The organism is Hyphomonas beringensis (assembly GCF_000682755.1).
Taxonomy (GTDB): domain Bacteria; phylum Pseudomonadota; class Alphaproteobacteria; order Caulobacterales; family Hyphomonadaceae; genus Hyphomonas; species Hyphomonas beringensis.
The window spans coordinates 1-56,594 of the sequence record NZ_AWFF01000043.1 but is presented as its reverse complement, the minus strand read 5'-3'; the positions used below and the strand labels follow the sequence as shown (position 1 = coordinate 56,594).

Genomic DNA, 56,594 nt, shown 5'->3' with positions numbered 1-56,594 from the left:
ATAGCTGATATCCCCATATCGTGCTGCGTTCAGAGATGGCCCCGGCAGGAAGGCGACCGACGCGATCAGCCCTGTCAGCCCTACAGCCCGCAACGGCTGCAGCATGGGGCTGAGCTCGCTCGCCGCAAACAGGAGTGCCCCGATCCCCCCGTAAAGGATCGGCCGGGCCTTCGCATTATCCCACAAATACCGCAGCGCAATTCCGCTGGCGAAAAAGGCCATCTGCCCGGGCAGCTGGCGGGCGACCTCTGGCGCCAGCGGATGATCCAGAAAAACCGGAACGCACATCCGCCAGGCCTCCCCTACCATGTAGAGTGCAAGCAGGCCGAGCCAGCGCCACCGCCCCATGGCTTTCAGAAACACTGCGATCAGCGGCAGAGCGAGATAGAACATGACCTCGATCTTGAGGGTCCACAGCGCCCCATTCACTTCCGTAAAGCGATTGCCCTCGAACAGGCCCGGCAGTGTGGGAGACAGGAAATTGAGGAAGACGAGATTGGCGGCCAGGTATTTACCCACCCCCATCACATCGCCGGTCAAAACCAGGCTGACCAGGGCCGGAACAAGAACCACGACAGCATAGGCCGGATAGAGCCGCCGGATGCGCTTGCCTGCATAGTCAGCCAGGCTGGCAGAGCGGAACAAAGACCCGGCAACCAGCGCGCCGGAAACGATGAAAAAGCCCTGGATGGCAATTTCAGCTGCCTCAGCGAAGCTTCTTTCCAGACCCCTCCACGGCATCAACGCGCTCAGCGCAATGGCGTGGTAGACAAAAACGGTCGAGGCCAGACCAAGGCGTATGAAATCGAATCTGTTGGGTGCCATGCCCTGCCCTTTTGAGTTGCAGGGTGCATACCGTCGCGTGGCCGAGTCGAGAAGAGGCGAATGCCTGCCGCCTCATTCCCCCTGCCAGCGATAGAGGCGGCCGCCATTACGCTTTTCGCCTGTGTCCTCGACGCCGGGGAATTTGCCAGCCCGCACGGCCTCAAGGAAATCGCGGCCCTTGCGGACCTTGTCTCCGATATAGAGCTGGTCCCATTCGGGCCCGTAAATTTCAGGAAAGTGAAACGTGCCGGGGTCTTGCCGCGCGATACGTTTCTGCAGGCGGGTGATCTCTCTATCGTCCATCCTTTTCAAGGTGAGGTATCCGGCGCAGCAATCAAGAAGCGGTCAGGAAAAAGGGGGCTCGCAGGACCGGCGAGCCCCCCATTCGGAAGACAGAGCAGGCAGACTACCAATCAGGCGTCGATACCCTGCTCGCTTCCTTGGGCCCGGACTGTCCCCGCCATGCGTCAAGAGCTTTGGCAAGTTCCTCTTCGGAGACAGTCCCGTTCGAATTGAGGTCCAGCTTGGTGAACTTTGCTTTTGCTTCAGCCTCGCTGGCCATGCCCGCGTTGGCTTTGTAGCTCACAAACTCATCCTCAGTGATCAGACCATCATCATCCAGGTCCAGCAATGAGAAGTCAGGCATTTCGCCTGCATGGCCCATCAGGGCCGTCGACATGGCTGCGGTGACAAGAAAGCTGGTGCGCATGATCATCTCCGAACTCCTTTGACGTTTCCGGCCGCTGACCAGAGCGGCCATGCTCAATGTACGCCGGAAGTCCGGTAATGATGCGTGAAAAGGGGTTCACGAACGAATTGTAATAATTGCGCCAGCCAGCGCTCCCTACATACGGAAGACGCCGAACCCACGGTCTGGGAACGGAGCGTTGAGGCTGGCCGAAAGGGCTAGCCCCAGAACGCGGCGCGTGTCTGACGGGGCAATGATGCCATCATCCCAGAGCCGCGCAGTCGAGAAGTAAGGCGAACCTTCGGCCTCATAGAGATCCCGGATCGGCTGTTTGAAGCCCTCTTCCTCGTCAGCGGACCACTCCCCGCCCTTGCGCTCAATACCGTCGCGCTTGACGGTGGCGAGCACGCTGGCAGCCTGCTCTCCCCCCATGACGGAAATACGCGCATTCGGCCACATGAACAGGAAGCGGGGGGAATAGGCCCGGCCGCACATGCCGTAATTTCCTGCGCCGAAGCTGCCGCCGGTTACCACCGTGAATTTCGGCACGCTGGCGGTAGCGACGGCGGTCACCATCTTGGCGCCGTCCTTGGCGATGCCGCCGGCCTCATATTTCGAGCCGACCATAAAGCCGGTTATATTCTGCAGGAAGACAAGCGGAATGCGGCGCTGGTCTGCCAGTTCAATGAAGTGCGCCGCCTTCTGGGCGCTTTCGGAAAACAGGATGCCATTATTGGCGAGGATCGCGACCGGCATGCCGTAAAGGCGTGCAAAGCCGCACACAATGGTTTCGCCATAGAGCTTTTTGAACTCATGGAATTCAGACCCGTCGACGAGTCGCGCGATCACTTCGCGGGCATCATAAGGCTCTCGCACATCCTGCGGCACAAGACCGTTCAGTTCTGCCGGGTCGTAAAGCGGCTCGGCTGGCTCGGTCAGCTCAAAGGGCTGTGGCTTCGGGGTTGCCAGTGTGCGGACGATAGAGCGCACGATGGCCAGCGCATGGGCGTCATGGGCGGCATAATGGTCTGCCACACCAGACTGGCGGGCATGCACGTCCGCGCCGCCAAGGTCTTCGGCGGAGATCACCTCCCCTGTCGCCGCTTTCACCAGCGGAGGGCCACCGAGAAAGATGGTGCCCTGCTTGCGCACGATGACCGTCTCGTCGCTCATGGCCGGCACATAGGCGCCGCCTGCCGTGCAGCTGCCCATGACAGACGCGATCTGGGGGATGCCCTTCGCGCTCATCTGCGCCTGATTGTAGAAGATGCGGCCGAAATGCTCGCGGTCCGGGAAGACTTCGGACTGGTGCGGCAGGTTCGCGCCGCCGCTATCGACCAGATAGATGCAGGGCAGATGGTTCTCCAGCGCGATTTCCTGCGCGCGGAGGTGCTTCTTCACCGTCATCGGGAAATAGGCGCCGCCCTTCACTGTCGCATCATTGCAGACGATCAGGCACTCGCGGCCCTCGACACGGCCGATGCCGGTGATCAGGCCCGCGCCGGGGGCGTCATTGTCGTACATGCCATTGGCGGCCAGCGCGCCGATCTCCAGAAAGGCACTGCCCGGGTCCAGGAGGCGCTCGACCCGCTCACGCGGCAGCAGCTTGCCCCGCTCGACATGGCGCTGACGGCTCGCTTCGGGGCCACCCAGCGCGGCCTCTTCCGTCTTTGTGTGCAGTTCGGCAAGCAATGCCTCCATCGCGCTGCGATTGGCGGCAAATTTGCTACCGGATACATCAAGGCTGGATTTCAGAACCGGCATGAGGCCTCCCATTGGAATTTTAAGCCTGCTTAGCCGCATGGGCCGCACGTGTCACGCGGGCGTCACGTGAATTTGAAACAGACAAGCGAAAGACAAAGGCTATGAAAAGGATATCAGAATGGGCATGTTCTGGGACATGGGCACCGATATCACTCCCCGTCTCCAGGCGATCTCCTTTCTGAAGGATGTGCCGGGCCGCGCCATGAAGGCCGCCGGCAAGGAAACCACCTGGTTTTCAATTCCCGCAGGCAAGCCGCTCTTCCTGGCAGGCGAACCAGCTGACACGCTGTATTTCGTCATGTCCGGCACGCTGGGCATCTTCCGGCAAGGCCCGCACGGCAAGACGGAATTCATCGGACATATCCGGTCCGGTGAGCCTGCAGGCGAAATGTCTCTCTTCCAGGGCGGCATCGACCTGACCGGCGACGGCCTGCCGAATGATGCCCCGCATAACAGTTCCGTCTATGCCATCCGCGATACCGAACTCGTCGGCGTCTCCCGCAAGGGCTGGGACCGGATGGTGCGCGCGGAGCCGGAATTGCTGGAATCGATGATTCGCATCATCATCACGCGGCTGGGCAAGCCAATGGAGCGAGTGGCGGGCGCTGCGCCGAAAGTCTTCGCGCTGGTGGCCACCTCCCCCACGATTGATCTCTCCTTGCGGGCGCGCGCCCTGAAACAGGCCTGCGACCGGCTCGGCAAGAAATGCATTGTCGTCACCAATCGCCAGGGGGATGGCAAACCGGCCGCCTATTTTGACGAGTTGGAGAAGACGCATGATGTGGTCATCCTCGTCTCGACGATTGGCGACAGTGCCTGGTATCGCCTGTCGACGCGGCAGGCTGACCGGATCTGGGTGGTCGGCCGGGCAGATGCGCACCCCTCCCATCCGCTGATGCCGGATGATGAATCCCCGGCCCGCGCCCTGAAACTGGTCGATGTCATACTGCTGCACCATGCAGAGGATCGTCCCGGTGCCCCGGCCAGCCGCTGGCTGTCTGCTGCGGGCGCCAGCCGCATCTTCCACTGGAGCGGCATGGAGGGTGAAGACTGCAACCGCCTGGCGCGCATCATGTGCGGCGTGTCCGTCGGCGTGATCCTGTCCGGCGGCGGCGCGCGGGCCTATTCACATATCGGCGTCGTAAAAGCATTGAGAGAACTGGGCATCCCTATCGACTTTGCCGGCGGGGCGTCCATGGGCTCAGTCGTCGCGGCCTGCGTGGCGATGGGCTGGAGCGATGAGGAAATCGAACAGCGCATCCGCAAGGCCTTTGTCGATTCCAATCCGTTGGGGGACTATCACCTGCCCGTTGTCGGCATGGTGAAGGGCGCGCGCGTCAACCATCGCCTGAAGGAGCATTTCGGCGAAGTGGATATCTGCGACCTGAAAGTGCCCTTCTTCTGTACCTCCACCAATCTGACCTCCGGCAGCTCGCGCATTCACCGCACGGGTCTGCTGCGCGAGGCCCTGCGTGCGACGATCTCCCTGCCCGGTATCCTGCCGCCAGTCGTGGACGGCAAGGATGTGCTGGTCGATGGCGCGGTGCTGAACAATTTCCCGGCCGATGTGATGCGCGATCTGCACCGCGGCCTCGTCATCGGATCCGACGTGACCCGCCAGCCGGAAAATATGGATGTCGAAGAGTTCGCCAACCCGCCCGGCTTCTTCCAGTGGGTGTTCAAGAACGGGTTCTCCAGCGCGCCGCCGATTGCCGGCCTGCTGATGCGCGCGGCAACCATCCGTGCAGATACACAATTCGGCCACGACATGACGGATGTGCTGATCCTGCCCGACATGGCCGATGTGCAGTTGCGTGACTGGAAGATCTATGAAGAGACCGTCCAGGCTGGCTATGAGGCGACGATCAACGCCCTGAAGGACAAGAACATCAAGGCGATCAGCGGCGCAGCCTGAGCGCTACGCCGTCTCGCCGAAGAGTTCGCGGCCGATCAGCCAGCGGCGGATTTCGGATGTCCCTGCCCCAATCTCGTAGAGCTTGGCGTCGCGCAGAAGGCGCCCGGTCGGGTATTCGTTGATATAGCCATTGCCGCCGAGGATCTGGATCGCATCCAGCGCCAGCTTCGTCGCGGTTTCAGCCGCGTACAGAATGGCCCCTGCAGCATCCTTGCGGGTCGTCTCGCCCCGGTCGCAGGATTTGGCGACGGCATAGACATAGGCCTTGGCCGCGTTCATCTGGACATACATGTCGGCGACCTTGCCCTGGATCAGCTGAAACTCACCGATCGACTGGCCGAATTGTTTGCGGTCGTGGATGTACGGGATCACGACGTCCATACAGGCCTGCATGATACCGGTCGGACCAGCAGACAGAACGGCGCGCTCATAGTCGAGGCCGCTCATCAGGACACGGGCCCCGCCATTCAGCGGCCCCATGATATTCTCTTCCGGCACTTCGCAGTCTTCGAACACAAGCTCGCCGGTTTCCGACCCGCGCATGCCCAGCTTGTCGAGCTTCTGCGCGACGGAGAAACCTTTCATGTCACGCTCAATCAGGAAGGCGGTGATGCCTTTTGATCCGGCATCCGGCTCTGTCTTGGCATAGACGACCAGCGTGTCGGCATCCGGCGCATTGGTGATCCACATCTTGGTGCCGTTCAGCACATAGCGGTCACCTTTTTTCTCGGCGCGCAGCTTCATGGACACGACGTCAGAGCCGGCCCCGCTTTCGCTCATCGCGAGCGAGCCGAGATGCTCCCCGCTCATCAGCTTTGGCAGGTAACGGGCCTTCTGGTCGTCACTGCCCCAGCGGCGGATCTGGTTCACACAGAGATTCGAATGCGCGCCATAGGAGAGGCCCACGGACGCAGACGCGCGGGAGATTTCCTCCATCGCGACGACATGCTCAAGATAGCCGAGGCCCGTTCCGCCCCATTCTTCTTCAACCGTGATGCCCAGCAGGCCCAGCTCACCCATCTTGGGCAACAGGTCTCGCGGGAAGGTATCCGTCCGGTCGATTTCAGCGGCGCGCGGCGCGATTTCGTTTTGGGCAAAACTTGCCACAGTTTCACGGATCATGTCGGCAGTTTCGCCGAGATCGAAGTTCAAAGTGGGATATGTGTTCGGAATCATGGCCCTGCCCTAGCAAGGCTTTCCCGCCCTGTCAGCCTATTCTTGTTCTGCCAGCATACGATAGAGGTAGTAGACGGACACGAAAAGCAGAAAGCCGCTGCCGAGCGCAATCAATGGCCCAGCATAGGATTGCGTCGCAGCCTGACCCATATGGTTTGCGGCTGTGCCAACGAACCGGCGCATCCCCTCATAGAGTCCAACCATGCCAAGACCGGCCAGCAAGGCAAACGGCACCCAGCGCAGATTGCCTTGCCCCTTGTCGAACCCAAGCGGGCGATCATCCAGGGGTGGCTCTGCCTTGGCCGGGTCAACATAGATCGGGGCCAGATCATCAATCAGGCGGCGGTCTGTTTCCGGCAGGCGCAAAGGCTCCAGGCTGAGGGAGGCATCGAACTCAGGCGCGGATTGGCGGGCCTGGCGGTGGCGCTCTGACATGGAAGCAGGCGGCGGCGCTTCATTCGTCCCCTCCGGATCTGCCAGAGCAGACACGGCGCGGGTGATCTCATCCACGGTCGGATCGCCGCTTTCCTGTTCCGCCTGCTCGCCTGAGGCGCGCGAGGCATTCTCACCCAGGATACGCGTCAGGCGCTCGGCCACGGCGCGGGCAGCGGCTTGCGGCGCAGTCTCCCGATCAGCCGGGCGCGCAGCGCGCAAACGGTCAGCTTCCGTGCGGGCCTCAACTATGATCGGCTTTTCCCGCGGCATGGCCACGCCGGAATGCGGGTCGCGCTCCGGACGCACCAGCGCGCCTGGAATGGCAACCGGCCCGCCAGACTGGGACAGGAAGAGCGCAATTTCGGCGGCCCGGCGACGCGCCAGCGCATCAATAATGCGGGCCTGGCCATCAACGCTGCCCCGGCGCCAGCTCATCATCGCTTCGCTTGCCAGAATGCGGTCGCCCGAATTGAGAAAAGCCAGCACATCAGACGACTCGAAAGCCTCTGACCCGATATTGAAGACAAAGGAGGCCAGCGCATCGAATTCGTTCTGGCTGAGCGGTGTGAACACGCAGGTGTACAGCACGTCTTCGACCTGTTTGAGATCATGGAAACGCAGGATCAGCTCGGCATCAAAGGCACCGACGGTCAGGCCGGCGCGTGCGGTTTCGGTATGGCCATAGCCGATCAGCCAGCGTCCGTCCGGCAGGCGGCTGGCGCGCGCACGGAAGCCTTCGAAGCTCTTGATAAGCTCGACCCCCTTATCTGATGTGCGCATTTGCCGGGCCATGCAGCGGCATCCCATTTTGAAACACTTGGACTTTTAACTACCTGCCAGTGCTGCAAAACTCGCGCCCATTCACCCGAGGGGCGAGAAACAGCGAAAAAAACGCCTGTTTACAACAGGACGATCGTGGCAAGCCCGAGAAAACTGAAGAAGGCCATCACATCTGTCAGCGTCAGCACGAAGACGGACGAGGCGACCGCAGGGTCTGCCCCAAGACGCTTCAGCCCCAGGGGCACGAGAATGCCGGAGAAGCCCGCCCAGATGAATGTCGCGAGCATCGCCGCCCCCATCACAAGCGCCAGTTCGATATCACGGAACCAGACCAGCGAAATCAGCCCGACCCCCACCGCGAAAATCAGGCCATTAACCAGCGCACTGGTCACTTCGCGCCAGACCGCGCGACGGGCTGCGTCACCATCCAGCTGACGCTCAGCAATCGCGCGCACGGCAACGGCCAGGCCCTGACTGCCGGCATTGCCACCCAGCGCCGCCACAACCGGCATCAGGACAGCCAATGCCACAATCTGGGCAATCGTCGCCTCAAACAGCGAAATGATGGCAGACGAGATGAAGGCCGTGAACAGATTGACGCCCAGCCACGGGGCGCGGGCCTTCACAGTATCCCATACCGTGTCCGCGCCATCGGCCGAGTTCACGTTCAAAAGAGAGAGCAGGTCTTCGGCGTTTTCTTCCTGCATGACATCGACCATGTCATCGACGGTGATCATACCGACAAGACGGCCGCCATCATCGGTCACCGGCGCAGAGGCCAGTGAGTATTTTCGGAACTGGAAGGCCACCTCTTCCTGGTCCATCTCCGGCTTCAGGGTGGAGAGCGGATCTTCCATAATGTCTGACAGCTGCACATCACGAGGGGTGCGCAGCAAGGTGGCCAGCGAGACCGTCCCCAGCAGGCGGTGGCCCGGATCGGTCACGTAGAGTTCGTAGAAAACTTCCGGCAGTTCTTCGCCCAAAGCCCGGGCGTGGTCGATGGCATGGCCAACGGTCCAGTATTCCGGCGCGGCGACGAATTCCGTCTGCATGAGACGGCCGGCCGTTTCCTCTTCATAGGAGAGGCCGCGCTCCAGCTGAGCCCGGTCAATCGGCGCCAGGTCTTCCAGGATGCGCTCGCGGCGTTCATCCTCAAGGTCTTCCAGAATGGTCGTCGCATCATCTGAATCGAGTTCATCGAGCGCACTGGCCACGGCCGCGTCCGGCAGAACCTCAACGGCCTCTTCCCGATAGGAATCGCGCAGCTCGATCAGGATGTCGGCGGGCAATTCTCCGCCGAGCAGCTCAACGGCCTCGGAGAAGGTGTCAAAGGACAGCGCTTCCAGAAGGTCTGCGGCATCCGCAGGGTGCATGCGCTGAAGTGTGCGCGCCAGCCAGCGCGTATCGCGCTCATCGACCGCATCGATGAGATCGTCCAGCAGGACCGGATCGACATTCGGCGTCTCGGCGGCCTGCGTCGGCTGGGTGGGCGTTTCAGTCATGGCGCTCTCTTGCCGGGCTACAGCCAATGCGGCAAGGCCCGATTACGTTGACCTAGCAGGGATTCGCGCGAATCTCACAGGGCTTCCACAAGGCAGGCGGACCGGGGTGGAAATTGGCGCCCCTCCCCGCTCAGGCCTGACCGCATTAGCGGAGCGCGTTCAGACCGGCCTTCAGATGGTTCCGGCCTTCTTCCCCCAGTCGGGCTTCGGTGCGGTCCTGCACCTCCTGCCAAAGCGGATAGGCCTCTTCCAGACGGCGTACCCCCAATGTGGTCAGCAGCAAGCGGCGACGGCGGCCTTCGCTCTCTTCCCCTCGGAAGATGAGGCCAGCCTTCTCCAGAGGCTTCAGGTTTCGCGACAGCGTTGTGCGATCCAGCGCCAGCAGGTCCGCCAGTTCGGAGATGGAGTCAGGCTCGTAACGACCGACTGCATTGAGCAGGCCGAACTGCGTCACTGTCAGGCCGACAGGACGCAGCGCGTCATCATATTCCCGGGTAATGCGGCGTGCAGCCCGCAGCAGACGCCCGGCTGTGCAGCGTCCGGTGACATCATCATGCATCGAAGAAGTGCTCATAACGTGTAGATACATGCCCGCGCGGAAACTTCAATATGTTCAGTATTTCTAATGAAAGGAATTCCCTCTTCTATCTTGATTACGCAGTATAGTGCATATACATCATAATTGTCGTCGCTTTCGTCACTCAGGCGGTTTTCCCGTAACGCGGCGGCATCACTACCCCCGCCCGGAACCCCACACCGGGCGGGACTTTTCTTCCCAATGCAGCACGATTTTTGTCGTGCATATACACTAATGGAGTTTCTCATGCGATCCACCGTCCGCGCCTTCCTCCTCTCCGGCCTGTTCGGACTGGCAGCCATACCCGCCCTCGCCGGGCCAGACATTTACCGGGCCGGCACCAGCCCCGCCAGTGAATGCGCCGACGAACTGGCACGCACGGATGGAGCTTCCCTGCGTCTGCTGCATCTGTGCGATGAAGGCGCAGCGCAGCCGGACCTCACCGCCAAAGGCCGCGCGGCTGCCCTGGCCAATGCGGGGACGGTGCGCCTGCGCTTGGGCAATCTGGAAGAGGCCGTCATTCACCTCTCCAAAGCGCAGGATCTTGGGGCGCCAAAAGACAGCGTCATAAGCCTCAGCGCCGCCCTGATCCGGCTGGAGCGCGCCGAAGAGGCCGCAACCCTGCTGTCAGACCTGAATGGCGTCTCGCCCGACCTTATGCCCACAGCCCTGTACAATCGCGCTACGGCACAGCTGCAGCGCGATAATACAAAGGCCGCCTATCTTGATTTGCTGGAAGCCACACGCCTCGCGCCGGACTACGCCCCTGCGCAAGAGCTGCTGACGCATTTTACGGTGACTCCCTATTCCGCCATGGCCGAAGCTGGAGAGGAAGAGCGAGATCCTGAAACGGACTGCGTAGCCGCAGCGCGGCGACATCAGATTGATGTTTTCAGGAAATGAATGGTGCGGTCGAGAGGACTCGAACCTCCACGGGTTGCCCCACAGCGACCTCAACGCTGCGCGTCTACCAATTCCGCCACGACCGCACATTTCTCATTCGAGGCAGACGGGCCGTATAAGGCGACACCAGCCCTTTGTGAAGCCCCGAATGTCGCCTATATGCCTCCCGTGATGCAGAAATTTCCAGACACCGAATGGGCCGTCTCTGACAGCCAGGTCCCTTACGAAGCCGCCGTCCAGTTCATGGAGGCCCGCGCCCGCGCAATTCGTGAGGATGGCGCGCCGGATCTGGTGTGGTTCCTGGAGCATCCGCCGCTCTATACGTCCGGCACCTCGGCCAAGCCTGAAGACCTGCGAGACGCCAATCGGTTCCCGGTTTTCGATGCCGGTCGTGGCGGCCAGTATACCTATCACGGCCCCGGCCAGCGTGTGGCCTATGTGATGGTCGATGTTGCCCGCCGTGGGCGCGATGTACGTGCTTTCGTGCAGAATCTGGAAGCCTGGATCATTGCTGCGCTGGGCGCCTTCAATGTCGAGTCAGGCCCCAGAGATGGCCGCGTGGGCGTCTGGGTAGACCGGACACAGGCTGGCGGCCCGCTGCGCGAAGACAAGATTGCCGCCATCGGCGTGCGCCTGAAGAAATGGGTCAGCTTCCACGGAATTTCCCTGAACGTGGAACCGGAGCTGGAGCATTTCTCCGGCATCACCCCGTGCGGCATCGCTGACCCGCGCTATGGCGTGACCAGCCTGGTGGACCTTGGCATTCCCGCCACGCTGGCGGAGGTCGATATGGCGCTGAAGGACGCGTTCGAGACGGTCTTTGAAAGTCGTCTCGTGCGGGTTGCAGCGCCACTGGAAGGCTCGGTTCAGGCCGTCGTCTGATAGGGTTTAGGTGCGGTGGACAATTTGCGCTGCTCTTCCTGGGTCAGATCACTCCCGGTGCGCAACGGGCCGACACCGCCATTCGGCAGACGCGCGACATGCAACAGGGTCCACAACATGACCGGCAGCCCAGCTAGTGCCCACAACAGAGTGGCCAGCCCCATGCCCCCGCCCAGCGCCATTTGTTTCATGGTCGGCTGCGGGCCACGGCGACCACGGGCCTGCGCTGGCTTTGGCTTAGCCTCAGCCTTGGCCTCTGTGACAGGGGCAGCATCTGCGGCCGCACTGCCCTCTTCTTTCTTCTCAACAGCTGCAGGCGCGGATTGAGCCTTCTGGGCTTCGTACCCTGTGACCCCCATCATTACACCGCCAGCAAAACCGACAAGCCCTAGAATAAGCGGAATCAACACGATCATCGCTTTCAGGGTCGAACGGTTGGCATCTGCCAGACGGCGCATATGTGCGACCCAGGAAGTGAGGGCCGTGACAATCGTGAAGACGAAAAACGGCACCAGCAGTGCAGGTATGGGCAGCGGGAAGAAACCGAGCGGTTTCCAGGCTGCGCCAAGATCGGCCCCGGCCATGCTAGCGATGGACACCGAAAAGACCGGCACGATAAACAACAGAATGCGCCCCATGAACATGAAGGTCCAGGCCCGGCTGAAATGCAGCTTGCTGGTCATGCCGAAGGGATTGAACAAGGTCTGCAGCCAGTCCATCCGTGCAGGATCATCCCGTTCATCCCGGATCCAGGGCCGGTGGTGATCGATGGGTTCAGCCATATGATGAGACGACATGGTCTTGCAGTCCTTTCAGGAACTCATGAAAACGTGTTGGCCGCGCCGCCCCTGCCCGGAGGCGGACCGTAGCGATTGCTGTCAGGGTCAGAGGGCAGCCTGCTGCCGATAAAGCCAAGCACAGCACTGCTGAGCAGGAAGCTGGCGATCAGCGTGGGCGACAGGGCGCGCGCCAGGATAGACTGGTTTTCCTGCATGAAGGCCTCGGCACTGGAGGAATCTCCGCTCATCACATAGCCGAAGAACTCCATGTACATTTCATAGGCGTGCGGCGTCAGCATGGGCAGCAGCACCATGGTGACGATGGTGTTCACAACAATGTAGCCGAGCAGGAACAAGAGGTAGAGCCAGCCGGATTGCCCGGCATCGTGCAGGCGCTTCGAGAAGACGCAAACATACATGTAGATAAAGCCCAGGGATATCAGGCCGAAGACCGGCGAGATGAAGACTTCCCCCAGTTGCATCAGCATGTAGCCGCCCGTCAGCAGGATGAAGCCGCGCAGGAAAGTGCGCGGGCCAATACGGCCTTTCGGACTGAGAAGGACATGTTGTACGTCCATATTGTGCAGGTCTCCTGAGGTGCGCGCCCGGATAGGGTCATCCCCTCTCTATGTACACGTCTTATCAATAAACGATAAATGCATGCAACAAAAAAGAGCCGGGCACAGGGCCCGGCTCTGCAATCTTACCTATGTGGGGCAGATCTTAAACGAAGGTATCTGCCGCCATGCCGGGGTTTTTCGGATCAGAACCATATTTGTTCGGGCCAACCGTACCAGGGATCAGGCTAATCACAAAAACGGCAATCCCCACCAGGCTGCCAATGAACGGGATCAGTGCAGCCAGCAAAATCCAGCCCGTGATGTTCACATCATGCAGACGGCGAACTGTCAGCGCGATACCTGGGATGAGAACTGCCAAGGCGTAGAGAACAAGAACGATAAAGACCAGATAGGCCAAAGGACCGGGTCCATCACTGGAGGCCCCGATTGAGCCCAAGACGCCAGCAAGCACCATGCCCACAACCATCACTAGGAAATTGAACAATTGTACCCACCAGTATTCAGACCGGCGAGACCGTCCCTGAAAATCGGTATAACGGGCAAAGAACATTTTTACTGCGTCTGGAAAACTGACCATTCTTAAAGGTCCCCTTTAAAAAATGGGTATGGCGCAACGCCATACCCTGACCACTACAAATCTAATGATGAAATTCAGGCTGTCGGCGGACCGTACTGGTTTTCGACCGGGTCTGACTTGAACAGCCCCATGACAAATCCGACCACACCGACCGACAGGGCGGAGGCAATGATATTCGGAACAAGGCTGGCTTGGGCGATGCGGCGGGAATGCTCCATCGTGGCAGCCATCATGGCGGCAGGGTCATTGCTGGCGGCCATGTTTTCCAAATCTCGCTGCATCTCGGCCTGCATGCCAGCCACATCGACGCCAAAAAGCGGCGGCAGGATGAGGCCCGCGATAAAGGAAACAATAATGGCCAGAACAACCATGGCGACGGTCAGCCAGCCTGTTTTCCCCGCATCATGAAAGCGCTTCACATGAACGGCGATCCAGGGCCAGAACAGGAGTATCGATAGAAAGCCTATAAACGGCGAAGAATACGCCGACAGAACAGTCAAAATCACGCTGATGACCAGCAGAACGATCACGCCCTGCCAGTATGTCGACTGTGCGATGCGTCCGTTCGGACTAAAATAAAGTGCCATGACGTCCCTCCGTTGCAGGCCGGTCTTTGTAACACATGTTTCGTTCCCGGCCATGGGAATGGGGGACAAAATCTCTTTGTCCCCCACCGTTAAGGAGAGGATACCGGTATAATTCGGTTAGCAGCGGGTTAATCTGACCAGGCCGGGCCTTAGTCGAATTCGACCATGACCTCATCGGCCGCCACGCTGTCACCGGCGGCGACATTGATGGCTTTGACCGTTCCCGTGGTTTCGGCGCGAATGATGTTCTGCATCTTCATCGCCTCGACAACACAAACGGCCTCCCCTTCCTGCACGTCCTGGCCGACTTCGACATCCATCGAGACGACAAGACCAGGCATCGGAGAGATGACCAGTTTGGACATGTCCGGCTTTTCCTTTTCAGGAAGGCGGGAATGCAGGTCAGCCACTTGAGGCGTGCAGACCAAGGCGCGCAGGGCCACACCGCGGTGGCGGAAGAGATACCCTTCGGTCCGGTCTGCGAACTTCACGGCAAAGGACTGTCCATCCAGCAGGCCTTCGACCAGATGCACGCCTGGATACCAGCCGGTCACCAGCGTATGCGTCTTGCCGCCATTGATGGTGATCTCCGCTTCGCCAACATCGCCCAGTTCCAGTGTCACCGGATAGTGCTTGTCTCCCAGAATGACGACCCATTCCGAGCGCGCCTCTTCCGGCGGCGCCATGCGGCCACTTACGTCCGCCGCGCGGCGCGACAGGAAGCCATGCACATAGGCCGCGGCGCAGATAAGCTGGGTTTCCTGATCATCGGTGGGCTCAACCCCGTTGAAGCCGTCCGGGAACTCGTCCTTGATATACGCCGTCGTGATCTGGCCGGAGCGGAAGCGCGGCTCATCCATAACAGCGGCAATGAAGGGCATGTTGTCCTGAATGCCTTCAATGTGGAAACGGTCCAGCGCTTCCCCGTGCACATCCAGCGCCGTATCACGATCCTTGCCCCAGGTGATCAGCTTGGCGATCATCGGGTCATAGAACATGGAAATCTCGTCGCCTTCACGCACGCCGGAATCCATGCGCACTTCGCCCTCGCCCAGCTTGCCTTCCGGCGGCGCCTTGAAGCGCTTAAGACGGCCAATCGACGGCAGGAAGTTGCGATACGGATCTTCGGCATAGACACGGCTCTCGACGGCCCAGCCATTGATGCCGATGTCGGACTGTTTCAGTTTCAGCGTCTCGCCATAGGCGACAAGCAGCATCTGCTCGACCAGATCTACGCCGGTGATCATCTCCGTCACCGGGTGCTCCACCTGCAGGCGGGTATTCATTTCAAGGAAGTAGAAGCCCTTGTCCTTGCCGGAAGCGACGAATTCCACGGTGCCGGCGCTGTCATAGTTCACAGCCTTGGCGAGGGCCACGGCCTGCTCGCCCATCTTTTTGCGGGTTTCAGGATCGAGCAGCGGAGACGGCGCTTCCTCGATCACTTTCTGGTTCCGGCGCTGAATGGAGCATTCGCGCTCGTTCAGATAGATGCAGTTGCCATGCTTGTCGCCCAGCACCTGGATCTCGATGTGGCGCGGCTCAAGAATGAATTTCTCGATGAAGACGCGGTCATCCCCGAAGGAAGACTTCGCCTCGGCTTTCACGGCGGGGAAGCCTTCTTCGACTTCCTTGTCATTCTCGGCGATGCGGATGCCCTTGCCGCCGCCGCCGGCAGACGCCTTGATCATGACCGGATAGCCGATCTCACGGGAAATCTTGACCGCTTCCTTCGTGTCCTCGATCAGGCCCATATGACCTGGCACTGTGGACACGCCAGCTTCGGCAGCGAGTTTCTTGGAGCTGATCTTGTCGCCCATCGCTTCAATGGCGTGAGCATTTGGGCCAATCCAGCCAATGCCCTCTTCCTCAAGACGCTTGGCAAAAGCAGGGTTCTCGGACAGGAAACCAAAGCCCGGATGGATGGCTTCTGCGCCGGTTTCCTTGACCGCCGCGATGATCTTGTCGGCGACCAGATAGGATTCCGAAGCCGGCGCCGGGCCGATGTGCACGGTCTCGTCCGCCATCTCGACGGCCATCGAACCTGCATCCGCATCCGAATAAACAACGACCGTTTTGACGCCAAGGCGCCGACAGGTCTTGATTACCCGAACTGCGATTTCTCCCCGGTTGGCGATCAGAATTTTCTTAAACATACTGTCTCTAGCCCACTGCAAACTCTTTCGGACATTGCAGTAAGCCGCTCTTTTCGGGATGTCCACATTTGCCATCGAGGAAACCGTCTTGCCAATACGCCGCACTTATGTTAGTAAGCGCTCACTAAGTTAAGGATTATGCAGATGAGCCGGATCACCCTGGACCTCGACAAGCTGGTTGCCGACGGACACCTTGACCACGCGGAAGCTGAGCGCCTGTCGGGCTTCGCGCTGCCGGATCAGCGCAACACACTGCTCATCAATCTCCTCCTGATTTTCGGCGCCATCTCTGTTGCCGGGGGCACGATCGCGCTGGTTCCGAACGCCATCACAGGGCTTGTCCTGGCCATCATGTCTCTCATCGGGGCAGAAATTCTGCGCCGCAGCGCCAAGGGGCATTCCCTGAAAACTCTTTCAATGGCGCTCGTCCTGATGGGCACGCTGGGCGTTGCCGGCTGGGTCGGATGGGAGTTTCAGGACGTTGACGACGGCACGCTGCCCACCGTCATGATTGCCGTGATCATGACGGCCTCGGCCATCTGGTTCCGGTCGGCGCTCCTCGGCGCTTTCGCGGTGCTGTCGCTCGGCGCGGTGCTGGGGTCCGGCACGGGATACTGGCACGCCAGCTATGCACTGTTTGTTGAAGAACCCACGATCACCATTGTGGCCTTCGGCCTGCTGGCGGCCGGCCTGTACAAGGCGCGCTGCGTGCTCGCCGAGACCTGGCAGACCCTGCTGACCGTCTCTGCCCGTACGGCCATCTTCATGATGAATTTCGGCTTCTGGGTTGGCTCGCTGTGGGGTGATCGCATGGGTGAGCACTGGTTTGCGCCTGACCGCTGGTCGGAGCGTTCAGAGTGGCGCGACACCGCCCTGACCATTCCCGATTATGTCTTCACCATAGGCTGGGCTGGTGCCCTGATCGCTACCATCATTATGGTTCGCCGCAACAGCTTCCTGTCGATCACGTCCATCGTGTTTCTGGCGATCCATGGCTACACCCAGTATTTCGAGTATCTGGGCGCCAAACCGGAAACCCTGGTGATTGGCGGACTGGTTCTGGTCGGGCTAGCCGTGGCGGCAGCACGCTTCCTGCTGCGCCCGGGCGAAGACGAAGCTGGCAACGCCTAGCGGCGCTCCTCGGGCTCTTCTTCCAGCTCTTCAATCCGCGCTTCCAGCACACGCACCTTGGCCGTGATGGAGACGAGGAAGGCGGTCGACCAGCCAATCAACAGAAAGCCATTCATGCTCTCCGCAGCGCCCAGCATTCGCCAATCCTTGCCGATCACGACATCCCCGAACCCGACCGTCGTAAAGGCAGATGTGGAATAATAGACCGCTGTGCCGATATCCGGGAAAATGCCGAGCAGTCTGTAAACAAAAGTGTAGACCCAGATCTCAACCGAGTGCAGCGCGAACAGGCTGAACACGATGAACAGGATGGCCGCGCCCTGCCCCGCCACAGTCGTGATATTCACATGATGGACATGCCGATTGCGGATCAGCGCGGATAACCCCACCAGACCAATGAAGTGTATAAGGAAAGTAACAAAGACCAGGATCGAGGCCATAGCGAGATTCAGAAACAGCATTGGTCTCTCCCCTGATTATCCCGTTGCCACGACCAGACCAGTCGTCAGGCCGGGGGCTTCCTGATTGAGGAAGTCCACCAGAGCCCGATCTGCCTCACCTGTCTTCTCCCAGCCGAGCCGTCGGCGCAACCAGCTGCGTTTCCGGATTTGGGCCACGGCCTGGTCATTGGCGGCCTCGCTAGCCATTTGCCGCGCAAGGCTGGCCTGCTCCGGAGACAAGCTGACACCGTCAAACCAGCGGCCTTTGTTAAAACCAAGCGCCAGACAGCCAATATACTGACCGGGTCGGCTGTCGGCCGATCCCACCCAGTTCTGCCGCGCCAGGGCCTGCCGGTCACTTTCCGGATTGGGATGCGCGCGCGCCATCAGATAATTGCCGACCCCACGTGCGAAAACGCGGCTCCAGGCCGGATCATCACCCGCATGACCCAGCCGATCATTCGTGCGCAGCAACACGGCCGCCTCAGCATGGCTGACCCAGGGCGTTCCGCCCTTGTCTCCCATCGCCAGCACCGCTCCTATACGCTCCACAATGTCCCCATCCACCTTTCCGGCGGCAATCAGCCATTCGCACAGGGCGTCCAGCACAAAGACGCCATAACCATCGGTCACGTCCTCGGCCTGTTTGTACATCATGATCAGGAGGTCCAGCTCGCTCTTCGTGCGGACGCGGCCTTGCGGGGCAACATGCTCTCTCAGCCAGGCGAGATTGTCCGCCGACACTTCGCCCTCGGGCTCGGTACGCAGCAGCAGATAGTCTCTCAGCGCTCGGGTGAAGCGCTTGGGCCAGTCCCCTTCCAGGCGGTCCAGCCGGGCATGGCAGTGCAAAACCGCCTCGGCTTCTGACGCCGTGCGGATACCATCTGCGCACATTTCGGTCGCGAGACGCCACATATCTGCCTCGGATAGCCGCGCGGCAGATTGAATGCGTTGCACAAGATCGCTGGACTTCAAGTCCATCAAGGGGCCTCCAAGATACTTTAGAGACCTATCAATCAGGTCTTTCCGCTTCCTTGATGAAACCATGAAACCTGTTGACGACATTAGCCTGTTCCCCGCAGGTACGGACGGAAAATAATCATGCAAAGGGAGCCCTCATCATGTCAGACCAGAAAGACCTTGCAGGACGCAAAGCCCTCGTCACAGGCTCGGCCACCGGCCTGGGACGGGAAATTGCCCTGCGGCTCGCCCGGCGCGGCGCAGATGTGATCATCAATTGCAGCCGCTCTGTGGAAGATGGCGAAGCGACCGTCGCGGACTGTCAGGCAGAAGGCGCGCAGGCCCGGCTGATACAGGCCGATGTCTCCACGGAGGAAGGCTGTCGCAATCTGGCCGACGCCGCTGCCCAGCTCGGACGGCTCGATATTCTGGTCAACAATGCAGGCACCACGAAGCATGCCCGCGATCACGCGGATCTGGACGCCCTCAACCGCGAAGATTTCCTGCACCTCTATGCCGTGAACGTTGTCGGCCCCTACCTGATGATGCAGGCTTGCAAGCCCCTTATGGTTGCAAGCCATGAGCAAACAGGACGCGCGGCAACCGTGCTGAACACGTCTTCTATAGCGGGTGTTACAGGCATAGGGTCTTCGGTGGCCTATGCCGCAACGAAAGGCGCGCTCAACACAATGACGCTGTCGCTCGCCCGCGCGCTGGCCCCGGCCATCCGGGTGAACGCCATCTGCCCAGGCTTTATCGGCACACGCTGGTTCAAGGACCAGATGGACGAAGAACAATACCTCAAAATGGAGGCAAGCGTCGCCGCGTCCGTGCCGCTGAATGTCGCCAGCGGCCCCGAAGACATTGCCGATTCGGCGCTTTTCTTCCTGACTGATGCCTCACGCCACGTCACCGGCGAAACTCTGATCGTGGATGCCGGAATGCATCTGGGATACGCCCCTGCCAAGGCACGCTGACCGGCAAGGCCGCGCACAAAGCTAAGGCATTGACGCGGCCTGCTGCACAATTCTGCGGCGTTCCGAAACGCCCCGCTAAAACGTCATAAATTTGTTTCCGATCCCGGATGAAGCCGCGCAATTCTGTGCGTGGCGCTGGCGACAGCGCATTTCAACAACGGGGTATAAAAAATGAAAAAGCAGCTTTATCGCGCGGGCGTTGCACTGGCAGCCATGCTGGCTGTTGCTGGTACAGCAGCAGCTGAGGGAGAATGGTCAGGCAACGTTGCGCTTGGCACGGATTATGTCTGGCGCGGTGTGTCCCAGTCCAATGGGGACATGGCAGTTTCCGGCGGATTCGACTACGCAAACGACATCTTCTATGCGGGGACATGGGCATCGAATGTCGACTTCGAAGACGGCGCAGATGACGCCAATGTCGAGCTGGACTTCTATGCTGGCCTGGCCAGCTCGTTCAGCAATGGCGTGACCTGGGATGTTGGCGTGATTTATTACGCCTATCCGGATGCAGACGATTCCGACTATGATTTTGTCGAGATCAAGGGTGCTCTCGGCTATGAGTTCGCAAGCGGTCTGGGCATTGGCGGCGAAGTCTACTGGGATCCTGATAATGAAAACATGTATTATCAGGCCACTGCAGGCTATTCCTTCACGGATAGCTTCTCCATGGACGGCAGCGTCGGCAATTACGACTATGACGCTGGCGGTGACTACACGAACTGGTCACTCGGCGGCACCTATTCCACGCCAGTCGGCATCGATATCGACCTGCGCTACTGGGATACGGACATCGACAACACCGACATCGCAGACGAGCGGGTCGTGCTGACCTTCTCCAAAAGCCTCTAATCAGGCCTGACATCTTCCCAAACTGCACACGGACATTTGCCCTCCTTCGTGTGCAGCCAGGTGAAGGCCGCTGGTTCTCTCAGGAACCAGCGGCCTTTGTTTTTCCGCAATAAGCCCTTACCTTATACAGGATCATACAAATCCGGAGCCCTTTCCCATATGGCAGCTGAACTCAGTCCCGCAGAAGCCGTCGACGCCCTTGTGCCGGCAATCACCCTGCTGGGCTTTGGCGCGGCTGCGGCTCTGGTTTCGCGCGCGCTGAGCCTCAGCCCCATTGTCGGCTACCTTCTGGCAGGCATTCTGATCGGCCCGCACATGCTGGGCCTGATCCAGGAGAGCGGCGGCACCCATTTGCTGGCAGAGCTGGGCGTGGTGTTCCTATTGTTCGATATCGGGATGCACGTCTCGCTGCGGGAACTGAAGGAAAGCCGGGGCGATTTGCTGGGCCTTGCGCCCATGCACCTGGCGCTGACCGGCCTGTTGAGCGCCGGGGCGCTTTACATGCTGGGCATCTCCTGGCCCATCGCGATTGCTGTGGGCCTGAGCCTTGGCCTCTCTTCAACGGCTGTCGTCGCGCGTATCCTGACAGAGCGGGAGCAGAATTCCTGCCCCATTGGCCGCACGGCAACACATGTCCTGATCTTTCAGGATATTGTCGCGATCTTCCTGATGATCTTCGCCACATCCCTGGGGGAGGAAGAAACCGGCGCAACAGGCCTGGCTGGCCTTGTCTCGGAGCATCTTATGGGCGGTGCCGCCGTGCCGCTGGTTCTGGCCCTGTTACTGGCAGTGATTCAGGCCGTGATCGCCTTTGGCGCTGCCATGATGTTCTCGCGCTACCTGCTGAATCCCGTCTTCCGCACGCTGGCCGCGACCCGCAATGATGAGGCCTTCACCGCATTTACCCTGCTATTGGTTCTCGCCGCAGCATGCGCGACCGCCGTGATCGGCTTGTCGCTGACGCTGGGGGCATTCCTGGCCGGCCTTGCCGTCTCAGGCACACGCTTTCGCCATCAGGTGCAGACTGAGATGGGGCCATTCCGCGGGCTGCTGCTGTCTTTCTTCTTCATCAGCGTGGGGCTGGCGATCGACTTGCCTAGTCTGATCCGTAACTTGCCGCTGGTCATCCTTGGCGCTCTGGCGATCCTCGTCGTCAAAACCGGGCTTGGCTATCTCGCGGCCCGCGCCAACAAATGGACCGTACCTGGCGCGGTGCAACTCAGCACACTGCTGGCTCAGGGCTCTGAATTCACGTTGGTTATTCTGTCGCTGTCCTCGATCATGGCGGGCATGCCCCCTGCCCTGATGGGCAGCCTGATCGCTGCGGTCGCGCTGTCCCTGGCGCTCGCGCCCAGCTGGGCCATTCTTGGCGGCAAGCTGTCGCGTGAACTTGCCCGGCGCAAGCAGGTAACGATGGAAAGCGCAACCAATCCCACTGTTGGCCGCCCGGTCATAGTGATCAGCATGACGTCTGCCGGACGCCTGGCCATTGATGCCCTGATCGATTTCGACATTCCCTATATCGCCATCGACAATGAGCCGGACCGTTTCCTCGCTGCCGTGGCAGACGGCTACAATGTCTCCTTTGGCGATGCCACGAACATGAAACTGATCGAGGCGATCGGAGGCAACAATGCCCGGGCGCTTGTGCTGGGCCAGGCGCGCTATGAGATCTCTGCGGAAGTGACCCCCACAATCCGCCGCCAGTATCCGGACCTGATCCGCTTTGTGGCCGTCGATAATCATCATGATCTGGACCGCTATCTGGAGCTGAATGTCCGCGCGCACCTGCTGGGTGGGGAGCCCAAAGGCATCGAGATGGTGGCTGACATGCTGCGTATCCTGGGCGTGCCGGATGAAGGCCTGAAAGACTGGCTGAGCCGCGAAGCTGACCTCTTCACCATCGGTGACGGCACAGACCGGCACAGCCGCGCGGATGAAGATGACGATGAAGACCTCGAAGACACGGTCGAGGAAGCAGCCTGACCCCCGGCCTGTTGCCCCAAGGGGTGACGGGGGATTGAAATTCGTGTCATCTGTTTCCCATGAAACCAGTGGTGAGGTGCGGGGGCGCCCCACATAGGGAAGGGATAGGATGAAACCGTTCAAATACATGTTGATGGCCGGCGCAGCTGCAGGCCTGCTGGCGGCCTGCGCCACACCGGAAACCGAACTCACAGAGACGGTCACTGTGGAACGCGATACCCCGGAAATCGCGCCTGATGAAACCGAGAAAACAGAGACTGGGGACTTCCAGCTGGACTATGAGAAGTTCACGCTGGACAACGGGCTGGAAGTTATCCTGAACGTCGACCGATCCGACCCTATCGTTGCTTTCTCGACTGTGGTGCATGTCGGCTCCAATCGCGAGAAGCCGGGCCGTACAGGTTTTGCGCACTTCTTTGAGCATATGTCCTTCAATGATTCCGAAAACGTGCCACGTGGCTGGAACCGCAAGGCCATTCCGGAATGGGGCGGCCAGCGCAATGGCGGCACCTGGAGCGACGGAACGATCTATTACGAAGTCGTGCCCAAGGATGCCTTCGACAAGATCCTCTGGATCGACTCCGACCGCCTTGGCTACATGATCAATACGGTCACCCAGGAAGCGCTTGAACGCGAGAAGCAGGTCGTCAAGAACGAGAAGCGCGAACGCGTCGACAATGCGCCCTATGGCTATACGCAGGAAGTGATCCGCAAAGCGCTGTACCCGGAAGGCCACCCCTATAGCTGGACCGTGATTGGCGCGCTGCCGGATCTGCAGGCCGCCACGTTGGAGGATGTGCGCGGTTTCTATGATGACTATTATGGCGCGTCGAACGCAACGCTGGTCATCTCCGGTGACATCGACATTGAAGAGACCAAAGAGAAGGTGGATCGCTGGTTCGGCGAGATCCGCTCTGGTGGTGATGTCGAGGCCCTGCCCCCGATGCCGGTGACGCTGGAGGAAACAAAGTCTCTCTATTTCGAGGACAATTTCGCGACACTTCCGGAACTGCGGATCACATTCCCTACTGTTGAGGCCTACAGCAAGGATGAGCAGGCGCTGAACGTTCTGGCAAGCCTTCTGGCGGGCAGCAAGAACGCCCCCATCTATCGGACGATTGTCGATGAAGAAAAACTCGCACCAAATGTCAGGGGCTACAATAACAGCATGGAACTGGCGGGCGAATTCGTCCTGAGCGTCCGGGCCAATGCTGGCACGGACCTGGATGATGTCTATGCGGCCATCGAAAAGGGCCTTTCCGAATTCGAGGCAAACGGCGTCAACAAGACAGACCTTGCCCGCATCAAGGCCGAACAGGAAACCATTCTGTACTCGAACCTGTCCACCGTAATGGGCAAGGCAATCCAGATGTCGCAGGACAATGAGTTCGCGGGGGACCCGGCATATTCCATCAAGTCTGCCGACTTGCTGCGAAACGTCACGGCAGAAGACGTGATGACGGCCTACGAAACCTATATCAAGGACAAGCCTGCGGTGATCACCAGCTTCGTGCCGGAAGGCGAAGCTGACCTCGCTCTGGAAGACGCAGAGCTGGCGACCGTCTGGATCGAGGAAGTGCGCAATGATGTGGCCGCAGAAGAGGTCAGCCAGGGCGCAGAAGCCGAATATGAGCGCACCACCTCCACGCATGACCGGTCAGAGCCGCCCTTTGGGGATCTGCCTCTGTTCGAGATGCCGGACATCTGGCATGCCAGCCTGCCGAAAGATATAGACCTGCTGGGCATTGAAAGCAGCGAGATCCCGCTGGTCACTTTCGAGATAAGTTTCGATGGCGGTGCCTGGCTGGATCCGGCGGACAAGAAAGGCACAGCCAATCTGCTGGCCGAATTGATGAGCGAGGGCACAGCCACGCGCACCCCGGCGGAGATGGAACAGGCGATCGGCCTGATCGGCTCTGGCCTGACAATCAGCGCGGACACGGATGAAATCACGATCAGCGCAACCTCCCTCGCCCGTAACTTTGAAGACACGGTCGATCTTGTCGAGGAAATCCTCTCCGCACCGCGCTTCAAGCCTGAGGATTTCGACCGGGTAAAAACCGCGACACTGACAGAACTCCGCGGCCGGGATGCGAACCCTACCGCCATTGCGTCCCTGGCCTTCAATCGTCTGATATACGGCGATGAGCATCCGCTCGGCACCTCCAGAAGCGGCACACTGGAAACGGTGGAAGGCATCACCCTGGAAGACTTGCAGGCCGCCTATTCCACGCTGCTAAGCAGTCACGCGACTGTGCATGTTGTGGGGGACGTGTCCCCTGCCCGCGCTGAAGCGGCATTCGCGGATCTTGCTGACATCGTGCATACGCCGGATGTCGATCTGCCGGACTACGCCATCCCCGCGCAGGACAATGCCGGCAAGGTGTTCTTCATTGATGTGCCTGACAGCAAGCAAAGCGTTATCTTCACTGGCAAGCTGACCGTTGCCTCAGACGAAGACGATGCGCCGCGTGTCAGTTTCCTCAACGAAAAGCTTGGCGGAGGCATCAGCGGCGACCTTGCCCAAACGCTCCGTATTGAGAAGGGTTACACCTATGGTGCTTATTCCTATATCTCTGACGGGCATGTGAAACAGCCCTGGCGTGCCTATACCAGCGTTAGGGCAAATGCGACGCAGCCATCTCTTGAAATCATCCGTGAAATGATCAGGGACTATGGCCCGAACTTTGATCAGGCCGCTGTCGAGCTGACGCAAAACAAGGTGCTTAAAGACAATACCCGCGCCTATGAAAGCCTCGATGCCAAGCTCGGCATGCTGCGCATGATCAGCAAATATGGCTTTGGGGATGATTATCTGGAAACAGAGCAACAGGAATTGCTGTCCATGGATGCAGACGGTTTCAAATCACTCGCTGCTGAATACCTCAATGAACCGGACATGATGTATGTCATTGTCGGCGACAAGGCGACCCAGTTCGACGCCGTAAAGGCGTTTGCGGGCGGAACGCTCACCGAGCTGGATATACATGGCGGCAAAATCGCCGAATAAAGAATCGAAAGGGCGGGCGGCTATCATGCCACCCGCCCTTTCTAGCCCTTCAGGCGCCCCTGAAGCGGATCAGGATTTCAGGGCCTTGATGGCGTCATCAATGGTCGCCCGCGGACGGTCCATGATGGCCGCAATCTGGGCGCGCTGTTCAATGGCTAGCCAAAGGCCGGCAATCTCAACATCCACCACGCGCCAGTCGCTATCTTTCTTGATCACTCTCCAGCGTATGGTTTCCGGGTCTTCACCGGGACGGTCAACACGGGTTTCAACGATGGAGTCATCATCGCCGCGATCTTTCGAGCCCAGAATGGTGACTTTGGCCTCACGGAATTGCTCGCCATGCTCTTCAAGACTATCCAGCAGATAGTTCTCGAACGCCTCGGAAAAGCGGGCGCGCTCTTCTTCAGAAACGCGGCGGGCATGCTTGCCCAGCGTGAAATTCGCAACCGTGTCAATATCGACAGATTGACGGATAGCCTCGCGGCTTTTTACAGGATCGCCAATCTGGCTGGCGGCTCCCTCGATGACGGCTTCAGCTTCTGGACCGGCAGCTGCCGGCAGAGCCATCAAGGCCAAAGCAGTTGATGCAACAAGCGCACGAAACATGAGAACAATCCTTCTGCATTATCTCTTATCGTGCCCTATCTATGTTCGACCTTGCCCTTTTGTTCCCCGCCAATCTGGATAGCGCTTATGCGCGGGACGCATGAAACCGGCATCTGGCGGCCGATCAACAGCTCACCGTTAAGACGGATAACCTTATAGGCCGGGGCCCGGCAGGACAGAATGGCTGGGTACATGAAACTTCTCCTCTGAGGAGAGAAGTGCAAGCAGCATACCACTCACCAGACAGCGCGAATCTGCATTGAATGCAGGGGAATGGGCATATGTTTTGAGCGGCGAGCCTGTCTCCGCCCCGCCATGAGGCGCGGTTTTGGCACAGTCAGGGAGGTGGTGCGGGCGGCCGGGATTGAACCGGCAAGGCCTTGCGGCCGACGGATTTTAAGTCCGTTGCGTTTACCAATTTCGCCACGCCCGCGCAGCAAAAAATGGACATAACGGGTTTTGCCCGGGGATGCTATGTGTCATCGAACAAACTTGCAGGCAGAGGGATATTCGAGATGAAAATTGCACTTCCCGCGATCTGGTTTGTCCTCGGGGCACTGGTCTTTGTGGCCGCGATAGGCGTTTCCGGCGTGGGTGTTCCACAGGAAACCATCCCCAGCATGCTAGCCATGAACATGCCGGTCGCCGTGTTGACCCTTACGATGTGCGTGGGAATAGGCCTCGCCTATATGCTGACCCTCAAAATACGGCCCTCAACGCCTCTGCTGGTATTTGGCATCCTGCATCTGGTCGTCATGTCGCTCAGCCAGGTGTCCGCCGTCATGGCCAATTTGATCCGCCAGAAGCTGATATATGACTCAATGTCCATGCCCGATGGGGGCCAGATCATGAGTGTCTATTATTCCGGGGCATCCCTGCTGGCCTTCCTCGGGTGGATCTTCTTCATTGTCGCGATGATTATCGCGCTGAATACCAAGCCACCCGTGGAAGACACCTTCTAGCTGACCCGCTCAAACACCGCCGCGAGCCCCTGCCCGCCGCCGATGCACATCGTCTCAAGGCCATAGCGTGCCTCGCGGCGCTCCATCTCACGCAGCAGGGTCGTCAGGATACGCACGCCTGTACAGCCAACCGGATGGCCCAGCGAGATGCCGGAGCCATTGACGTTCAGCCGCTCCATATCGCTGTCGGTCATCTCCAGCGCCGTGGTGCAGGCGAGCACCTGCGCGGCGAAAGCCTCGTTCAGTTCGATCAGGTCAATGTCCTTCATTTCCAGGCCCGCCGTTTTCAGCGCCTTCTGGGAAGATGGAACCGGGCCGATGCCCATGACTTCAGGCCCCACACCGGCCACAGACCAGGAGACGAGCCGGCCCAGCGGCTTCAGGCCATACTTGTCGGCCACTTCGCGCGTACAGACGATGCAGGCGGCCGCGCCATCATTCTGGCCAGACGCATTGCCCGCCGTGACGGTCGCCTGATCGTCCACCCTGCCCCGAATGGCACGCAGCGTGGAAAGTTTTTCAAGAGAAGAATCCGGGCGGATATGCTCGTCAGCATCCACCACTGTGTCAGCCTTGCGGCCCTTTACCGTGTAAGGGATGATCTCCTCAGCAAACTTGCCGGCCTTCTGGGCCGCGGCGGCTTTCATATGGGAGTGATAGGCGAATTCGTCCTGCGCCTCCCGGGGGATCTGATATTCCTTGCGCAGGTTTTCAGCCGTCTCGATCATGCCGCCGGGCACGGGATGGTGCTTGCCGCCAGCGGTATAGCGTCCGCGTGACAGGCCATCATGCAGCATCAGACCATCGCCCTTCAGGCCCCACCGCATATCAATGGAGAAGAAAGGCGCATTGGACATGCTCTCTGCCCCGCCAGCAATGACAACATCATTGGCGCCGGTCGCAACCTGCATGATGGCGTTGATGACCGCCTGCAGACCGGAGCCGCAGCGCCTGTCAATCTGGTAGCCGCCCGTTGATGTCGTCAGTCCGGCATCCAGCGCGATCATGCGCCCGAAGGCCGGGGCCTCCATCGTCGGATAGCATTGCGCAAAGATACAGTCTTCCACCAATTCGGCCGGCAGTTTCGTTCTCGCCATCAGCTCGCTGACGATATGGGCTGCCAGTTCGTGGGCGTGGACTGTCTTGAAGCTGCCGCCAAAACCGCCGACCGCTGTGCGGACCGGCTCACAGATTACAACGTCTCTCATCGCACGTATCCCCTTTTAGTCTTGCTGGCCGCGGCCGCGTTCGGTCACTTGCTTGCGGGCCTCTTCAACCGCATCGGCGGTGACGGACTCTGAATGCGCAATGGAGCGGCGCAGCTCTTCCTTCATGGCTTCAGCGAAGGGCATGCCAAAACCATCATCAATCAGGGCCTTGTACTGCTTCAGAAGATCCGGCTGTGTACTGCACATATCCTGCGCCAGTTTCATGGCGTGCGGGATCAGTTCGTCAGACGGATAGACGCGGTTCACCAGGCCCCAGCGCTCTGCCGTGTGGGCGTCCAGGAAGTTGCCGCTGAACGACAATTCCTTGGCGCGGCTGATGCCGATCAGGCGGGACAGTTTCTGCGACAGACCCCAGCCTGGCACGATGCCAACCCGGGCATGGGTGTCGGCAAACTTTGCATGTTCAGAGGCCAGCAAAACATCGCACATCAGGGCCAGCTCAAACCCGCCCGTAATGGCAAAGCCATTGATCGCGCCAATGATCGGCCACGGATACTCTTTCAGGGCGCGGGCAATATCGATGGATTTGGAATCCTCATCTGCGCCGAGGGCGAAGCCGGTCTGGCCCGCTTCTTTCAGGTCGATCCCCGCCGTGAAGGCGCGGCCAGAGCCGGTCAGCACGACCGCGCGCACATCTTCATCATCCTTCAGCTCTGTGAACACGCGGACGATCTCGGCGCGCAGGGCGCGGCTCAGGGCGTTCAGCGCATCGGGGCGGTTCAGCGTGACCAGGGCCACCGGGCCATCCCGTTCAACGAGTACGATTTCTTCTGACATGCAATTTCCTCCTGCTATCTGTTTCTATTAGCGGTCCACCCAGACTGACGCCATGCCTAACGTCGCGGCGTATCATCCCGCCTTGCCGCGCACCCTGCTCACAATGGCAATCAGCAAGGCGACCAGCGCGATCGCTGCGGCGAGAAAGAACAGGCCAAACTTCAAGGGCGTCAGCCAGTCCTTCGCATCCAGCGCATCTGCCGCGCCCGAAAGGGCCAGGGCCTGCACCATGTTCTCCGTCAGATCGACCACCACGACGGCTATGGCTGGCAAGGCCGCCAGCCTACCAAAGCGGCCGAAGAACCGGAGTGCCAACCCCGCAAACAGCGCGCCATAGGCCAGCGGGTAAGCGGTATCCAGCAGAACCGTCACCCAGAAATGCGCGCTGCGCTGGGCGTCCGTCATGCTGGCGATCAGCGCGCGGGAGGCCTCCCCACTATCCAGCGTATCAAGATATGTGCCCCCAACGGCACCACTGAAGAGACCAAACCCGACACCAATCAGCAGAAACAGAATGAAACTGCCCCACAGAACCGGAGTGCGGCTCAGGAAAGCCATCAGCCGGCCTCCTCCAGCCGCTCCGCCTGCACACCGCAGGCTTTGACAATCTCTTCCAGCTTGTCGGCGGCCACTTTCAACTGCGCTTCATCCGTCGCGCGGGCCACCAGATGGACACCGCTGTCCGTCATGCTGACAAACCAGGGATAAGAGCCGAGCGAGACCTCCGGCATGTCCTTTGCCAGTGCGCCCAGCGGCTCGGCAATGTCGCCTTCGCGCAGGCCCCTGCCCCGGATCGTAACCTTGTGGACCACCGCGCCGGTCTCAAGCCGCGGGCCGATATCCTCCAGCATGGCGCGGGCGACAGAGGGCACTCCGGCCAGCGTGAAGACATTCCCCGTTTGGAAACCGGGCGCGCCGGAAACAGGATTTTCAACAATGCTCGCCCCATGCGGCACGCGAGCCATGCGGCGACGGGCGGGCGTGTATTCTGTGCCCATCTCACGATAGCGCTCAGCCAGCATGGCCGTGACTTCAGGATGCTCTGAAATGCCAACGCCGAACGCCTTGGCGATGGCGTCTGCCGTGATGTCATCATGTGTCGGGCCAATGCCGCCGGTCGTGAAGACATAAGTGTACTTCGCCCGCAGCGCATTCACTGCATCGACGATCTCATCCTCGACATCCGGTACAATCCGCGTCTCGCGCACGGGAATGCCGAGCGGCGCCAGATAGGATGCAATCTGTTGCAGATTGATGTCGCGCGTGCGGCCCGACAACAATTCATCGCCAATGAGAAGGACGGCGGCAGTGGGGGCTGATTTGGTCATCCCGCCACTTTGCCCAGACTGGCCTAATCTTCAAGCGCCTCATAGACCAGACGCATGGATTCCGCGCGGAAATCGGCGGTCTCGTTGGGTAAGGCCCCGAAGCGCTGGATCATGCCAATGAAGAAGAGGTCATTCTCCGGATCGATCCAGAACCAGGTGCCGGCGGCCCCGCCCCAATAATATGTCCCTTTGCCTGCCGGAGATTTCATCGCGACGGGGTCTGTAATGATCCCGAAATCCAGCCCGAATTTATGCTGCTGCATGCTTTCCGGCCCGCTCAGCGTGCCATCAATGCCAATGCCGAGTCCCTCAGGCAGCTGGTCAGACCGCATCAGCAGAACGGTTTCCGGCTTCAGCACGCGGTGCCCGCTCAGCGTGCCACCATTCAGCATCATCTGACAGAAGCGCGCATAATCATCCAGGGAGGACACCAGGCCACCCCCACCGGATTCGAAGGGAATCGTCTTTTTCCGGAACTGGATATTCTCGCTGTAGAGCGGGATGAATTTGCCAGCCTCTGACGAATAGAACATCACATCTGCCAGGCGGTCATATTCGGCCTCCGGCACGTAAAAACCGGTATCGTTCATGTTCAGCGGCGTGAAGATATTGGCCTTCAGATACTCCCCGAAAGGCATGCCGGAGAATTTCTCGACCAGATATCCCTGCACATCCACCGCAGCGGAGTAATACCATTGCGTGCCGGGCTCGTAGAGCAGCGGAATGCCGGCCAGCCTGTCGATAAAGGTCTGCATGTCCGGTGATCTCAGCACCTCCTGCTCGCGGAACTGCGCATTGGCATAATCGTCTCCGCCCAGCCCATAGGCGAAGCCGGCCGTGTGGCTCATCAGTTCGCGCATCGTGGCAGGGCGCTGCAGATCTTTCAGCTTCGGCGTCCCGTCCTCATTCGTGCCGTCCAGAACTTTCAGATTCTCAAACTCGGGAATATACTTCGTGATCGGATCATCCAGAGAGAACTTGCCCTGCTCATACAGCTGCATCAGCGCGACACCGGTGATCGGCTTCGACATGGAATAGATGCGATAGAGCGTATCGGGCTGCGCCGGCGCGCCGGTTTCCACATCGCGCACACCATAGCTGCCATATTGCGCGACCTTCCCGTCCTTCACGAGTAGGGTCTGCATCCCGATCACACTGCCCTGATCGACAAAGGCCTGCATCTGGTCAGCCAGCGCCTCAAGACCTGCGGCATCGAAATCATCCGTTGGCTGGACAGGGGCCAAGGCCGGCCAGCTCTCAGACAGCAGCGTTTCCTGGTTTGCCGGGGCGTTCGTGCACGCTCCCAACAAAACAATCGCCGCGCTGCACGCCAACAAGCTCTTCCGGCAGGACTGGATTATCGACATCAGCACTTCCCTCATAGGTTTTTACAATGATACGCGCGACCTTATTTCCGCGCGCACGTTCGGCAAGCGCTATTTCGTTGCCCCCTTCCCCTGCAGGACACATAGCCCCTGACCGGAACGTTGCGGCACGGCGCGCATTGATTTCAAGGAACCCTGCCTAGCGCAGATTTGTGAAACCTGTTTGTCAAAAAGGACATGTCATGAAACGCCATGCGACCGCCCAGTGGAAAGGCAATCTCAAAGAAGGAACCGGCTCTCTCGACACGCAAAGCGGCGCGTTGATGGATCACGGCTATTCCTTCAAGGCCCGCTTTGAGGACGAGAACGGAAAATCCGGCACAAATCCGGAAGAATTGCTGGCCGCGGCCCATGCGGGCTGCTTCACCATGCAGCTGTCCCACCTGCTGGCCGAAAACGGGACGCCGGCTGAGAGCCTGGTCACGAAATCCGAAGTCACAGTCGAGCCCAAGGATGGCGGCGGCTTTGAGATCAAGAGCAGCGCGCTGACCCTGAAAGCCAATGTCCCAGGTATCGAGAAAGAGGTTTTCGAGTCTATTGCCGGCAAGGCGAAGACCGGATGCCCGGTTTCCGTCGCCCTTGGCGCCATCGACATCAGCCTCGACGCGCAGCTGGAATACTGACGCAGACTGGAAATTCCCGGCCATAGCTGCCACATTGGCCGGGAACATACCGGAAAGCCGAATGATGAACGACACAGCCCTCCTCCTGCCCATGCGTACGGGCGAAATCCGCATTCACGATGCCGAAGGCTTCGAAGGCATGCGCAAGGCCGGACGCCTTGTTGCCGAATGCATGGACATGCTGGTGCCGGAAGTGAAACCGGGCGTCACGACAGAGCATCTGGACAATCTGGTTCGCGAATATGTGCTGGACCATGGCGCGCAGTCCGCGACGATCGGTTATCGCGGCTATCGTCATGCGACCTGCATTTCGGTCAACCACGTCATCTGTCATGGTATCCCCAGCCCGAAACCGCTGAAAGAAGGCGACATCGCCAATATCGACATCACGGTCATCATTGATGGCTGGCATGGCGACCATTCGCGCATGTTCGGGGCGGGTGAGTTGAAGCGCAAGGCAGAGCGTCTGGTGGATGTGACCTATGAAGCCATGATGGCCGGGATCGCCCAGATCCGCCCCGGTCGCCGCTTTGGAGACATTGGCGGCGCCATTTCCGAGATTGCCCATAAAAACCGCATGTCCGTCGTCGAAGACTTCTGCGGCCATGGCCTTGGCAAACTGTTCCATGACGAGCCGAATGTCGTGCACTCCGCTGCCTACAATACCGGCCCGGAACTGAAGCCCGGCATGTTCTTCACGGTGGAGCCCATGCTGAACCTGGGCCGCAAGGATGCGAACATCCTGCCCGATGGCTGGACCGCCGTAACGCGCGACCGTCAACTGTCTGCCCAGTATGAGCATTCTGTCGGCGTGACAGAGGATGGCGTGGAAATCTTCACCACCTCCCCCAAAGGCTGGCACCAGCCGCACAAGGTGAAGCTGTAGGCAGATGCCGGGGGGCGGGGACACTTCAGAAGAACCCCATTGGCAAGGCCATCGCCAGCGCCTGCGTGGTAAGCTGCTGACGCGTGGCGCATCTGCCCTTGCCGATTACGAAGTGCTGGAAGTCTTGCTGATGGCCTTCATTCCGCGGCGGGATGTCAAACCCATCGCAAAAGCGCTTCAAGCGCGTTTCGGCAGCCTGTCCGCCATCCTCGCTGCCCCGTCTGCAGACCTTGTAAAAGTGGAAGGCGTCGGGGAAACCGTGGCTGCCTATCTGAAGGCGATCGCGGAATTGAATGCCCGCGCCTCCCGCGAAACCATTCAGAAAAAGACGGCCATCTCATCCTGGTCTCAGTTGATGGATTATGTGCGCACAGAGCTGCAGCATGAAAAACGCGAGCAGTTCCGTATCCTGTTCCTGGATCGCAAGAACCAGCTGATCGCCGACGAGATCATGGGTCATGGCACTGTGGACCATGCGCCGGTCTACACCCGGGAAGTGGCCCGCCGCGCGCTGGAGCTGCAAGCCTCAGCGCTGATCCTGGTGCATAACCACCCGTCAGGCGACACCACACCGTCCCGCGCCGACATAGATATCACGCGGCAGATCATCGATGCGCTCGATCCGTTTGACATCACCGTACACGATCACCTGATCGCTGGAACGGGCGGCGTGACCAGCCTGAAGTCTGCCGGCCTGATCTAGCTCTGTCCGAACTGCCGCAGCAGGTTCGAAATCGTTTTCGACAGGACAAGCAGTTCCGGCGATTGCAGATCCATCTTCTTGGCCATGCCGGACCGCAGGTTTTCCAGATCGAACAGCACTTCCCGCACCGCTTCATCCCGCACGGAACTCTCGATCCAGCCGATGCAGACAAGACGCGTCCCGGATGTAACAGGCGCGACTCTGTGCAGGCTGGTCGATGGATAGAGCACCATGTCGCCCGCCGGCAGCTTGACCGATTGCGTCATGCCCGCCAGTTCCACCTGCAACTCGCCGCCTTCATACGTGTCCGGCTCTGACAGGAACAATGTGTAGGACATGTCCGTGCGAATGCGGCTGTCCCCTGCCCCCATGAAGGCATTGTCGACATGGAAGCCATAGCCGCCGCCATTTTCCGTTTTGCTGATCATCTGCTTTGAAAAGCGCCGGGGTTGGGTCGCGGCCCGCAGCACAGGATGGCGCTCGATCTTGTCCTTCAACTGTTCGCGCAGCTGCTTGCCAGTCCGGGAGGTCAGATCCGCCTGCTGGTTGCGCTTGACCGCGCGCGCCATGCCGCCTGCCGTTTCCGCGCCGTCGCGCCAGCCCAGCGTAGCGATAAGGTCTCTGGTATCTTCCAGATCAGAGGCATTCAAAATGCCGGAAAGCGTAAGAAGCATGCCCGCCCCACTTGCGAATAAGTTGCATTTGCGTCATTGAGGCTACACTACCCCGCTACCAAGAGGAAAGTCACCGTGACATTCGAGACCAAACTGAAACAATGGACCACGCTCGGCCTCGGGACGGTCCTGATGACCGGCGCCCTTGCAGGCTGCAGCGAACCCGCAACGTCATCCAATGACACCCCGTCTGAAGTTGCCCAGCCTGACACCGCTGAAACGCCTGACGCCTCAGCGGCCCAGCCCGCCGCAATCGCTGGCGAAGGTGAATCCGGCATGGGCGGTGAAGGTGAAGGCGGCGAGGGCGAAGGCGGAGTTTCCATTGAAGCGGCCTATACCGATCCCGTTGTCTACAAATCCGCTATTGGTGTGGCCATGGCCCACGTTCTGGCCGCCCGCGATGCCTTTGCAGAAGGTGAGAAGGACGCCGCCGGTGAAATGTATGCCCACCCCGTGTCCGAAGTCCTGTTCGACATGGAGCCCGTATTCCAGGCACAGGGCGTCTCAGACTTCACAGATCTCTTCACAGGCGCCTCCGCAGCCGTTTTTTCCGGCGAATCGCAAGACCAGATCAATGATCGTACCGACGCAATCCTTGCAGCTCTGGACGCTGCAGCTGCCAAGGCTCCGGCAACCGATAATAGCGAAGGCTATGTCAGCGCGCGCGTCGTCGCAGACCTGATCAATCGCGCCAGCGCCATGCATCGCGCCGCACTGGAGACAGACCGTTACGAGCCATATCTGGACGGCTACGGCTTCTACAAGACCGCCCAGAAAAAGTTTGCCCAGAACGAAGCTGCAATCGAGGCGGACAATGCCGATGCCGCCGAAGCGATTCGCAAAGCGCTGAAGGCGCTGTCAGAAGCTTATCCGACCGCGCTGCGCCCGGATCCGATGACGGGTGACACCTCCACCATTAGCGTTGCCAACTCTGAAGTGATGCTGACTCTCAGCGAATAGACAACTGACGCCGATGCGCAAATTGTCCTAACTCAGAGTAAGGGCTTGCGTGTCGGCGGAACCAGTTTACCGTAGGGACTACAACAGAGAGGCGCCGCCAGATGCGCCCGCGTAAACACGGGAGGAGCATCGGCGTATGACCGACACCACAGCCGGCCAAACAAACACGGGCGGACACATCACAGGTTTCGGATCAAAAGGGTATCGCACCTATGTGCTGATCGCCCTGATGCTGGTCTATACGCTGAACTTTATCGACCGGACTTTGATCTCGGTCGTCGCGCAGCCAATCATCAACACATTCCAGTTGAATGATACGCAGTGGGGCCTGCTGTCGGGCCCTCCGTTTGCGCTTTTCTATGCCGCCATGGGCATTCCGATCGCGATGTGGGCCGACCGCGCCAATCGCGTGATGATTATCGCACTTTGCATCATCATCTGGTCCGTCATGACCGCGCTGTGCGGTATGGCAACGGCGTTTATCTGGCTGCTGGTCTTCCGTGTCGGCGTCGCTATTGGTGAGGCAGGCTGTACGCCGCCAGCCAACTCCCTGATTACCGATTACTACCCGCCCAAGAGCCGCGCTGGCGCGCTTGGTATCTATTCCATGGGTGTCACGCTGGGCGCCGTTCTGGCCCAGCTGTTTGGCGGCTCCATTGCCGGCATCAAGGGTGAGGATTTCGGCGGCTGGATCGGCTCCCTTGGCCTTGGCGGACTTTTCTCCGGCATCGACTGGTCGACCGTTGAAGGCTGGCGCATCGCGTTTGTTGTCGTCGGCGCACCGGGCGTCATCATCGCCCTGGTCCTGATGTTCACCATCAAGGAACCGCCACGCGGCTATTCCGATCCGCCGTCTGCCAATAGCGGCAAGAAGGCTCCCTTCTTTGATGCCTTCCGCGAGTTCTCCGGCAAGCCGACTTTCTGGTGGCTGTCCCTCGGCGCGGCGCTGGTGGCCTTTGTCGGCTATGGCCTGATCAGTTTCCAAGCCCCCTTCCTTCAACGGGTGCACGGCATCGGCGTACGCGACGCAGCCGTGCTGTATGGCGCGCCGTTGGCCGCTGTCTCTGCCGTGGGCACCTTCCTGGGTGGCTATATTTCCGAAAAGCTTGAAGGCCGCTTCCCGACCATTGCCGCCTGGCTGCCGGGCGCAGGCCTGATGATTGCTGTGCCTGCTTATATTGCGGCTTTCTTCTCCCCCAGCCTGGAAGTCGCCTTCGGTCTCTGGATCATCGCGGGCATCACGCACTATCTGTACCTCAGCGGCCAGTACATGGTGGGCACCGCCATTGTCAGCCCGCAATCCCGCGCCACCACAATCGCCGTGATGCTGCTGATCATCAGCCTCATCGGGAACGGCATCGGGCCGCTCTTTGTCGGCGCGATGAGTGACTTCTTCATGGGCCAGGAGATTTCCAAGGCTGGCCTCTCCGCCCTTGCGGACACCTTCAATCCACGCCTGTGCGGAACAGACCCCGCCGCACTTGGCGCAGACGGCCCGGAACTTTGCCGCGCCTATGCGAATGGCCTTCGCTATTCCATGGCGGCAACGGTTCTGTTCTTCGTCGTCGCAGCAGGCTGTTACTTCATGGCCTCCCGCTCATTTGCCCGCGACAGGTATAATCCGGACGTACCTTCAAGCGGTATGGGGACATAAAATATAAAAAAACAAAGCCGGACTTAGAGGAGACGCCCAATGAGTGACGCCGCCACGGAGGCCCGCCCAGGATACGAGACCGGCTACAGAACCAAGGGGTATCGAGCCTATGTGCTCGCATCCCTGCTCGTGGTCTATATTTTCAATTTCATAGACAGGTCGATCTTCGGAATCCTGACCGACCCGATCCGCAACAGCCTGAAGCTTGAAGACTGGCAGATGGGCCTGCTTGGCGGGCTGGCCTTTGCAATGTTCTATACCACGCTGGGCATTCCGATTGCGCGCGTCTCTGAGAGACGCAGCCGGATGATGATCATTGTCGGCTCGCTCACCATCTGGAGCTTGATGACCGTTCTGTGCGGTTTCGCTGTCGGCTTTGCCAGCATGTTCCTCTTCCGGCTTCTTGTCGGTGTTGGCGAAGCGGGCTGCACGCCCCCGGCCCAATCCGTCATTGCCGACTATTTCAAACCCGGCAGCCGCGCCACAGCTGCCTCCATTTACGCCCTGGGCGTCCCGCTGGGCGGCATGGTTGCCGGTCTCGCCGCTGGCCCGATCAATGATTACGTCACCGGCGAAAACGTTCACCACCTCTTCGAGAGCTGGGGCTGGAACTGGCTAACCGGCATGATTGACTGGAAAAGTCTTGAAGGCTGGCGCATCGCCTTCATCGCAGTCGGCCTGCCCGGCCTGCTGTTTGCCACCATTATCGGCCTGACCGTCAAGGAACCGCCGCGCGGCTACACCGATCCCCCCAATGCAACAAAGCCGGAGGCCGAAAGCTTCCTCGTTGCGCTGAAAAAGCTCGCACGCAAACCCACCTATGTGCACGTTGTGGCAGGCGCTTCGATTGCCTCCTTTGCCGGCTATGGTGTGGCGGCCTTCTCAACCTCCTTCCTGTTGCGTGTGCACCAGCTGACGCTGACGCAAGCGGCCCTGATCTTCTCTCTTGTGCTTGGCCTGATGGCCGCAATTGGCGTGTTCCTGTCGGGCTTTCTGGCAGACCGCCTGTCTGTCCGGCACCCTACGGCCCTGTCCTGGATGCCCGCGCTGGGCATGGGCCTGTCCGTGCCACTCTACTGGCTCGGCTATCTCAGCCCATCGGTTGCCCTGATGTTGCCCCCGTTGATGGCCGCCGCGACACTCCATTACTTCTATCTTGGGCCGATGTATGCCGTCTCGGCCGGTGTTGTGGATGCCCGGACACGTGCAACAGCCGTGTCGATCACGCTGTTTGCCGTGAACCTGATCGGCCTTGGTCTCGGCCCCACGCTGATCGGTTTGCTGTCGACAACGCTGAAGTCCATGATGCTGTCAGGCGCCGATGTCGGGGTGACACTTCAGGTCTGCAAAGACACGGCACTCCTCAGCGCCGAGCAGATTGCCGCCTGTTCCAGCGCCGACGCACGCGGACTGCAATGGTCAATTCTTGTCTTCGCAACCCTCTATGGTTGGGCAGCCATTCATTATCTGCTGGCAGGCAAGACACTACAGCGTGACATGGTGGCCAAGACCGCTTAATCGGTCGCGTATGGCTGTTTATACTCAAGTTTCCGACGATGCGCTGGCGGCGTATCTGGACGAATATGATCTCGGCAAGGCCCTGTCTTTCAAGGGCATTGCCGAGGGTGTGGAGAATTCCAACTATTATCTGGAGACCACAAAAGGTCGCTACATTCTCACCCTGTTCGAGAAACGGGTGAATGCCGATGACCTGCCCTATTTCATTGGCCTGAAACAGCATCTTGCCGCGGGCGGCTTCCCCTGCCCTGAGCCGATCATGGCACGTGACGGCAAGGCCCTGCGCACCCTGGAAGGCCGCCCCGCCGTGATCGTCTCCTTCCTGGACGGCCTGTCGCCCAGAAGCCCCAATCCGGCCCAGTGCCGGGGCATTGGCGAGGGGCTGGCGCGCATGCATGTTGCCCTCTCCGATTATGACAAGACCCGTGAGAACAGCCTCGGGCCGGCTGCCTGGCCGCGCCTCTGGAAAGGCCAGTCCGAACAGGCCGATGCCCTGCATCCGGGCCTCTCCGGCCTGATCGACGAGGCTCTGGCCGATATTGCCGAGGCCAAGCCGCAAAGCCTCAGCCTGCCCCGCGGCACCATCCATGCCGACCTCTTCCCGGACAATGCCTTTTTCCTGGGTGACGACTTCTCCGGCATCATCGATTTCTATTTCGCCTGCACCGATGCGCTCGCCTATGATCTGGCCATATGCCTGAATGCCTGGGCGTTCGAGGATGGCGATGGACGCATGGCGATCGATTACAATTTCTCCAAAGGCGCAGCCCTGATTGCCGGCTATGAAAGCGTCCGCCCGCTGCAGCCCGCTGAGCGTGAGGCCCTGCCCCTGCTCGCCCGCGGCGCGGCCCTGCGCTTCTTCCTGACGCGGATGGTCGACTGGACCACGACGCCCGAAGGCGCCCTCGTAAAGCCCAAGAATCCCCTCGAATATGCCGGACGCCTCGCCTTTCATAGAAAGGTGCACACGGCAGAAGGATATGGTGCGTGAAAGAAGCATGGCGGAGATGGAAAGCGTTGATCGCAGCCAGTCTGGTTGCCCCAATCCTCGCGACCACGCTCTCCGCCACACTGCTCGCCATGCTGGTCTTCCCGGAACTGATCTTTCAGGCTGAGGTCAGCTCTGGCGTCTATCGCGATGCCAGCGTGCGTGAAATCGCCACCAGTCTTGTTGGATTTGGCCTGATGGGGTTGGTCTTCGGCGTTATGCTGGGCTGGCCGGCCATGGCCATTGGGGGTGTGCCCATGCATGCCTTTCTGGTCCGTATCCGCCGGACAGGCTTTAGCATGTACGCGCTGAGCGGCGCCCTCCTCGGCACGCTTGTCATGCTGATCTACTTTTTCGGCACGAGCGGCTTTCGTGATCCGGTCAGTGTGCTGACAAGCGGGCCCATTCTGCTGTCCGGCCCGGTTGCCGGCCTACTCACCGCTGCGCAATTCTGGCTGATCCGCCGTCCGGATCAGATCGATCTCTCATGACCCCCGCCTATGCCAGCCCGCAAGGACCGGGAAAGATCAAGCGGGTGAAGCTGGGGCTTTTAATGTCGTCCCTCGCGGCATGTCTCATGGTCAGCCTCCTGTCTCTCGTCATCATCTTTGTCCTGGATACGCTCGGCGTGTTTCGAAATGACTTCATGCTGACGGATAAATACAGCGTCATGAGCGGCATACAGTTTGGCCTGATCATGTGCCTGTACAATTTCCTGCTGTTTTTCCTCACCGTTCCGGCGGCGTGGATTGCGCTTGGCTTTTCCATCGGGCGCATGCCGCACAGGCGCATCACCGCCCGCGGGCCCTATATGCGCTGGGCAGCCATCTGGGGGGCCATTCTGGTTGGCGCAACGACCACTCTGTTCGGCGTGCTGCTGGGCTCGCTGATAACCGGCCTTGGCGCAGCCCTCATCGGGTTCAGTATCGGCGCAATTGCCGGGGCCCTGTGCGGCCTGCTTTTCTACGCGATTGTAAAACCTGAAAACCAGCTGCACGCCACGGATATCAGCGTCTTCGATGCTTGACGGGTTCGGCAAAGCCCCTCACCTGAAAGGCATGACTGACTTGATCGAAATCTGGACGGATGGCGCCTGCAGCGGCAATCCGGGCCCTGGCGGCTGGGGCGCTCTGCTCGTCGCGGGTGACAAGCGCAAGGAACTCTGGGGCGGCGACAAGGCCACCACCAATAACCGGATGGAAATGCTGGCCGTGATCGAGGCGCTTAACGCGCTGAAGAAGCCGTCCAGGATCACGCTGCACGTCGACTCCACCTATGTGAAAGACGGCCTGACCAAATGGATCCATGGCTGGAAGAAGAATGGCTGGAAAACCGCCGCGAAGAAGCCGGTGAAAAACCAGGACCTCTGGATGGCAATGGACGAAGCCTGCCAACGCCATGACATCACCTGGAAGTGGGTAAAGGGCCATGCCGGAGACCCCGGCAACGAAAAAGCCGACGAACTCGCCCGCCGCGGCACGGAAGAGGCGCGCGGCTGAACATGACGAAGAACACATCCCTGCCCGAAGACCTGGATGCGTATTTCGAAAGCCACCTTCTGCCATCAGATGCCGCCCTTGAGGCCGCCGACCATCGCAGCCAACAAGCCGGTCTTGTGCCGCATGCCGTCTCCCCGCTTCAGGGTGCCTTTCTCCAGATTTTGGCAAAAGCTGTCTCAGCGCGGCGGATACTCGAAATCGGAACACTTGGCGGATATTCGACGATCTGGCTGGCGCGGGCGCTGCCTGCTGACGGCACGCTCGTGTCTCTGGAAATCAGCCAAGCAAACCGTGCTGTCGCACTGCAGAATATCTTGGATGCCGGTCTCAGCCATCTTGTGGACATACGCCTGGGTGCAGCAGCAGACCTTCTCCAGGCAATGATTGCTTCAGGCGAGCCCAGCTACGATTTCATTTTCATCGACGCAGACAAGCGCAGCAATCCCATCTATTGGGAGAGCGCATTGAAGCTCTCTCACAAGGGCACGCTGATCATCGTGGATAATGTTGTCCGCAATGGCGCCATTCTCGATGACAAGACAACAGATCCGGACGTCATTGGTGTGCAGGATTTGTTGGATCTGATGAGCAAATCTACCGGCATTACAGCGACCGCCCTGCAAACGGTCGGCAGCAAAGGACATGATGGTTTTGCCATCGCGATGGTAGACTAATGCCTAGCTAATTCTGGCGAGAATTTGCCGGGCCGCCTTGCTCAAATCTTCTGCCTCAAGCCCATTCAGCTCCGTTACCTCAACCGGCGCATCATCGCGGCGCTTGCGGCTGCGCGCATAGAGCGGATCATAATGATGTTCCATCAATTCCCGCGCCAGAGTATGGTACGCGCTTTCATTCGCCAGTTCCTGCCACGCGGCCAGCGTCTCCTTTGACTGAAGGCCCTTCAGCTTCGCCAGCGCGCCGGCAAGGCGGGCCTCATCGCGGATAATGTCCGCATAGGCATCAACCAGATAGTCCGCCCTCACGGCCGCAGGCACGCTCACCTCAATGCGCGGAGCTGCCAGCATGGAATGCCACAGGCGGCGCGGCACGCGGCAGCGCCCAACAAGCGCAGATTCCGCCTCGACAAAGATCGGCTGGTCCGGATCCATCTGGCGCAAATCATCCCAGATCAGACTTTCGAACAGGCGCTGGGCGGGCTGCGTGCCCTCCCCGAAATCGCCAAAGGCAGAGCCGCGATGATTGGCAAAGCCTTCCAGATCGATCACCTGTCCCCCGGCCTCGGCAATGGCCTGCAACAGCGCGGTCTTGCCCGTGCCGGTCTGCCCGTCGATCAGGCGCACCGGCAGCGGCGCCTCTTCATGCTCCAACCCGGCGACAACCTCCCGCCGCCAGGTCTTGTAGCCGCCCTTCACAACGCCGCTGGGCCAGCCGACGGATGACAGGATCGTCGCCATCGCATTGGAGCGCATGCCGCCCCGCCAGCAATAAACCAGAGGCCGCCAGCTCTTTGGCTTGTCCGCCAGCGCCGTCTCCAGATGCTGAGCAATATTGCGCGCCACGATGGCCCCACCGACGCGATTGGCGCGGAACGGGCTTTCCTGCTTGTAGATCGTGCCGACCTTTGCGCGCTCCTCATTCGACAGGACTGGCAGGCTGATCGCACCTGGCAAATGGTCATCCTCGAACTCTGCCGGAGAGCGCACATCAATGATCGCGTCATAGCGCGACAGGTTTTGCGGGCTGATATCCGTAACGGTCTCTAGATAAGGCATGCACAAAAGACCTAACAGGTTTTACGCGCGGCGCCAGAGCGCTAGGATGTAACCGAACCAGGAGACATGCCCATGGCCGACGCCCTTCCCGATCTGCGCCTCACATCCCTTGCCCATGGGGGCGGCTGCGGGTGCAAGCTGGCACCAAATGTCCTGGCGGACATTCTGAGCGAGATGCCGCTGGCACTCGGCCATGCAGACCTGCTGGTCGATGCAGGCAAGAGTGATGATGCCGCCGTTTACCGCGTGAATGAGACGACCGCTCTGGTCGCGACCACGGATTTCTTCACGCCGATTGTCGATGACCCGCATACTTTCGGGCGCATCGCGGCCACCAATGCGCTGTCGGATGTGTTCGCCATGGGGGCAAAGCCGATTTTCTGCCTGGCCATTGTCGGCATGCCGATCGGCAAGATTGCCAATGAAACCATCCGCGCCATTCTGGCTGGCGGACGCAGCGTCGCAGAGGCGGCCGGGGCGCCGATTGCCGGAGGGCATTCGATTGACGCGGCCGAGCCGATTTACGGTCTCGTCGCGCTCGGCATCGGCCATCCGGACAAATTGCTGCTGAACTCCAACGCACAGGCGGGCGATGTCCTGATCCTCGGCAAACCGCTGGGCATCGGCATCTATTCCGCCGCGCTGAAACGGGAAATTCTCTCCCCTGCCCAATATGAAGAAATGGTCGCCTCGACCACCCGTCTCAACACACCGGGTACGGAGCTTTCAGATATGAAGGGGGTTCATGCGGCCACCGACGTGACCGGCTTTGGCCTCTTGGGCCATGCCAGCGAAATGGCGCGCGGCGCAGGGGTTCAGATCATCATCGAGAAAGCCGAAGTCCCGGTCTTTGAGGGGGCACGTGCCCATGCCGAAACGGGCGTAAAAACCGGGGCTTCCGGCCGCAACTGGGAATCCGTCTCGCATATGGTGAGCGGTACACTGACAGATATGGATAAAGATTTGCTGTGCGATCCACAGACCAGCGGCGGCCTGCTGGTTTCATGCCGTCCGGAGAAAGCTGACGCGGTGCTGGACGTGTTTGCGCGGCATGGTCATGCAGGCGCGAAGATCATCGGGCGCGTCGTTTCCGGCACGCCCGAAGTCAAGGTAGAATAGATCAGCCTGCGGTGTGGCAGGCGCCGTCTTCACGGGTCAGCGCACGGCGCACCGTGTCGACATAACGGCCTGTGGTTTCAAACTCTGCCTCGGTCACACCATAGGTAGGGCTTTTGCCAGACTCATCGAAATCGTCATCGATCGTGCCGGCGGCTTCTTCCAGGCCGATATTATCCTCTTTCCGGATATCGCCAATCACGCGGGTCACTTTCAGGATCGTCTCCTGATTGGCCTCTGGCTCGTCTGCCAGCAGCTGGCTGTAGCAGCCGCAATATGCCTCGACCGTATCGCCATCCTCGGCGAGGTCCTCCTGAATGTCCGGATCACCACCCAGCATGGCTGTGCAGGTCGCTGCGTTTTTTTCGGCTTTTGACGCGCCACACGCGGCAAGTGCCAGGCAGGCTGTGGCCAGAATGGATACTCGGATCATCAGGAGTCCTCTTCAAGGGTGTTTCTATCAGGCAGGTACCTTACCAGACAGCATGCCTGCCAGACGGTTGGAAATGATGTCTTCCGCTTCTTTCATGATTCGGTCGATCAATTCCTTACAGGTCGGGATGTCATGGATCAGGCCTGCGACCATCCCGCAGGACCATGCGCCGGCATCCATTTCGCCTTCCATCATGATGCGCGGATAAACCCCGGCAACTTCCTGGATGATGTCTTCAAACTTGATGTCAGAGCCCAACTCGCGCTCTTTCTCCAGAAGACGCTCCACCGCCGCATTGGTCATCACGCGCTCTGTGTTGCGCAGCGGACGCATGACAAGGCGCGTGTCCAGCTCGGACGCGGCCACGATGGCTTCCTTCACATTCTGGTGCACGGGTGCTTCTTTCGTTGCGATGAAGCGCGTGCCCATATTCATGCCGGAGGCACCCATGGCGAGCGATGCCACCAGGCTGCGGCCATCGGCCTGACCGCCGGAAGACACGAACGGAATTTCCAGTTCATCGGCGGCGCGCGGCAGCAGGATCATGTTCGGCACATCATCCTCGCCCGGGTGGCCACCACATTCAAAGCCGTCCACGGAAACCGCATCACAGCCAATAGACTGCGCTTTCAGCGCGTGGCGCACGGCGGTACATTTGTGGATGACCTTGATACCGGCATCTTTCAGCACGGGCAGAACCTGAACCGGGTTGTTCCCGGCGGTTTCAACGACTGAGACGCCGCCTTCGATGATCGCTTTGACATAGCCCGGATAGTCCGGTGCGTTCACCACGGGCAGGAAGGTCAAATTCACGCCGATCGGCTTGTCGGTCATGTCCTTGCAGCGGGCAATCTCGTTTGCCAGATCTGCCGGGCTCTTCTGCGTCAGGGCTGTAATGATGCCCAGTCCGCCTGCATTTGAAACGGCCGCAGCCATTTCTGCAAACCCGACATAATGCATCCCGCCCTGAATGATTGGATGTTCAATGCCGAACATCTCGGTGATGGCTGTCTTCATGGCATATCCTCCTTGTTTACGGGCCTATCCATGGCGGAAGGCAGGCCCGGAAACAAGGCTGACATAGGGGAAAGTGCTAGCTGACCGGAGACCAGCTCTTCTTGGGCTTGCTGCGGCGCTTCTGGCCCTGGGCATTTGCCGCGGCAGACCGCTGGCCATTGCCCTCACCCCGCGTGGAGGACGCACCGGGTTTGCCGGGGCCCTTGCGCGGGCCTTTGCCGCCAGCACCACCGCCGCCTGTGCGGCCGCGGCTGTGTGTCTGGCCACGCGGCTGCTGGCCCTGACGGCGTCCGCCGCCCTGCCCTCTGCCACGACTTTGCTTGGAGTGCGGGCCTGGCTCTTCCGGCAGTGACAGGTCCAGCGCCATGCTCTCATCCGGCGTTTCCAGCGTATCGATCTTGCGTTTGATCAGCTTTTCGATGTCGCGCAGATAGGCGCGCTCATCATTGCCGACAAAAGACAGCGCGATACCGCTGCGTCCGGCACGGGCCGTCCGGCCGATGCGGTGCACATAGGATTCCGGCAGGTTCGGCATGTCGAAGTTCACGACATGGCTGACGCCATCAACATCAATGCCGCGTGCGGCGATATCTGTAGCCACCAGGATCGGCGCCTTGCCGCTCTTGAACGCGTCCAAAGCGCGGATGCGCTGGTTCTGGCTCTTGTTGCCATGAATGGCTTCGGCATAGAGGCCTTCATTCGCCAGATGGCGAACCACTTTGTCGGCGCCATGCTTGGTGCGCGTGAACACGATGGCGCGGTCCATGTCATCACCAGACAGCACTTCTGCCAGAAGGCGCGGCTTGGAATCGCCCTTCACGAAGTAGACGGCCTGTTCAATGCGCTCGGCAGGTTTGGAAACCGGCGTCACGGAGACTTCAGCCGGCTCATGCAGGAAATCACTGGCCAGGGCGCGGATTTCCTTCGGCATCGTGGCCGAGAAAAGCAGCGTTTGGCGGCGTGTCGGCAGCGCTTTCATCACTTTCCGGATCGCCGGCAGGAAGCCCATATCCATCATCTGGTCGGCCTCATCCAGCACAACCGCTTCAGTGGTTCTCAGCGTCACGGCGCCGGTATCCATATGGTCCAGCAGACGGCCCGGCGTTGCGACCAGAACGTCTACGCCGCGTGCCAGAGAGCGGACCTGTCCGCCCGGCTTCACACCGCCAACGACAATGGTCGTCGTCAGTTTCATCTGGCTGCCATAGACGCGCACGCTTTCGGCGATCTGGGCGGCCAACTCACGTGTCGGCGCCAGGATCAGGATACGTGCACTTTTCTTCTCGGGACGGCCGGGATTGGCCGCAAGGCGGCTCAGCAGCGGCAGCACGAAGGCCGCCGTCTTGCCGGTGCCGGTCTGGGCGATGCCCACCAGGTCGCGGCCTGTCAGCAGCGTCGGGATGGCTTCAGCCTGGATCGGCGTTGGTTTGGTATAACCCTCAGCTTTGATGGCGCGGAGGATCGGCTCGGCAAGGCCGAGATCAGTAAACTGTGTCAATTCAATACTTTCTATGCGGGCGCCGGGCGGTCTTAGAGAGACCGCGCGCCCTGTTAGGCTTTTGTTTTCTTTAGGAAGCCTGTGTTTGATCGGCATCCCGGTTCTGGCGCGCACTCGACGCGGAACCGGTACGGCTACGATCAATGCGAGAGCAGCAGCTGTTCGCCCTGCTGAGGCGGCATATGGCACGCTTCGCTGCATTGCACAAATGATTATAACCGCGGCTTCGTTAACGCCGCCAGCGCGCCCCGGCAGGTTTGTCGGCCACAAGGCTCTTGTTTGAGACCATGAAAACCCGCTCCTGGCCCAGCGCAAAGGCCATCACGCCTTCCGGGAAAATCGGTGCAAAGGCTGCGTCCAGAACGTTCAAGCCGCCGGTAAACGCCCCCATGGCCGGCATCACCAGCCGCGCGCCATCGCTGGCAAAACAGCGCCGGCGGACGGACCGCCCGCGCCCGATAATCTTTGCGGCCGGGTGAAGGTGGCCAGCCACCTCCCCTGCCTCACCGGTCGGCTCATGCCGGAAGACCAGGGGGCCGATTCGCAGTGTCTTCGTCGCGCGCCCGCCCAGATGCTGTGGCGGGTCCGGATCGTGGTTGCCCTCTACCCATACCCAGTCATGCGCACCGGTCAGCGCCTGAATGCGCCGCGCATAGGCGTCCGGAAGGCGCAGCTCTGCCGCGCGGTCATGAAAGCTGTCACCCAGGGAGATAATCGTCTTCGGCCGCAGGCTGGCACACAGGCGCTCCACCACAGCCAGCGTCGCGGCCGTGTCATAGGGCGGCAGCATCTGCCCGCGCGCCGCAAAGGCACTGCCCTTTTCAAAGTGCAGGTCCGACACGACCAGCACCCGCTCGCGCGCCCACCACAGCGCCCCCTCCGGCAGCGGCGTCAGCAGCTCCCCGGCAAGATGCAGATGCGTCTCAGATGGCTTGGCAACAGCGGCAGTCATGGAAAGGAATCTGGCCTGCAAAGCCGCAAGGGTCAATGACGGCCCTCACCTATCCCATCGCATCGCGCACGAGGTCTGCTTCCGCCTCGCCCAGGATGGCATCCTGTACGGACGCGCCGGACACCGGCTCCTTGCCGATCTCCAGCATGACGGGCACGGCAAACGGGCTGATCTTCTCCAGCGCCTGATGGTCTATCTTGCCACGAATACGCACCAGCGCATCTGACAGGCGGCGCACATCCAGCAGGCCCGTTGCGGCGTCCTGCCGGGCGGCCTGCAACAGGATATGGTCTGGTTCATGGCTGCGCAGCACATCATAGATCAGATCCGCCGAGAAACTGACCTGCCGTGAGTTCTTCTCCTTACCCGGAAGGTTCCGGTGGATCAGGCCGGAGATCTGCGCGCACTGGCCGAAGGTGCGCTTCATCAGGGCGCTCTCGTCCAGCCAGCTTTCCAGATCGTCGCCCATCATGTCCGGGTGGAACAGCGTGTCCATGTCCACCTCGGCCAGATCCTCCATGCCCCAAACGGCCAGCGCATATTCGCTCGCCACAAAGCCCGTCGGCTTGCCCCCCATCCGCTCCAGCCGCCGCGTCAGCAGCATGCCTAAGGTCTGATGCGCAAGGCGGCCTTCAAACGGGTAGCAGACCAGGTAATTCCGGTCGCCACGCGGAAAGGTTTCGACCAGCAGATGGTCCGGCGGCGGAATGGCGGATTTTGTCTTCTGTATCTCGAACCATTCGCGCACGGGCGCGGGTAGGCCCTGCCATTGCGCGGGGTCATGGATCATCTTCCGCACACGGTCAGCCAGAAAGGTCGTCAGCGGAAACTTGCCGCCATTATAGGAGGGGATCGCCGGTTTCTCCGCCACGGCCCGCACGACCAGCGCGTCCGTGCCCTCAATGCCCACAAGGCGCAGCACCTCCCCGGCAAACAGGAATGTGTCGCCGGGCGTCAGCATGGACAGGAAATACTCTTCCATCTCGCCCAGTTTCAGGCCCGCCCGCACGCTGCGCTTTTCGCCCGGCTTTGGCTTTCCGACGAACTGCGCCAGCCGCACGGCCAGCATCGGCGATTCCACAATCGCACCCACATTCATCCGGTGTGCCTGCGCATCCCGCGCTGTACGCGCCACCCACAGCCCGTCGGGGCGGCGCACAATCCGGTGGAACCGGTCATAGGTTTTCAGCGCATAGCCGCCACTCGCAACGAAATCGACAATGCGTTCATACGCCTCCCAATCGAGAGATTGATACGGCGCCGCGCGGATGATTTCCTCATACAGCTCATCCAGACGGAAGCCGTCTCCGCAGGCCCGGCCCATAATGTGCTGCGCCAGCACGTCCAGCGCGCCATCGCGAATGCCTTCGCCATCAATCTCGCCGGCCTCTACGGCGGCCTCTGCCGCGCGGCATTCCAGCACTTCAAACCGGTTCGTCGGCACAAGGACAGCCCGGCTCGCCTCATCCATGCGGTGATTGGCCCGGCCGATGCGCTGGATCAGGCGGGCCGCCCCCTTCGGCGCGCCCATCTGGATCACCAGATCCACTTCCCCCCAGTCAATGCCAAGGTCCAGCGTGGACGTACACACAACCGCTTTCAGCACACCTGCGGCCATCGCCGCCTCAACCTTGGTGCGCTGCTCTCGCGCGAGCGAGCCATGGTGCAGCGCGATCGGCAGGCCGTCCTCATTGGCGTGCCACAACTCCTGAAACATCAGCTCTGCCTGGCTGCGCGTATTGACGAAAACCAGAGTCATCGTCGCGCGCTTGATCGCCTCATAGACCTCCGGCACGACAAACCGTCCGGAATGCCCAGACCACGGAATACGTTCCCGGGAAATCAGGATGTCCACATCCGCGGAAACCCCGCCTTCCGCCCGCAGAACCTTCGCGTCGGGCGCCAGCCACCGCGCCAGCGTTTCCGGCTCGCGCACCGTGGCAGACAGGCCAATGAAACGGCAGGCCGGGGCCCAGCTCGCCAGCGTGGCCAGCCCCAGCGACAAGAGATCTCCGCGCTTTGACGCCGCAATCGCATGAGCCTCATCGACGATCACGCATTTCAAATCCGCAAAGAATTCCTTCGCATGATCGGAGGCGATGAACAGGGCCAATTGCTCTGGCGTGGTCAGCAAGATGTCCGGCGGGGTGCGGCGCTGGCGCTGGCGCACATGGCTCGGTGTGTCGCCGGTGCGGCTCTCGATGCGAATGCCCAGGCCCATCTCCTCCACCGGTCCCATCAGATTGCGCTGAACATCCGTCGCCAGCGCTTTTAACGGAGAGATGTAGAGTGTGTGGAGGGCGGGACGTTCCGAGTTGGCCGTGCGCTTGCGCTCATGCAACTCGACCAGACTGCCCAGAAAGCCGGCCAGCGTCTTGCCGCCGCCTGTCGGCGCGATCAGCAAGGCGCTTTCGCCCTTCAGGCTCGCCTCGGCCAGCGCCAATTGATGCGGCCGGGCCCGCCAGCCACGGCCCGCGAACCAGGCCTCGAACGGTTCCGGCAAATGAAAGGGAGTAAGATCGCTATCGGCCATGTCTGCTATTAAACTATCGCAAGAAATTCCCGTTGCCTCTTTTTTTCATTTAAGGTTCAGGCAAACACTGATGAAACCGAGCCTGCCTTACAAGAAAGACCCGCCCATGCCCCGCTTTCTCACCGCTCTTGCGTTGACCGCCCTTGCTCCCCTGCCCGCCCTTGCCGGGCCACTGCAGGATGCGATGGCCGCCAGTCCGGATGGCCCGCTCTACACATTCGATCTCGCCTATCGCGCCGGAGACATCGACGCCTTGATGCGCGTGGACCCGTCCCGCCCGGAAGGTGAGCGCCTGACGGTTCTGTCTCCAGACGAGTCCGATTGGAGCGAGGAACTGGCAGAGCTGGTTGCAGACATGCAGGCTAAAAGCGATGGCGATATCTGGTGCAACAGTCTGTCAGAACATATTCCCGCCGATGCCAGCCTCGTCTCCGAAACGGACACCACCGCCACCTACACATTCACGCCCCTGCCAAGCGCAGATGCCGACAAGAATGAGAAGAAGGTCATCAAACACCTCACCGGCTCTGTCGTGGTCGATAAGGCTGAGCCTGCCATTCTCAGCTTCCGCATGGCCTCGACCAAGCCGTTCAAGCCGATGGCTGTCGCCAAGATCAATGATTTTGACATGCAGGTTGCCTGCGCCCGCGCACCGGATGGCCGCACCCATATTGCCAGTATGGACACATCCCTCAGCGGCTCTGCCATGATGCAGGCTTTCAGCCAGTCAGAACATCAGGCCATTTCAAACCTGCAGCCCGTTCCGGCGTCCGGAACAGGCTCCAGATAGCGCCCTATTCCTCCAGGCCGTACTTCTTCAGGATTTCCTCGCGGATTGCGTTCTTGGCGCGATCCGTGCGGGCCCGGCGGGCGTCGATCTCCGCTTCAATCTCTGCTTCGATCTGTGCACGCTCGGCCTCCTCTGCCAGGCGGGCATCTTCAGCCGCCTGCAGGCTCAACAGCACGTCACGTGTGAAGGCATTGATGTCAAACCGCGCGCCGCCAATCACATCAAAGCCGCGACGGACAATCACCGCATCCATGCTTGGCACGATCACGACATACTGGCCGCGATTGCCCGCCATGTAATACGTGCCCTGCGGAATGCCCGGCGCATCATTCATCAGCCAGAATTGCGCGCCATAGCCGGGCGAGCCAGCAGGCGGCTGGGCCGGTGACGGCGTGCTGACAAATTCCACCCAGCCTTCCGGCAGGATGCGCTCATTCCCCCAGACGCCATCCTGCAGATAAAGCTGGCCAAGCCGCGCCAAATCCCGCGCCGTGGACCAGACCTGGCTGGAGGATACGAAATCCCCGTTCCAGTCCACTTCCATCGTCGTGTGGACCGCCCCGATCTTGTGCAGCACTTTTTCGTATGGGAAGCGGTGATAGGAATCGTCCGCCCCGAGAGATTCGCGGAAAGACCGCATCGCAATCAGCGTGTCATCATTGGCATATTTGAAGCGCGTGCCCGGCTCTGCCTCCAGCACATTCGTCGCCGCCTGATCAACCACGCGGCCACCGCCGAAATAGATCCGGTCCGTGCGCGAGCCCTGCTCCCCGCTGTCCAGCCCGCTGGCCATGTGCAACAGGTCGCGCAGCGTAATTTCGCGGCGCGGGTCTGCACCATTGTTCCAGGCCTCGATGACGGCCGGATAATCCAGATCAATATGGCCATTGCGGCGCGCCGCGCCCAACACGGTCGCGGTGATGGATTTCGCAACAGACCAGGTCCGCTGCGGGGTTTCATGGTCAATGCCGCGGGCATAGCGCTCGGCCACAACCTGGCCTTCCTTCACGACGACGACGGCGCTGGTGCGCGTGCCATTACCATAGGTCCGCTCATCAAAGGCGAATGAGACCGGCGCCTCCAGACGCTCAGCCTCACCAAGGCGCAGCTGCACCTTCACATTAGAGCCAATGGCGCTGCCCCGGTCTTCCCCGGTAAAGTCCGGCCAGGCAGCAAAGCGCGGCAGGAAGTTCAGCGCGCCTTCATCGGCGCCAATCGGCAGCTGCGTACAGCCGAAGCCCGGGCGATACGCGGCCATGCGCGGCGGCATTGTATCGGAATAAGAGACAGAAACCGTCTTCTTGCGCGGATCAATCACGGCGTTCGGCAAGCGATCAAAAGTGCGCTGGTAATCCGTATAGATGCCGGACAGCTCATTGGCTTCAATCTCGTTCACCGACTGGCCTGCCACGAACAGTCCGGAACACAGAAAGCCCGCCTTGTAGCCCGCCGCCAGCGCAGCATCGAGCTCTTCCGTGCTTCCCCCCTCCTGGGCAACAGCTGGCAGGGCTGCCACCGATATGACGGCAAGCGATGCAAGGACGGTTCTCAAGGGACGCATGGGCAAAACTCTCCTGTTACAGATGCAACTCTATGCACATGATTTCATGTCGCAAGTAAGACCTTCATGAGCGCTGACCCTTTTTGCCGGGATCTGACGCCTACCAAAGCAGGCAACAAACCCGGAGGGACACGTGATGAGGCTGACACACAAACATGCAAGTGCGGCAATATTTGGAAGCCTGCTGATACTGGCCGCCTGCGATTCAAACTCCCCTGAACGGACAGATGTTCCCGATGACCCGGTTCTGATGGACCAGTCCGCCGAACGAGACACCGGGCCAAAGGCGGACCCAGACACACAGCTGACGGGTTTCCAGAAGGAAATCCTTTCCGCCATGCAGGACGCGGCCGATTCCGGAGAGACTGATTCTGCCTTCATCATGGCTGTGTTTGAAACCCGCCCTGATGCCCGCAAACTCTTCCTGGAAACCGCCGAGGCTGCCGTCGCAGACGGCAAAACGGCCTATCAGGCCGGTCAGGCGGGCGGCGACGCCATACGCTCCATCATCACAGAGGAAAGCAATCACGCCATCACCCGCGCAACAGATCAGCAGGCCGCAGACCTGATCACCATCACCGGCGATGAATTCCGCGAATTCCAGGCCTCCAACCCACAGGATTGCGCTCGCGCCGCTGCGGGTCTCAGCCCGCGCACGGATTCACCACGCATGAAACAGCTGCGCCAGAAGGAAAGCGCTGTGACGCTCGCCATCATGCAGGCACCTGGTCAGACCGGCGGGACAGTCACCCCGATGGACGACGTGATCACCTGGATGGGCACAGTTTTCACCGATCAGCCAGACGCTGCGACCGGTGCCGCCTATATCGGCGCCCCAAACCCGACAGACGAAGAAGCCCGACAGGTCTGCCACACCATGATCGTCATTTATAACGAACTCGACAAACTGCCTCTCGCCCGGCGCGCCGCCTATATGCGCGGCCTATCCGCAGGCTGAGATGCCTGCCTTCACGCCGCGCCATGCACCGCGAGGCCCTTGGCCACGGCGCCGAAGCGATCATTGGCCGAAAGCGTCGCATTGCCGAACCGTGCGGCCAGCCGGTCCTGCACAAGCGGAATGAAGGTCGAGCCGCCGACCATGACGATATCGGTGATCTGCTCGGGGCCCGCCCCTGCTCGCGCGAGGCATTCGACCGCGACCGCATCCATCTTGGAAATCGTCTCGTCAATCAGCCCCTCGAAGGCCGCCCGCGTGACAATTTTCTCAAGGTGCGCGTCCGGCGTGTCATAGGCAAAGACCTGCTCATCGGCGCTGCTGAGGCCGATCTTGATCTGCTCTGTGCGCTTGGCATAGTCGTGGGCCTCGTGATGGCGCACCAGATAGTCGAAGGCGAGAATCCCTTCGCTCTGCGGGCTGTTCATCTTCATCCATGTGATGTGCTTCTGCACGTCGCGCGTGTAGAGCTTGTTGAGGCTCTTCCAGTCCGAAAGGATCGAATAGGGCGACGACGGTACCGGCAACCCGTTCACTGATAAAGTTTCCATATGGCCGAACAGTTTCGATAGTTCGTAGAAGCTCAGCATATGGTCGAAATCATTGCCGCCCACATAGAGCCCGGCGCTGCCCAGCACATCAAAGCCCGCATTGTCGGCGGAAATCCGCACGACCGAAAAATCCGACGTACCGCCCCCGATATCGACCACGAAGACCAGTTTCTCCCGGCCTGTCTGAAAGCTCACAGACCGCGCTGCCGCCACCGGCTCCTCAAGGAACTCCACCTGGTCCACGCCCGCCGCATTGAGGCAGGCCTCAAGGATTGTCTGCGCCCGCGCGTCCAGCTCCGGGTGGCGGTCATTGAACGAAACGGGCCGCCCCTGGATCACCGAGTCGACCCGCTCGCCCGTCTCCGCCTCGGCGCGGGCAATCACGCGCGTCAGGAAATGCGTAATCACATCGCGAAACGGCAGGCGCCTGCGGCCCACTTCCGTCGTCTCGTCAATCAGCGATGAACCGAGCACAGACTTGATCGACCGCATCAACCGGCCTTCCTCACCGGACTCATAAGCGCTCACCGCCTCTGTACCGATGGCATATTCGCCCGACGTCGAACCATAGAACACCGCCGTCGGAATCGACGTGGCGTCCGCCTCCAGCGCGATCAGCTCTGTGCCTTTCGCAGTGCGAAACGCGATGGATGTATTCGACGTGCCGAAATCGATGCCGACTTGCATGGGAGGAGCCCTCGGTGCGGAGAATGCGGCTAAGTCGCCTAGCCCAATTGAGCCAAAAGCGAAAGACACGGTAGCCAGCCCCTTCCCCGCTTTGTGCAATCGCCTACATTCTGAACATGCTGCGCCCTGATCTTCTCCTCTGCCCCACGCCCAAGGGCCTCTATTGCCCGCCGGGGGATTTCTATCTTGATCCCGTGCGCGGCGCGGTGGACCGGGCGGTGATCAGCCATGGCCATTCAGACCATGCGCGTGGCGGCCATGGCAAAGTGCTGGCCCATCCGCACACGCTGGCCATCATGGCCGCGCGCTATGGGGAGAGTTTCGCGAAATCCACCCAGGCTGTGGAATATGGTGAGGCGATCGAGATCAATGGCGTCACCGTCTGGCTCTATCCGGCGGGGCACATATTGGGCTCGTCTCAGATCGTGGTGGAGCATAAGGGCCTGCGCATGGTCTTCACCGGAGACTACAAACGCCGCTGGGACCCGACCTGCACGCCCTTTGAGCCGGTTGAGAATACGCATGTCTTCATCTCAGAAGCGACCTTTGGCCTGCCGGTCTTCCGCCATCCGCCTACGGAACAGGAAATCGACAAGCTGATCCGCTCGGTTGCCGACAATCCGGACCGCACGCATTGCATCGGCGCCTATTCACTCGGCAAGGCTCAGCGCGTGATCAAGCATCTGCGCCTCGCCGGGCATGAGAGGCCCATCTATATTCATGGCAGCCTGGAAAAGCTCTGCGAGGTCTATGAAGCTGCGGGCGTGGAGTTGGGGGATCTGCGGCCCGCCACGCTGGAAGACCGCTCTAAAAGTGCACGCGAAGCCTTCCGTGGAGAGATCGTCATCGCCCCGCCCGGCGCCTTTGAAGGCAAATGGGCGCAGCGCTTCCCCGATCCCGTCATCGGCTTTGCGTCCGGCTGGATGAGCGTGAAACAGCGCGCCAGGCAACGCGGCGTCGAATTGCCGCTTGTCATCTCCGACCATGCCGACTGGGACGAATTGACGGACACGATCCGCGAGGTAAACCCGCAAGACCTCTGGATCACCTATGGCCGCGAAGACGCCCTCGTCCGCTGGGCCGAACTCGAAGGCCGCCGCGCCAAACCCCTGCGCCTGGTCGGCTATGAGGAAGAAATGGGGTGATGCGCCCACCCTTGTCATCCTGGAAAACGCGCAAGCGTTTATCCGGGACCCAGACGCGGAGGCGCAAGTCTGAACTGGGTCCCGGATATTTGCTGACGCAAATTCCGGGATGACAGCGAACTAAACTTCCCACTCTTCCGCTCACCCCGGCGCATGCCGGGGTCCAGGACGGCAAGCAAACTTCGGCGAATACAGCCCCGTCCTCTCCCCCGCCAATGCCTGCGAAGGCAGGCATCCATCGCGAACACGATCCTCATGCGCTTCGGGGGGAAACCGCTCTCTGGATACCTGCCTGCGCAGGTATCTGCGGCCTGATCGGCAGCTGAGAGGGCACAGTCCCCAAACCCTCCGCCC

54 protein-coding genes and 2 tRNA genes (1 of these 56 running past the window's edge) are annotated in these 56,594 nt (G+C 60.3%); 24 read left to right on the top strand and 32 right to left on the bottom strand.

Annotation, left to right across the window (positions count from 1 at the left end):
• The 4 genes from HY29_RS10835 to HY29_RS10820 all read right to left on the bottom strand — a co-directional run.
• A protein-coding gene (locus HY29_RS10835; protein ID WP_034796685.1) for an acyltransferase family protein crosses the window boundary here: on the bottom strand, positions 1-825 show its 5' portion. It extends 204 nt beyond the left edge of the window; 825 of the gene's 1,029 nt are visible here — the first part of the coding sequence; it begins with the start codon at positions 823-825; its stop codon lies off the left edge, out of view.
• 72 nt (positions 826-897) lie between these two features.
• Entirely contained in the window at positions 898-1,128 is a 231-nt protein-coding gene (locus tag HY29_RS10830) for a DUF1413 domain-containing protein (protein ID WP_034796683.1), read from the bottom strand.
• A gap of 103 nt (positions 1,129-1,231) precedes the next feature.
• Positions 1,232-1,540 (bottom strand): EF-hand domain-containing protein, encoded by a 309-nt coding sequence (locus tag HY29_RS10825; protein WP_034796682.1) that lies wholly within the window; start codon positions 1,538-1,540, stop codon positions 1,232-1,234.
• A gap of 129 nt (positions 1,541-1,669) precedes the next feature.
• Complete coding sequence (locus tag HY29_RS10820; RefSeq protein WP_034796909.1) at positions 1,670-3,277, bottom strand: carboxyl transferase domain-containing protein; 1,608 nt, start codon at positions 3,275-3,277, stop codon at positions 1,670-1,672.
• Positions 3,278-3,395: 118 nt separating this feature from the next.
• Here HY29_RS10820 and HY29_RS10815 point away from each other — a divergent pair, with 118 nt between their 5' ends.
• Positions 3,396-5,192, top strand: a complete 1,797-nt coding sequence (locus HY29_RS10815) for a patatin-like phospholipase family protein (protein ID WP_034796681.1) — start codon at positions 3,396-3,398, stop codon at positions 5,190-5,192.
• A 3-nt stretch (positions 5,193-5,195) separates the two neighbouring features.
• On the opposite strand, the gene HY29_RS10810 is transcribed toward HY29_RS10815, so the two are convergent.
• The 4 genes from HY29_RS10810 to HY29_RS10795 all read right to left on the bottom strand — a co-directional run bounded on the left by HY29_RS10810 (position 5,196) and on the right by HY29_RS10795 (position 9,644).
• The gene (locus HY29_RS10810; RefSeq protein WP_034796680.1) at positions 5,196-6,368 is read right to left on the bottom strand and encodes an isovaleryl-CoA dehydrogenase; all 1,173 of its coding nucleotides are present in this window, start codon (positions 6,366-6,368) and stop codon (positions 5,196-5,198) included.
• 36 nt (positions 6,369-6,404) lie between these two features.
• Positions 6,405-7,595 carry a lysozyme gene (locus HY29_RS18515; protein WP_051601416.1) on the bottom strand — a complete coding sequence of 397 codons (1,191 nt, stop codon included), beginning with the start codon at positions 7,593-7,595 and terminating at the stop codon, positions 6,405-6,407.
• Positions 7,596-7,702: 107 nt separating this feature from the next.
• Positions 7,703-9,085: a magnesium transporter gene (mgtE, locus tag HY29_RS10800; protein WP_034796679.1), complete on the bottom strand. Its 1,383-nt coding sequence runs from the start codon at positions 9,083-9,085 to the stop codon at positions 7,703-7,705.
• Positions 9,086-9,230: 145 nt separating this feature from the next.
• Complete coding sequence (locus HY29_RS10795) at positions 9,231-9,644, bottom strand: MarR family winged helix-turn-helix transcriptional regulator (RefSeq protein WP_034796678.1); 414 nt, start codon at positions 9,642-9,644, stop codon at positions 9,231-9,233.
• A gap of 264 nt (positions 9,645-9,908) precedes the next feature.
• Here HY29_RS10795 and HY29_RS10790 point away from each other — a divergent pair, with 264 nt between their 5' ends.
• Complete coding sequence (locus HY29_RS10790; RefSeq protein ID WP_155838288.1) at positions 9,909-10,565, top strand: tetratricopeptide repeat protein; 657 nt, start codon at positions 9,909-9,911, stop codon at positions 10,563-10,565.
• A gap of 1 nt (position 10,566) precedes the next feature.
• On the opposite strand, the gene HY29_RS10785 is transcribed toward HY29_RS10790, so the two are convergent.
• Positions 10,567-10,651 (bottom strand) — tRNA-Leu (locus tag HY29_RS10785).
• Between the two features lie 85 nt (positions 10,652-10,736).
• Between HY29_RS10785 and lipB the strand changes: the two genes are divergently transcribed.
• Positions 10,737-11,447, top strand: coding sequence for a lipoyl(octanoyl) transferase LipB (gene lipB, locus HY29_RS10780; RefSeq protein WP_034796903.1), 711 nt, complete (start codon positions 10,737-10,739; stop codon positions 11,445-11,447).
• Here the strand turns inward: lipB and HY29_RS10775 are convergent.
• From HY29_RS10775 to HY29_RS10755, 5 genes are all read right to left on the bottom strand, one after another.
• The gene (locus tag HY29_RS10775; protein WP_155838287.1) at positions 11,432-12,244 is read right to left on the bottom strand and encodes a DUF805 domain-containing protein; all 813 of its coding nucleotides are present in this window, start codon (positions 12,242-12,244) and stop codon (positions 11,432-11,434) included. The two genes, lipB and HY29_RS10775, sit on opposite strands and share 16 nt — an antisense overlap.
• Positions 12,245-12,267: 23 nt before the next feature.
• On the bottom strand, positions 12,268-12,804 hold the full coding sequence (locus HY29_RS18510; protein WP_051601415.1) for a DUF805 domain-containing protein: 537 nt from the start codon (positions 12,802-12,804) through the stop codon (positions 12,268-12,270).
• Positions 12,805-12,949: 145 nt separating this feature from the next.
• Positions 12,950-13,384: a DUF805 domain-containing protein gene (locus HY29_RS10765; RefSeq protein ID WP_241765186.1), complete on the bottom strand. Its 435-nt coding sequence runs from the start codon at positions 13,382-13,384 to the stop codon at positions 12,950-12,952.
• A gap of 74 nt (positions 13,385-13,458) precedes the next feature.
• Positions 13,459-13,971: a DUF805 domain-containing protein gene (locus HY29_RS18505; protein WP_051601414.1), complete on the bottom strand. Its 513-nt coding sequence runs from the start codon at positions 13,969-13,971 to the stop codon at positions 13,459-13,461.
• 149 nt (positions 13,972-14,120) lie between these two features.
• Positions 14,121-16,124 carry an acetyl-CoA carboxylase biotin carboxylase subunit gene (locus HY29_RS10755; protein WP_034796664.1) on the bottom strand — a complete coding sequence of 668 codons (2,004 nt, stop codon included), beginning with the start codon at positions 16,122-16,124 and terminating at the stop codon, positions 14,121-14,123.
• A 144-nt stretch (positions 16,125-16,268) separates the two neighbouring features.
• On the opposite strand from HY29_RS10755, the gene HY29_RS10750 reads away from it, so the two are divergent.
• The gene (locus tag HY29_RS10750; RefSeq protein ID WP_034796663.1) at positions 16,269-17,255 is read left to right on the top strand and encodes a hypothetical protein; all 987 of its coding nucleotides are present in this window, start codon (positions 16,269-16,271) and stop codon (positions 17,253-17,255) included.
• Here the strand turns inward: HY29_RS10750 and HY29_RS10745 are convergent.
• The gene (locus HY29_RS10745) at positions 17,252-17,716 is read right to left on the bottom strand and encodes an ion channel (protein WP_034796662.1); all 465 of its coding nucleotides are present in this window, start codon (positions 17,714-17,716) and stop codon (positions 17,252-17,254) included. The two genes, HY29_RS10750 and HY29_RS10745, sit on opposite strands and share 4 nt — an antisense overlap.
• Before the next feature lie 15 nt (positions 17,717-17,731).
• Positions 17,732-18,676, bottom strand: a complete 945-nt coding sequence (locus HY29_RS10740; protein ID WP_034796660.1) for a hypothetical protein — start codon at positions 18,674-18,676, stop codon at positions 17,732-17,734.
• A 140-nt stretch (positions 18,677-18,816) separates the two neighbouring features.
• Between HY29_RS10740 and HY29_RS10735 the strand changes: the two genes are divergently transcribed.
• The 4 genes from HY29_RS10735 (at position 18,817) to HY29_RS10720 (ending at position 25,477) form a co-directional block, all read left to right on the top strand.
• Entirely contained in the window at positions 18,817-19,632 is an 816-nt protein-coding gene (locus HY29_RS10735) for an SDR family NAD(P)-dependent oxidoreductase (RefSeq protein ID WP_034796659.1), read from the top strand.
• 171 nt (positions 19,633-19,803) lie between these two features.
• Positions 19,804-20,481 (top strand): TorF family putative porin, encoded by a 678-nt coding sequence (locus tag HY29_RS10730; RefSeq protein ID WP_034796658.1) that lies wholly within the window; start codon positions 19,804-19,806, stop codon positions 20,479-20,481.
• 159 nt (positions 20,482-20,640) lie between these two features.
• Complete coding sequence (locus HY29_RS10725) at positions 20,641-22,467, top strand: cation:proton antiporter domain-containing protein (RefSeq protein ID WP_051601413.1); 1,827 nt, start codon at positions 20,641-20,643, stop codon at positions 22,465-22,467.
• A 109-nt stretch (positions 22,468-22,576) separates the two neighbouring features.
• Positions 22,577-25,477, top strand: coding sequence for a M16 family metallopeptidase (locus HY29_RS10720; protein WP_081811344.1), 2,901 nt, complete (start codon positions 22,577-22,579; stop codon positions 25,475-25,477).
• A 69-nt stretch (positions 25,478-25,546) separates the two neighbouring features.
• Here HY29_RS10720 and HY29_RS10715 read toward each other — a convergent pair whose 3' ends face one another.
• On the bottom strand, positions 25,547-26,083 hold the full coding sequence (locus HY29_RS10715) for an MlaC/ttg2D family ABC transporter substrate-binding protein (protein ID WP_034796657.1): 537 nt from the start codon (positions 26,081-26,083) through the stop codon (positions 25,547-25,549).
• Positions 26,084-26,429: 346 nt separating this feature from the next.
• A tRNA-Leu gene (locus HY29_RS10710) sits at positions 26,430-26,516 on the bottom strand.
• Between the two features lie 82 nt (positions 26,517-26,598).
• Between HY29_RS10710 and HY29_RS10705 the strand changes: the two genes are divergently transcribed.
• Positions 26,599-27,045 carry a hypothetical protein gene (locus tag HY29_RS10705; protein ID WP_034796656.1) on the top strand — a complete coding sequence of 149 codons (447 nt, stop codon included), beginning with the start codon at positions 26,599-26,601 and terminating at the stop codon, positions 27,043-27,045.
• Here the strand turns inward: HY29_RS10705 and HY29_RS10700 are convergent.
• From HY29_RS10700 to HY29_RS10680, 5 genes are all read right to left on the bottom strand, one after another.
• Entirely contained in the window at positions 27,042-28,253 is a 1,212-nt protein-coding gene (locus HY29_RS10700; protein ID WP_034796655.1) for an acetyl-CoA C-acetyltransferase, read from the bottom strand. The two genes, HY29_RS10705 and HY29_RS10700, sit on opposite strands and share 4 nt — an antisense overlap.
• A gap of 15 nt (positions 28,254-28,268) precedes the next feature.
• Positions 28,269-29,051 carry an enoyl-CoA hydratase gene (locus HY29_RS10695; protein WP_155838285.1) on the bottom strand — a complete coding sequence of 261 codons (783 nt, stop codon included), beginning with the start codon at positions 29,049-29,051 and terminating at the stop codon, positions 28,269-28,271.
• A 72-nt stretch (positions 29,052-29,123) separates the two neighbouring features.
• The gene (locus tag HY29_RS10690; protein ID WP_034796654.1) at positions 29,124-29,609 is read right to left on the bottom strand and encodes a hypothetical protein; all 486 of its coding nucleotides are present in this window, start codon (positions 29,607-29,609) and stop codon (positions 29,124-29,126) included.
• Entirely contained in the window at positions 29,609-30,379 is a 771-nt protein-coding gene (locus tag HY29_RS10685; RefSeq protein ID WP_034796653.1) for a competence/damage-inducible protein A, read from the bottom strand. The genes HY29_RS10690 and HY29_RS10685 overlap by 1 nt, the downstream gene beginning before the upstream one ends.
• Positions 30,380-30,402: 23 nt before the next feature.
• Positions 30,403-31,746: a serine hydrolase domain-containing protein gene (locus tag HY29_RS10680; protein WP_034796652.1), complete on the bottom strand. Its 1,344-nt coding sequence runs from the start codon at positions 31,744-31,746 to the stop codon at positions 30,403-30,405.
• 200 nt (positions 31,747-31,946) lie between these two features.
• Between HY29_RS10680 and HY29_RS10675 the strand changes: the two genes are divergently transcribed.
• The 3 genes from HY29_RS10675 (at position 31,947) to radC (ending at position 33,976) form a co-directional block, all read left to right on the top strand.
• The gene (locus tag HY29_RS10675; protein ID WP_034796651.1) at positions 31,947-32,387 is read left to right on the top strand and encodes an OsmC family protein; all 441 of its coding nucleotides are present in this window, start codon (positions 31,947-31,949) and stop codon (positions 32,385-32,387) included.
• A gap of 64 nt (positions 32,388-32,451) precedes the next feature.
• On the top strand, positions 32,452-33,273 hold the full coding sequence (gene map / locus HY29_RS10670) for a type I methionyl aminopeptidase (protein WP_034796890.1): 822 nt from the start codon (positions 32,452-32,454) through the stop codon (positions 33,271-33,273).
• 4 nt (positions 33,274-33,277) lie between these two features.
• Positions 33,278-33,976, top strand: a complete 699-nt coding sequence (gene radC / locus HY29_RS10665; protein ID WP_034796650.1) for a RadC family protein — start codon at positions 33,278-33,280, stop codon at positions 33,974-33,976.
• Here the strand turns inward: radC and HY29_RS10660 are convergent.
• Positions 33,973-34,650: a Fe2+-dependent dioxygenase gene (locus HY29_RS10660; RefSeq protein WP_034796648.1), complete on the bottom strand. Its 678-nt coding sequence runs from the start codon at positions 34,648-34,650 to the stop codon at positions 33,973-33,975. The genes radC and HY29_RS10660 overlap by 4 nt on opposite strands.
• 75 nt (positions 34,651-34,725) lie before the next feature.
• On the opposite strand from HY29_RS10660, the gene HY29_RS10655 reads away from it, so the two are divergent.
• From HY29_RS10655 to HY29_RS10620, 8 genes are all read left to right on the top strand, one after another.
• Entirely contained in the window at positions 34,726-35,610 is an 885-nt protein-coding gene (locus tag HY29_RS10655) for a hypothetical protein (protein ID WP_034796645.1), read from the top strand.
• 136 nt (positions 35,611-35,746) lie between these two features.
• Positions 35,747-37,264: a spinster family MFS transporter gene (locus HY29_RS10650; protein ID WP_034796643.1), complete on the top strand. Its 1,518-nt coding sequence runs from the start codon at positions 35,747-35,749 to the stop codon at positions 37,262-37,264.
• 39 nt (positions 37,265-37,303) lie between these two features.
• Entirely contained in the window at positions 37,304-38,782 is a 1,479-nt protein-coding gene (locus HY29_RS10645; protein WP_034796641.1) for a spinster family MFS transporter, read from the top strand.
• A gap of 10 nt (positions 38,783-38,792) precedes the next feature.
• Positions 38,793-39,773 carry a homoserine kinase gene (locus HY29_RS10640; RefSeq protein ID WP_034796639.1) on the top strand — a complete coding sequence of 327 codons (981 nt, stop codon included), beginning with the start codon at positions 38,793-38,795 and terminating at the stop codon, positions 39,771-39,773.
• Positions 39,770-40,261 carry a hypothetical protein gene (locus HY29_RS10635; RefSeq protein WP_034796638.1) on the top strand — a complete coding sequence of 164 codons (492 nt, stop codon included), beginning with the start codon at positions 39,770-39,772 and terminating at the stop codon, positions 40,259-40,261. The genes HY29_RS10640 and HY29_RS10635 overlap by 4 nt, the downstream gene beginning before the upstream one ends.
• Positions 40,258-40,797 (top strand): hypothetical protein, encoded by a 540-nt coding sequence (locus HY29_RS10630; RefSeq protein ID WP_034796637.1) that lies wholly within the window; start codon positions 40,258-40,260, stop codon positions 40,795-40,797. The genes HY29_RS10635 and HY29_RS10630 overlap by 4 nt, the downstream gene beginning before the upstream one ends.
• A 31-nt stretch (positions 40,798-40,828) precedes the next feature.
• Positions 40,829-41,269, top strand: coding sequence for a ribonuclease HI (gene rnhA, locus HY29_RS10625; RefSeq protein WP_034796888.1), 441 nt, complete (start codon positions 40,829-40,831; stop codon positions 41,267-41,269).
• A gap of 2 nt (positions 41,270-41,271) precedes the next feature.
• On the top strand, positions 41,272-41,943 hold the full coding sequence (locus HY29_RS10620; protein ID WP_034796636.1) for an O-methyltransferase: 672 nt from the start codon (positions 41,272-41,274) through the stop codon (positions 41,941-41,943).
• Between the two features lie 3 nt (positions 41,944-41,946).
• On the opposite strand, the gene mnmH is transcribed toward HY29_RS10620, so the two are convergent.
• The gene (mnmH, locus tag HY29_RS10615) at positions 41,947-43,002 is read right to left on the bottom strand and encodes a tRNA 2-selenouridine(34) synthase MnmH (RefSeq protein WP_034796635.1); all 1,056 of its coding nucleotides are present in this window, start codon (positions 43,000-43,002) and stop codon (positions 41,947-41,949) included.
• 72 nt (positions 43,003-43,074) lie between these two features.
• On the opposite strand from mnmH, the gene selD reads away from it, so the two are divergent.
• Positions 43,075-44,121: a selenide, water dikinase SelD gene (gene selD, locus HY29_RS10610; RefSeq protein WP_081811357.1), complete on the top strand. Its 1,047-nt coding sequence runs from the start codon at positions 43,075-43,077 to the stop codon at positions 44,119-44,121.
• A 1-nt stretch (position 44,122) separates the two neighbouring features.
• On the opposite strand, the gene HY29_RS10605 is transcribed toward selD, so the two are convergent.
• From HY29_RS10605 to HY29_RS10585, 5 genes are all read right to left on the bottom strand, one after another.
• On the bottom strand, positions 44,123-44,551 hold the full coding sequence (locus HY29_RS10605) for a hypothetical protein (RefSeq protein ID WP_034796633.1): 429 nt from the start codon (positions 44,549-44,551) through the stop codon (positions 44,123-44,125).
• A gap of 27 nt (positions 44,552-44,578) precedes the next feature.
• The gene (locus HY29_RS10600; protein ID WP_034796632.1) at positions 44,579-45,568 is read right to left on the bottom strand and encodes an NAD(P)H-dependent flavin oxidoreductase; all 990 of its coding nucleotides are present in this window, start codon (positions 45,566-45,568) and stop codon (positions 44,579-44,581) included.
• A 76-nt stretch (positions 45,569-45,644) separates the two neighbouring features.
• A complete protein-coding gene (locus HY29_RS10595) occupies positions 45,645-47,066 on the bottom strand; it encodes a DEAD/DEAH box helicase (RefSeq protein WP_034796887.1) in 1,422 nt (473 codons plus the stop codon).
• 229 nt (positions 47,067-47,295) lie between these two features.
• Positions 47,296-48,018 (bottom strand): ligase-associated DNA damage response endonuclease PdeM, encoded by a 723-nt coding sequence (pdeM, locus tag HY29_RS10590; RefSeq protein WP_034796631.1) that lies wholly within the window; start codon positions 48,016-48,018, stop codon positions 47,296-47,298.
• A 49-nt stretch (positions 48,019-48,067) separates the two neighbouring features.
• Complete coding sequence (locus HY29_RS10585; RefSeq protein WP_034796630.1) at positions 48,068-50,551, bottom strand: ligase-associated DNA damage response DEXH box helicase; 2,484 nt, start codon at positions 50,549-50,551, stop codon at positions 48,068-48,070.
• Positions 50,552-50,621: 70 nt separating this feature from the next.
• Here HY29_RS10585 and HY29_RS10580 point away from each other — a divergent pair, with 70 nt between their 5' ends.
• A complete protein-coding gene (locus tag HY29_RS10580) occupies positions 50,622-51,341 on the top strand; it encodes a hypothetical protein (protein ID WP_034796628.1) in 720 nt (239 codons plus the stop codon).
• Positions 51,342-51,345: 4 nt separating this feature from the next.
• Here the strand turns inward: HY29_RS10580 and HY29_RS10575 are convergent, their stop codons facing one another.
• Positions 51,346-52,902, bottom strand: coding sequence for a serine hydrolase domain-containing protein (locus tag HY29_RS10575; protein ID WP_081811341.1), 1,557 nt, complete (start codon positions 52,900-52,902; stop codon positions 51,346-51,348).
• 136 nt (positions 52,903-53,038) lie between these two features.
• On the opposite strand from HY29_RS10575, the gene HY29_RS10570 reads away from it, so the two are divergent.
• Entirely contained in the window at positions 53,039-53,860 is an 822-nt protein-coding gene (locus HY29_RS10570) for a hypothetical protein (protein WP_034796626.1), read from the top strand.
• Between the two features lie 11 nt (positions 53,861-53,871).
• Here HY29_RS10570 and HY29_RS10565 read toward each other — a convergent pair whose 3' ends face one another.
• Positions 53,872-55,095 carry an Hsp70 family protein gene (locus tag HY29_RS10565; RefSeq protein WP_034796624.1) on the bottom strand — a complete coding sequence of 408 codons (1,224 nt, stop codon included), beginning with the start codon at positions 55,093-55,095 and terminating at the stop codon, positions 53,872-53,874.
• Between the two features lie 116 nt (positions 55,096-55,211).
• On the opposite strand from HY29_RS10565, the gene HY29_RS10560 reads away from it, so the two are divergent.
• On the top strand, positions 55,212-56,240 hold the full coding sequence (locus HY29_RS10560; protein WP_034796622.1) for a ligase-associated DNA damage response exonuclease: 1,029 nt from the start codon (positions 55,212-55,214) through the stop codon (positions 56,238-56,240).
• Positions 56,241-56,594 lie beyond the last annotated feature (354 nt).

Excerpts from the sequence above, each read along its gene's own strand:
- mnmH (WP_034796635.1), bottom strand. The coding sequence starts at position 43,002 with ATGCCTTATCTAGAGACCGTTACGGATATCAGCCCGCAAAACCTGTCG.
- HY29_RS10755 (WP_034796664.1), bottom strand. The coding sequence starts at position 16,124 with ATGTTTAAGAAAATTCTGATCGCCAACCGGGGAGAAATCGCAGTTCGG.
- radC (WP_034796650.1), top strand. The coding sequence starts at position 33,278 with ATGCCGGGGGGCGGGGACACTTCAGAAGAACCCCATTGGCAAGGCCAT.
- HY29_RS10735 (WP_034796659.1), top strand. The coding sequence starts at position 18,817 with ATGTCAGACCAGAAAGACCTTGCAGGACGCAAAGCCCTCGTCACAGGC.
- HY29_RS18510 (WP_051601415.1), bottom strand. The coding sequence starts at position 12,804 with ATGGACGTACAACATGTCCTTCTCAGTCCGAAAGGCCGTATTGGCCCG.
- HY29_RS10660 (WP_034796648.1), bottom strand. The coding sequence starts at position 34,650 with ATGCTTCTTACGCTTTCCGGCATTTTGAATGCCTCTGATCTGGAAGAT.
- HY29_RS10740 (WP_034796660.1), bottom strand. The coding sequence starts at position 18,676 with ATGGACTTGAAGTCCAGCGATCTTGTGCAACGCATTCAATCTGCCGCG.
- HY29_RS10825 (WP_034796682.1), bottom strand. The coding sequence starts at position 1,540 with ATGATCATGCGCACCAGCTTTCTTGTCACCGCAGCCATGTCGACGGCC.
- HY29_RS10605 (WP_034796633.1), bottom strand. The coding sequence starts at position 44,551 with ATGATCCGAGTATCCATTCTGGCCACAGCCTGCCTGGCACTTGCCGCG.
- HY29_RS10775 (WP_155838287.1), bottom strand. The coding sequence starts at position 12,244 with ATGTCGTCTCATCATATGGCTGAACCCATCGATCACCACCGGCCCTGG.
- HY29_RS10675 (WP_034796651.1), top strand. The coding sequence starts at position 31,947 with ATGAAACGCCATGCGACCGCCCAGTGGAAAGGCAATCTCAAAGAAGGA.
- mgtE (WP_034796679.1), bottom strand. The coding sequence starts at position 9,085 with ATGACTGAAACGCCCACCCAGCCGACGCAGGCCGCCGAGACGCCGAAT.
- HY29_RS10620 (WP_034796636.1), top strand. The coding sequence starts at position 41,272 with ATGACGAAGAACACATCCCTGCCCGAAGACCTGGATGCGTATTTCGAA.
- HY29_RS10690 (WP_034796654.1), bottom strand. The coding sequence starts at position 29,609 with ATGGCTTTCCTGAGCCGCACTCCGGTTCTGTGGGGCAGTTTCATTCTG.
- HY29_RS18515 (WP_051601416.1), bottom strand. The coding sequence starts at position 7,595 with ATGGCCCGGCAAATGCGCACATCAGATAAGGGGGTCGAGCTTATCAAG.
- HY29_RS10700 (WP_034796655.1), bottom strand. The coding sequence starts at position 28,253 with ATGAGAGACGTTGTAATCTGTGAGCCGGTCCGCACAGCGGTCGGCGGT.
- HY29_RS10830 (WP_034796683.1), bottom strand. The coding sequence starts at position 1,128 with ATGGACGATAGAGAGATCACCCGCCTGCAGAAACGTATCGCGCGGCAA.
- HY29_RS10565 (WP_034796624.1), bottom strand. The coding sequence starts at position 55,095 with ATGCAAGTCGGCATCGATTTCGGCACGTCGAATACATCCATCGCGTTT.
- HY29_RS10580 (WP_034796628.1), top strand. The coding sequence starts at position 50,622 with ATGAAACCGAGCCTGCCTTACAAGAAAGACCCGCCCATGCCCCGCTTT.
- HY29_RS10730 (WP_034796658.1), top strand. The coding sequence starts at position 19,804 with ATGAAAAAGCAGCTTTATCGCGCGGGCGTTGCACTGGCAGCCATGCTG.
- HY29_RS10810 (WP_034796680.1), bottom strand. The coding sequence starts at position 6,368 with ATGATTCCGAACACATATCCCACTTTGAACTTCGATCTCGGCGAAACT.
- HY29_RS10820 (WP_034796909.1), bottom strand. The coding sequence starts at position 3,277 with ATGCCGGTTCTGAAATCCAGCCTTGATGTATCCGGTAGCAAATTTGCC.
- HY29_RS10630 (WP_034796637.1), top strand. The coding sequence starts at position 40,258 with ATGACCCCCGCCTATGCCAGCCCGCAAGGACCGGGAAAGATCAAGCGG.
- HY29_RS10560 (WP_034796622.1), top strand. The coding sequence starts at position 55,212 with ATGCTGCGCCCTGATCTTCTCCTCTGCCCCACGCCCAAGGGCCTCTAT.
- HY29_RS10725 (WP_051601413.1), top strand. The coding sequence starts at position 20,641 with ATGGCAGCTGAACTCAGTCCCGCAGAAGCCGTCGACGCCCTTGTGCCG.
- HY29_RS18505 (WP_051601414.1), bottom strand. The coding sequence starts at position 13,971 with ATGGCACTTTATTTTAGTCCGAACGGACGCATCGCACAGTCGACATAC.
- HY29_RS10715 (WP_034796657.1), bottom strand. The coding sequence starts at position 26,083 with ATGTTTCGTGCGCTTGTTGCATCAACTGCTTTGGCCTTGATGGCTCTG.
- lipB (WP_034796903.1), top strand. The coding sequence starts at position 10,737 with ATGCAGAAATTTCCAGACACCGAATGGGCCGTCTCTGACAGCCAGGTC.
- HY29_RS10750 (WP_034796663.1), top strand. The coding sequence starts at position 16,269 with ATGAGCCGGATCACCCTGGACCTCGACAAGCTGGTTGCCGACGGACAC.
- HY29_RS10795 (WP_034796678.1), bottom strand. The coding sequence starts at position 9,644 with ATGCATGATGATGTCACCGGACGCTGCACAGCCGGGCGTCTGCTGCGG.
- HY29_RS10685 (WP_034796653.1), bottom strand. The coding sequence starts at position 30,379 with ATGACCAAATCAGCCCCCACTGCCGCCGTCCTTCTCATTGGCGATGAA.
- HY29_RS10765 (WP_241765186.1), bottom strand. The coding sequence starts at position 13,384 with ATGGTCAGTTTTCCAGACGCAGTAAAAATGTTCTTTGCCCGTTATACC.
- HY29_RS10650 (WP_034796643.1), top strand. The coding sequence starts at position 35,747 with ATGACCGACACCACAGCCGGCCAAACAAACACGGGCGGACACATCACA.
- HY29_RS10680 (WP_034796652.1), bottom strand. The coding sequence starts at position 31,746 with ATGTCGATAATCCAGTCCTGCCGGAAGAGCTTGTTGGCGTGCAGCGCG.
- HY29_RS10745 (WP_034796662.1), bottom strand. The coding sequence starts at position 17,716 with ATGCTGTTTCTGAATCTCGCTATGGCCTCGATCCTGGTCTTTGTTACT.
- HY29_RS10575 (WP_081811341.1), bottom strand. The coding sequence starts at position 52,902 with ATGCGTCCCTTGAGAACCGTCCTTGCATCGCTTGCCGTCATATCGGTG.
- HY29_RS10570 (WP_034796626.1), top strand. The coding sequence starts at position 53,039 with ATGAGGCTGACACACAAACATGCAAGTGCGGCAATATTTGGAAGCCTG.
- selD (WP_081811357.1), top strand. The coding sequence starts at position 43,075 with ATGGCCGACGCCCTTCCCGATCTGCGCCTCACATCCCTTGCCCATGGG.
- HY29_RS10705 (WP_034796656.1), top strand. The coding sequence starts at position 26,599 with ATGAAAATTGCACTTCCCGCGATCTGGTTTGTCCTCGGGGCACTGGTC.
- HY29_RS10645 (WP_034796641.1), top strand. The coding sequence starts at position 37,304 with ATGAGTGACGCCGCCACGGAGGCCCGCCCAGGATACGAGACCGGCTAC.
- HY29_RS10720 (WP_081811344.1), top strand. The coding sequence starts at position 22,577 with ATGAAACCGTTCAAATACATGTTGATGGCCGGCGCAGCTGCAGGCCTG.
- pdeM (WP_034796631.1), bottom strand. The coding sequence starts at position 48,018 with ATGACTGCCGCTGTTGCCAAGCCATCTGAGACGCATCTGCATCTTGCC.
- HY29_RS10815 (WP_034796681.1), top strand. The coding sequence starts at position 3,396 with ATGGGCATGTTCTGGGACATGGGCACCGATATCACTCCCCGTCTCCAG.
- HY29_RS10790 (WP_155838288.1), top strand. The coding sequence starts at position 9,909 with ATGCGATCCACCGTCCGCGCCTTCCTCCTCTCCGGCCTGTTCGGACTG.
- rnhA (WP_034796888.1), top strand. The coding sequence starts at position 40,829 with ATGACTGACTTGATCGAAATCTGGACGGATGGCGCCTGCAGCGGCAAT.
- map (WP_034796890.1), top strand. The coding sequence starts at position 32,452 with ATGAACGACACAGCCCTCCTCCTGCCCATGCGTACGGGCGAAATCCGC.
- HY29_RS10695 (WP_155838285.1), bottom strand. The coding sequence starts at position 29,051 with ATGTCAGAAGAAATCGTACTCGTTGAACGGGATGGCCCGGTGGCCCTG.
- HY29_RS10585 (WP_034796630.1), bottom strand. The coding sequence starts at position 50,551 with ATGGCCGATAGCGATCTTACTCCCTTTCATTTGCCGGAACCGTTCGAG.
- HY29_RS10600 (WP_034796632.1), bottom strand. The coding sequence starts at position 45,568 with ATGAAGACAGCCATCACCGAGATGTTCGGCATTGAACATCCAATCATT.
- HY29_RS10640 (WP_034796639.1), top strand. The coding sequence starts at position 38,793 with ATGGCTGTTTATACTCAAGTTTCCGACGATGCGCTGGCGGCGTATCTG.